Source organism: Shewanella sp. SP1S1-7 (assembly GCF_031932105.1).
Taxonomy (GTDB): Bacteria; Pseudomonadota; Gammaproteobacteria; order Enterobacterales; family Shewanellaceae; genus Shewanella; species Shewanella baltica.
The window spans coordinates 1-57,671 of record NZ_JAUOEU010000030.1; the positions used below are offsets into that span (position 1 = coordinate 1).

Sequence of the window (57,671 nt, forward strand, 5' to 3'; positions counted from 1 at the left end):
CCCATGGGATGACCTTATATGCCAAGTGTCCATACAAACCTCCTCAGGTTGTGATGAATAGACACTTAAATTTTAGGAAATGGTGCGCTTAATTGGACATATATGGATTATAAAATCTCATGGATAAATGAATTTGAAAGTGGTGTCAAAAATGAAGCGCCGAATTGCTTTGGGGCAATAGCTTTTTAGCTAAACGAGCAGCGAGAGGGTTAGTTAAGATTGGCATTGTTGCACCAGTGACCGTTGGCGACATCGATGTCGCCGTCGAGCCCTCAGGGATGCTTCTTTTAAAAAAAAATAGGCGGCGAGTCACTGGGGAAACAGTGGCAATTCATGCAGCACAACTGACGACAAAGTTATCTTGCTTTGGGGCAAATATGTGTAACTGGCAATATTACGAACTGTCTCTAGGGGGAAACTAACTCGACAATATATTGCTTCCCCTGCTTTTCCCTATCCCGAGTTCTGGTTAATCAACAACGCCATGCTAATCGATCATGAATATGGCTCATGTTGTATGTGAAATAAAACCGTTTTTGTTCATGTGCCGAACCACGTATAAATGACTCCAAGCGAAATATTAGACAAGCTTGAAGTTGCACCCTAGCTAAGCTATCAGAACTTAAGTCATCAGAACTTAAGTTAAAAGTAAGTCGCCCCTAAAAGACTGTGAGACAACTGAGTAAGAACCTCAGGACAGAACCTCAGACAGAACACGAATAATGTCTATCAGAGTCGGGTCTAGAAGCTAGAAGTGCAGGGCATAAACTCAGGTTTGAAATCAGACAATGGGATACTGGATCACTATGGATAAGCATTTTACATTTACGATTAACAGCATTTGTCTTGATGAAAATTATCATCCCTCAGACAAGACGCGTATCACCACCAACTTTGCTAATTTGGCCAGAGGTAGTCATCGCCAAGCGAACTTACGCAACGCGTTAAAGATGATTGATAACAGTTTTAATGCCTTAGCGCATTGGGATAACCCTAAAGGCGATCGTTATACTGTCGAACTTGAAATTATCTCCGTTAATTTGGATATTGACGGCAGCGGTCAAACCTTCCCATCGATTGAAGTTTTGAAAACCAATATTGTTGATCATAAAACCAATAAACGTATTGAAGGTATTGTCGGCAATAACTTTTCATCTTACGTACGCGATTATGACTTTAGCGTATTACTGGCAGAGCATAATAAGGGTCAAGCCAAATTTAGTATTCCAGATGATTTTGGTGGTCTACATGGCAAGCTATTTCAGTCTTTTGTTAATTCTGATGCTTACAAACAGAATTTTAATAAGCCACCGGTTATCTGCCTCAGTGTTTCGGATAATAAAACCTACCATAGAATTGAGAATCAGCATCCTGTATTAGGGGTTGAATATCAGCCAAATGAATCGTCTTTAACTGAGCAATATTTCAAAAAAATGGGCTTACAGGTGCGTTATTTTATGCCGCCCAATAGCGTGGCACCGTTAGCTTTTTATTTCTTTGGTGATTTACTCAATGATTACACTCACCTTGAGTTGATAAGCACCATCAGCACTATGGGAACTTTTCAAAAAATCTATCGCCCTGAGATTTATAACGCCAATGCTGTTGCAGGGAAATGCTATCAACCCAATTTGAAAAACTTGGATCATTCATTAACTCAAATTGTTTATGATCGAGCAGAACGTAGCCAATTGGCTAATGAGCAAGGAAAATTTGCCGCGGAGTACTTTATCAAACCCTACCAAAAGTTTTTTGAACAATGGTCTGCTAATTTCGTTTAGTCGCTCTGCGCTTAATCGTCACGCTCAATAATTAACCCAATACGGCATTAATATCATGACAACACTACTTAATAAAACACCGCTTAACAAAACATTGCTTAACCAAACCCTGTTACCGACTTCAACGGCAGGCAGTTTGCCTAAACCTGTGTGGCTGGCAGAGCCGCAAACACTTTGGTCTCCTTGGAAATTACAAGGTGAGGAATTAATTGCAGGTAAACACGATGCACTGCGTTTGTCATTACAGGATCAACTACACGCAGGGATTGATATTGTCAGTGATGGCGAGCAAACGCGGCAGCATTTTGTCACTACGTTTATTGAGCACCTCAACGGCGTTGATTTTTCAAAACGTAAAACCGTGAAAATTCGCGATCGTTATGATGCGAGTGTACCTACGGTTGTTGGCCCAGTGAGTCGCCAAAAGTCCGTGTTTGTTGAAGATGCCAAATTTTTACGCAAGCAAACTACGCAACCAATTAAATGGGCTCTGCCTGGCCCAATGACCATGATAGATACGCTTTATGATGACCATTATAAAAGTCGCGAAAAGCTTGCGTGGGAATTTGCCAAAATTCTTAATGAGGAAGCCAAAGAATTAGAAGCGGCGGGGGTTGATATTATCCAATTTGATGAGCCTGCCTTTAATGTGTTTTTTGATGAGGTAAACGAGTGGGGCATTGCGTGTTTAGAACGAGCCATTGAAGGGCTTAAATGCGAAACGGCGGTGCATATTTGTTATGGTTATGGCATCAAAGCCAATACAGATTGGAAAAAAACCTTGGGCTCAGAGTGGCGCCAATATGAAGAAGCATTTCCTAAACTGCAAAAGTCTAATATCGATATTATCTCGCTAGAATGTCACAACTCCCATGTGCCTATGGAGCTACTTGAGCTCATTCGCGGTAAAAAAGTCATGGTCGGCGCGATTGATGTCGCCACCGATACCATTGAAACCGCAGAGGAAGTGGCTGACACCCTACGAAAAGCCCTTAAATTTGTCGATGCCGACAAGCTCTATCCTTGTACCAACTGCGGCATGACGCCTTTATCCCATCAAGTCGCAAGAGGCAAACTCAACGCCTTAAGTGCAGGCGCAGAGATCGTCAGAAAAGAACTCTTGGCATTAAGATAAGACGCGATAAGTGCTGCTATCTTTTTTACAGCAGCATGTTTTATAGCAGTATGAATCTAGCTTTGTTGAAAGGGTATCGACGTCGGTATTAAAAAAACGGGATTGGCATCTTGATGCCAATCCCGTTTTTATTTCTAAGCTCATGCATTTAGTGCTTACATAGGCTTATGCATTGTCTTAGCACTTATTCACCAAGCTTTGGCGTGCGTGGCGGGATCATGCGCCTGTCGCCTGTCGACTCAAATGCACCTGCAAATTTCAGCAGGTTATTATCGTCATAGGCACGGCCCGCGAAGGTTAACCCCACTGGCATACCAATATCGGCCATCACGCCCATAGGCACAGTCACAGTCGGCACGCCTAAGTGGCGAATTGCTAGGTTACCGTTAGCGACCCAAACCCCGTTGCTCCAAGCAATATCGGCTGAAGCCGGATTTACATGGGCATCGGCAGGGCCGACATCGGCCACCGTTGGAAACAACACGGCATCAAGCTTAAGCTCGTCCATCCAGTCTTCGAGATCCAGCTTACGGGTCTTCTCTAAGCCACGCAGACCATCGGGAATACTGTCGATCTGATCGAAGGATTTAAGGCCACGTTTAGCCATGTTGACATACTCTTCCATGCCCGCCGCTAAATCACCCTCACGGTTTGGCAAGGTGCCGAGGTCATGGGGGAATATCAAATGTCCCACCACATCTTCAAGCTTGTTGAGTTTAGGGTCGTTGTTCGCCCGCAGGAATTCATCGAACGCCCAACCCGAGAGTTCCCATAATTCATCATGGAGGAACTGAGGCGTGACTATGCCGCGGTTAAACACGGTCGGCGCACCGGGGCGGTCGCCTTCGCAGTTAGACACCAGCGGAAAATCGACTTCAATCACTTCCGCGCCAGCAGCTTCTAGGGCTTTACGCGCCGCTTCCCACAAATCGATCACCGATTGGCGAGTATGGATACGTTGTCCCGTTGGCCCGCCAATGCCCGGATTTTCGCTGGTTACCGCGAGTTCATCTTTGTTGATGTACATGCGCGGTACGCCAAAACGCTTACCCTTAAGGGTGTCGGCGCTAGCGGCGAGCGCCAGATAGGATTCTGGACGAACGCTAGACGCTTTAGGAATTTGAATCCAAGGTTGTAGGCGCCAGAGATCGCCACGGGTGATAGGGTCATCGGCCACAATCACATCGAGCACTTCGAGCATATCCGCCATAGTGCGGGTATAAGGCACGACCACGTCCATGGTTGGGGTTAATGGCCAGTTGCCACGCACCGAAATCACCCCGCGAGACGGCGTATAGGCGCACAAACCGTTGTTGGATGCAGGGCCACGGCCACTCGACCAAGTCTCTTCGGCAAGACCGAACGCCGAGTAGCTTGCCGCGGTACCTGTGCCCGCTCCGTTGGAAGAACCCGAGGCAAAGGGCGCCGTCAGATAGTTCGCATTGTAGGGGCTTTCGGCGCGGCCATAGTGACCACGCTGCATGCCGCCATTCGCCATGGGTGGCATATTGGTTTTGCCTAAGCAAATAGCACCTGCGGCGCGAAGGCGCTCGACGGCAAAGGCATCGTACTGGGCCACTAAATCTTTAAAGGCTGGGCTGCCAGACGCCGCCGTCAGTCCCTTCACTAAATAGCTGTCCTTAGCGGTGTAAGGAATACCATCGAGCGAACTTAAGGTTTCGCCACGGGCACGGCGCGCATCGGAAGCCTCGGCTTCTTTCAGCGCATCCGGATTGTGCACCACTAACGCATTCAGCTTTGTCTCAGTGGCAGGACCATCGTAAGCCGCCACTCGAGCCAAATAGGATTTCACCAACTCAACCGCAGTCGTGCGGCCGGATTCGAGCGCTTCACGCAGCTCGGCAATGGAAACTTCAGTCACTTCAAACATTTTACGCCCTCCCGCAGAAAGCCAATTGTGGTGCAATAACAGTGACATCAAGCGTCATACTGTTCTCCTTGGTGTACTTACTTTCCAGAAGGGATCTGCTGAGTAATACAATGGATATTGCCGCCACCTAATAAAATCTCCCGCGCAGGCACACCCACAATCTTGTGCTCAGGGAAAATCTCCTGCAGTTTTTGCGCAGCGATATCGTCGGTTGCAGGGTCAAGCAGTGGGAATACGATACGATCGTTGGTGATTAAAAAGTTCACATAAGAACCCGCTAAGCGCTCGCCCGCAGTGCGCGGTACGCCAGTGCCTTCTGTTACGCCTTTTGATTCTTCTTCGGTGCAATACAGTGGACCTGGTTGTGGCAACAGGTGAATTTTTAACTTGCGACCTTGGGCGTCAACAGTGTTTTGCAACACGTCCAGCGCGGCTTTCGAGCGTGGATATTGTGGATCGGTTTCATCGTCGGTCCAGTGCAGGATCACTTCACCTGGGCGGGCGAAACAACACATGTTGTCGATATGACCATCGGTCTCATCCATATACACGCCATCTTGTAACCAGATAAACTGCTTAACATTCAAATAGTCACGCAGTAAGTCTTCAATCTGTTCTTTCGTCAGATCTGGGTTGCGGTTGGCGTTGAGTAAACATTCGGCACTCGTCATACAGGTGCCTTCACCGTCAACATGGATAGAACCCCCTTCGAGGATCAGCGGCGCGCTGTAACGGGCAAAACCATGCTGCGCAAGCATTTGCTGTGCAACTTGTTCGTCCTTATCCCATGGGAAGTACAAACCACCGTTATGGCCGCCCCAAGCGTTAAAACCCCAGTCAACGCCACGACATTCGCCATTATCATTCACAACTACGGTTGGCCCAGTGTCACGCGCCCAGCAATCGTTACTGTCCATTTCAACCAAAGTGACGTGGGATGGCATCACTTTTTGAGCTTCAGCTAAAAAGGCTTTAGGTACACCCATATAAACGGGCGTTGCACCACCAATAGCATCGGCCACCTTAGCAAAGGTCGCTTGAGCATAAGCACCTGCAGAGCGCCAGTTATCAGGACGATATGGCCAAATCATCCATACGGCTTGCTGCGCCGCCCATTCGGCGGGCATATAAAAACCATCTTGTGATGGCTTAGTCGTTAACGGCGTGGCATCCATATTCGCGTTTGTCATGAATTTTGTCTCCAGTAATGCTCAGATCTATAAGGGTGTACGCCCCATTTTGGGCGACAGAATAGAAATACACCTAACATAATCAAATAAATCGAATGACCGCATTCATTAAGCGGTACTTATCACATGCATACATCACATATATAGTTAGGCCGAAATTGTTAGGTCTTCACTCAGTGAGTTTTAGCTTCATTGAAATATTGCTGCGTATCTTATCATTTAAGATGGCTTGCGCTAAATACTTGTATGCAGGACATAGATGAGAATTTGTTGAGTCGTTAAGTCGTCAGTTTATTGCTCTTTGGGTGAATTTCACCACTACATGGCGCGAATGCACTTTTAGTTAAAATAAGACCTATTAAATAAGAACCCTAAGATCTGATCTCGGGATCAAAATAGCGCTTTTATGTGACCTCGCTTATCATCGCGTTATTATAGCCTTTCATTAACAAGCACTGCTGAGGCGTATTCTTTTTGTTCATCCTCAGCATTAGTCCGTTTAAGTATTTATCTTTTAAGGATATCAGCATGACTTCTCACACTGAGCCATTAACTTCATTTTCGACCTCGGGACTTTCTGTAACGGGCCTTTCTGCTACAGATGTTGAGCCGCTACTTAAAATAATGGAAAAACTGCGTGATCCGCACACGGGCTGTCCTTGGGATAAAGCACAAACGTATAAAACCATAGTGCCCTTTACCTTAGAGGAAGCCTATGAGGTTGCCGATACCATAGAGCGCTTAGCCTGGGATGAGTTACCCGATGAACTTGGGGATTTATTATTTCAAATCGTATTCTATTGTCAGCTTGGTAAAGAGCAGGGGTTGTTTGATTTTGCTACTGTGATTGAGAAAATCAGCGACAAGTTGACCCGCCGTCATCCCCATGTGTTTGGTGAGCAAAATCCGCAAATAGGCGATAGTGCCCAAGCGATGAAAGCCAATTGGGAGGCGATTAAAGCGACTGAACGTGAGCAAAAGGCGCAGCAAGTGGCGGGTGAAACCCAAGCTGATACTGTGGTTTCTGCGTTAGACAATATTCCGCGTACCCAACCTGCGCTGTCGCGCTCAATCAAAATTCAGCAAAGAGTAGCGCGAGTTGGGTTTGATTGGGCAGAGCTTGAACCCGTGGTCGCTAAAATCCATGAAGAGATCGATGAAGTCGTGCATGAAGTTAATCAACCCGATCAAGACCAAGCGAAAGTGCAGTCCGAAATGGGCGACTTATTATTTGCCGTGGTGAATCTAGCCCGTCATCTTAAGGTCGATCCAGAGCAAGCGTTGCGTCAAGCCAACCTTAAATTTGAACGCCGTTTTCGCGGCGTAGAACAGTTGGCGAGTGAGAGCGGTAAAAGCATGCAAGAGCACACATTAATGGAGCTTGATGCCTATTGGGACCAAGTAAAAGCGACAGAGACGAGATAAACGGCAAATTATCCTGATTGGTGTTTGTCGAATCGCGCCGCCTTTGGTATACTACTGCCCCGTCCTAGTGCTTTCTTACAAGCACGTATTTTCAAACTCATTTTCTCAGGTTCAGCATGACTACAAGGTATATCTTCGTTACTGGTGGCGTTGTTTCATCACTAGGTAAAGGCATTGCAGCAGCATCATTAGCTGCAATTTTAGAGGCCCGCGGTCTCAATGTAACCATCATGAAACTGGACCCTTACATTAACGTTGATCCGGGTACCATGAGCCCAACCCAACATGGCGAAGTATTTGTTACTGAAGACGGTGCAGAAACAGATCTTGACTTGGGTCACTACGAGCGTTTCATCCGTACTAAGATGAATCGTCGTAACAACTTCACTACTGGTCGTATTTACGAAGAAGTATTACGTAAAGAACGTCGTGGTGATTATTTGGGCGCAACCATTCAGGTTATCCCACACATCACTAATGCGATTAAAGAAAAAGTATTAGCTGGTGGCGAAGGCCATGATGTGGCTATCGTCGAAATCGGCGGTACTGTGGGTGATATCGAATCTTTGCCGTTCCTAGAGTCTATCCGTCAGCTCGGTGTTGAGCTGGGTCGTGATCGTACTCTTTTCATGCATTTAACCTTAGTGCCTTTCTTAGGCGCGGCTGGCGAAGTGAAAACTAAGCCAACTCAACACTCAGTGAAAGAGCTGCGTTCTATCGGTATTGCACCAGATGTGCTGGTTTGCCGTGGTGATCGTGCGATTCCTGCGAATGAAAAAGCCAAAATTTCGCTGTTCTGTAACGTCGAAGAGCGTGCGGTTATTTCATTAAAAGATGTTGATAGTATTTATAAAATCCCAGCTTTGTTACGTTCACAAGGTTTGGATGACTTAGTGGTTAAGCGTTTCGGTTTAGAATGCCGTGAAGCGGATCTGTCTGAGTGGGAAAATGTGATTTATCAAGAAGCTAATCCAAACGGCGAAGTCGTTATTGGTATGGTGGGTAAATACATTGAACTGCCAGATGCCTATAAGTCAGTCAACGAAGCATTAAAACACGCAGGCCTTAAAAACCGCGTATCTGTGACTATCAAGTATATTGATTCACAAACCGTAGAAGCTAAAGGCGAAGAAGTCTTACAGGGTTTAGACGGTATCTTAGTACCAGGCGGCTTCGGGGAGCGTGGTGTTGAAGGTAAGATACTGGCGGCAAAATTTGCCCGTGAAAACAATTTACCGTATTTCGGTATTTGTTTAGGTATGCAAGTTGCCCTGATTGAATTTGCGCGTAATGTTGCTGGCATGGCTGATGCACATTCAACTGAATTCAATAAAGAAACACCATTCCCAGTCGTGGGTTTGATCACTGAATGGATTGACGAAGAAGGTAATGTTGAGCAGCGCCATGAAGCGTCTGACTTAGGTGGCACTATGCGTTTAGGCGCTCAATTGTGTCATTTACTCGATGGTTCGAAAGCGGCCCAAGCCTACAAAGGGACTAGCTGTGTAGAACGTCACCGTCATCGTTACGAAGTGAACAACAAATACAGAGAGCGTTTAGAACAAGCTGGCATGATCTTCAGCGGTTTGTCTTCTGATCGTAAGCTGGTGGAAATGATCGAATTAAAAGATCACCCATGGTTTGTTGCAGGTCAATTCCATCCTGAGTTCACCTCAACTCCGCGCGATGGTCACCCATTGTTCGAAGGGTTTATTGCTGCGGCAAGTGCGCATCAAAAACGTGATCTGAAGTAAGAATATTTGAGGCCGGACCCGCGACAGTGGGGCCGGCCTTTTGCTACACTCGTCGCTACTTGAAACATAAGAATTTAATACCTCTGGGTATAAACAGCATGCGTATCAGTTGCATCTGTATGGACGCAAACCGTAAATGGAATTTTGTTATTTTCTGCGGTATGTGACTTCCATTTATTCCCATAGGTATTGGTTTTTTCTTTTATCTTTAAACTTAAATCGAGGGTGTTATGGCTAAGATTATTAACGTGATTGGTCGCGAGATTATGGATTCTCGTGGTAACCCAACTGTTGAAGCCGAAGTGCATTTAGAAGGTGGTTTTGTGGGTATGGCAGCGGCGCCTTCTGGCGCATCTACCGGTAGCCGCGAAGCGTTAGAATTACGTGATGGCGATAAAAGCCGTTATTTAGGCAAAGGCGTATTAACGGCTGTTGCCAACGTAAACGATTTAATCCGCACTGCGTTATTAGGCAAAGATGCCACTGCACAAGCTGAGCTTGATCAAATCATGATCGACTTAGACGGCACAGAAAACAAAGACAAGTTAGGCGCAAACGCGATTCTGGCTGTGTCTTTAGCGGCTGCCAAAGCGGCTGCAGCATTTAAAGGTATTCCTTTATACGCGCACATCGCTGAATTGAACGGCACGCCAGGCCAATATTCTATGCCTGTGCCTATGATGAACATCTTAAACGGTGGCGAGCACGCGGATAACAACGTTGATATCCAAGAATTCATGGTGCAACCTGTTGGCGCGAAAACCTTCCGTGAAGCACTGCGCATGGGCGCTGAAATCTTCCATACGCTGAAAAAAGTATTGCACGACAAAGGTCTAAGCACTTCTGTGGGTGATGAAGGTGGTTTTGCACCTAACTTAGCGTCAAACGCTGATGCGTTAGCCATTATCAAAGAAGCGGTTGAACTGGCTGGCTACAAGTTAGGTACGGATGTGACCTTAGCGCTGGATTGCGCCGCATCTGAATTCTACAAAGACGGCAAATACGATTTAGCGGGCGAAGGCAAAGTATTCGACTCGAACGGTTTCTCTGATTTCTTAAAATCATTGGCTGACCAATATCCAATCGTGTCTATCGAAGACGGCTTAGACGAATCAGATTGGGATGGTTGGGCTTACCAAACTCAAATCATGGGCGACAAGATCCAATTAGTGGGCGACGATTTATTCGTTACTAACACTAAAATCTTAACCCGTGGTATCGAAAACGGTATTGCAAACTCAATCCTTATCAAATTCAACCAAATCGGTTCATTGACTGAGACTTTAGCGGCCATTCGCATGGCGAAAGAAGCGGGTTACACAGCAGTGATTTCACACCGTAGTGGTGAAACTGAAGATTCAACCATTGCTGACTTAGCCGTAGGTACTGCTGCTGGCCAAATCAAAACCGGTTCACTGTGTCGTTCTGACCGTGTTGCTAAGTACAACCAATTGCTGCGCATCGAAGAGCAATTAGGTGAAAAAGCCCCATACCGCGGTTTGAAAGAGATCAAAGGTCAGGCGTAATTTAAACTTTGATGTAAAAAGGCCACCACTTGGTGGCCTTTTTTGTTGTACTATCTGCTGTATATTTTTTTAATCCAAGATACTGACGCTAATTCCTCCATGAAATTTTTTGTCATTGCACTCATAGTGCTACTCGGTTTACTGCAATTTCGTCTTTGGTCGGGAGATAATAGTCTTCCTGAATATTTCGTCCTGCAAAAACAAATTGCCGCGCAGCAAGAAGGTAACGCCAAACTCAATGAGCGTAACCAAGTGCTGAAGGAAGAAATCATCGATTTGAAAAGTGGTACCGAAGCCATAGAAGAACGTGCGCGTAACGAACTTGGCATGGTCAAAGAAGGTGAAACCTTCTATCGCGTCGTGGGTGGTGATCGCTCAGTATCGAGTCCATCCCAGTAATATGGAGTTAGGATGTCAGAGCTAGGACATTTAGATCTTGGATTAAGCGAGCAATCCAATCCAGGCAGTCAATCTGAGCCGGTAATGCAAACTGAATTGCAGCGCCAAGCTGAGCCTATCACTCAAGCTGTGGTGGCTATCGTTCCCGCTGCGGGCATTGGTAGCCGCATGGGCGCCGACAGACCTAAACAATATCTAGAAGTGTGCGGCCAGAGTATTCTCGGCCATACTTTAGATAAGCTGTTGTCTCACCCGCACATTTCCCACGTCATCGTCGCCTTACATCCGAATGATAATATCTTCAATACCCTGCCACAGGCCGTGCATCCCAAATTGACCACAGTATTAGGCGGCGGTGAGCGCGCAGATTCTGTGTTGGCGGCGCTGCAAATTGCGCCCGAGCAGAGTTGGGCCTTAGTGCATGATGCGGCAAGACCTTGTTTAACCGCGACGGATATCGACAAGTTACTCGCATCCAGAGTGCAATTTCCCCAAGGCGCGATTTTGGCCATGCCAGTGCGCGATACCATGAAGCGCGCCAATAAACAGGGCGAAATCAGTGCCACTGTCTGCCGCGATAATTTATGGCATGCACTGACGCCGCAGTTATTTCAGGCAGCGCAGCTAAAAGATTACCTCAATGCCGCTCTGGCGGCAGGCGCGGTCGTGACAGATGAGGCTTCGGCGATGGAATGGGCGGGCATTTCACCCGGACTCGTTTCGGGCCGTGCTGACAATATAAAAGTGACGCATCCCGATGATTTGGGATTGGCCGAATTGTTTTTAATGCGTGCCGCAAAATAGTCATAATCCAAATAAAACAATACGTTAGGAATATTAAATGAAAATCCGTATCGGCCATGGTTTCGATGTGCATAAATTTGGTGCTGCACGACCCCTCATTCTTTGCGGCGTCGAAGTGCCCTATGAAACTGGCCTAGTCGCACATTCAGATGGTGATGTGGTGCTGCATGCGATTTCCGATGCGATCCTCGGCGCACTGGCGCTGGGTGACATAGGTAAACATTTCCCCGACACAGATGCCGCCTATAAAGGTGCTGATAGCCGCGTATTGCTGCGTCATTGCTATGCTTTAGCGAGGGCTAAAGGCTTTGTGCTGGGTAATCTTGACGTCACTATCATAGCGCAAGCCCCTAAAATGGCGCCGCACATTGAGGCAATGCGCCAAATATTGGCCGCAGATTTAACCTCGGAACTTGACGACATTAACGTCAAAGCGACCACGACTGAACAGCTAGGATTTACCGGGCGTAAAGAAGGTATTGCGGTAGAAGCCGTGGTATTGATGACCCGTAAACACGATTAACTTAAGAGTAAAAAAGTCCCATGAGCGAATTACATTATCTGTATGGCAAGCCTTTAGGTACAGCAGATTTAAGAACCCAAAATAGCGATTTTATCGTGAAAGAGATTTTACCTTTTAGCCCAACGGGTGAAGGTGAACATCACATGCTGCATGTACGCAAAGAAGGGCTAAATACAGTACAAGTCGCTGAAATGATCGCTAAGTTCGCTAAGGTGCATCCAAAGGAAGTGACCTACGCTGGACAAAAAGATAAAAATGCCATCACAGAACAATGGTTCGGTGTGCGTATTCCGGGTAAAGAGACACCGCTTTGGAAGGAGCTCAGTAGCGAACGTTTGACCATATTGTCGAGCAGCCGCCACAGCAAAAAACTGCGAATTGGTGCCTTAGTCGGTAACCGTTTTATTCTTACCCTGAGAAATGTCACCCAAGTCGAAGACATTATCAGCCGTATCGAAAAGGTCGCTCAAGTGGGCGTTCCCAATTACTTTGGTGAGCAACGCTTTGGTCACGATGGTAAAAACTTAGTTTTTGGTCGCCAAATGATGGCGGGTAAAAAAGTCAAAGATAGAAATAAGCGCAGCATGTATTTGTCTGCGGTGCGCTCAAATCTGTTTAACACTGTGGTGTCGTACCGTTTAGCCAACCATGGCACTAAGCCTCTAGCGGGTGATTGTGTGATGTTGGCGGGCAGCAAAAGCTTCTTCGTTACGCCTGAATGGGATCTTATTGTGTTGAAACGTCTGATTGAAAAAGACATTCAACTATCAGCACCATTATGGGGCCGTGGCATGATGTTGCCTCAAGGTGAAGCTGCTGCGGTGGAAACCTTGGCCATGAGTGAGTTGGCTGACGATTGCTATGGCCTTGAACATGCGGGATTAGAGCAAGAGCGTCGTCCGTTACTGCTTGAGCCCCAAGCCCTTAAATACGAACAAACCGCCGATGGTCTTGTGCTTGAGTTTGTGTTGCCTGCGGGCAGTTTTGCCACATCCTTGTTGAGAGAGTTAGTCAATTATCAAGATGTTAAAGAGCAGCAATGGCAAGCGACACTGGTGCAGGAGCCTGCGCCAGAGGCAACGAATGCTAACGTAGCGGCTGATACAATTGAAACTAAGACTGAAGCTGCACCTAACACTGAAGCAGAGTCATGATCCGCATCTTAGTGAGCAACGATGATGGGGTTAATGCTCCGGGGATCAAAGCCTTAACTGAGGCCTTGGCTGAAATTGCGACTGTGCTGACAGTGGGGCCAGATCGTAATTGTTCTGGTGCGAGCAATTCATTAACCTTGACTAATCCATTAAGAATTAATAGGTTAGATAACGGTTACATTTCTGTTCACGGTACACCGACTGATTGTGTGCATTTGGCTATCCGAGAATTGTACGATGGCGAACCCGATATGGTGGTGTCTGGTATCAATGCTGGCGCGAACATGGGCGATGATACCTTGTATTCGGGGACTGTCGCTGCCGCGATGGAAGGGCGCTTTTTAGGTTTTCCTGCGGTCGCGATTTCGCTCAATGGCCGCAAATTCGAACATTATCAATCGGCGGCTGTTTACGCTCGGCGGATAGTTCAAGGCTTGTTGGCCCAGCCTTTGGCAAAGGATCAGATTTTAAATGTGAATGTGCCAGACTTGCCGCTTGATCAAATCAAAGGCATTAAAGTGACTCGCCTTGGTGCTCGTCATAAGGCTGAAGGCATAGTACGAACGCAAGATCCCGCTGGACGTGAGATCTTCTGGCTCGGCCCACCAGGACAAGAGCAGGACGCCACTGAGGGCACTGATTTTCATGCTATCGCCAATGGCTATGTGTCAATTACGCCTTTGACGGTTGATTTAACTGCCTACGGACAACTAACGGCATTGCAAAATTGGGTAGATAAAATATGACTCGAGTTGCCTTAACATCGGCGGTGAACTTAGCTAAAAAGCTTCATGATGCGGGGATCCGCAATCAAGCCGTGTTAAAGGCGATATCGCATACGCCGCGGGAAATCTTTCTCGATAATGCGTTAGCCCATAAAGCCTATGAAAATACCGCTTTACCTATTGGCCAAGGGCAAACCATCTCGCAGCCTTATATCGTCGCCCGTATGACCGAACTCTTACTGCATAAGATGCCTCAGCGCGTATTAGAAGTGGGTACAGGATCGGGTTATCAGGCGGCAATTTTGGCGCAATTAGTGCCGCAGCTTTGTACTATCGAGCGCATCAAAGGTTTGCAAATTCAAGCGAGACAGCGCTTAAAACGATTAGATTTGCATAATGTGTCGTTTAAATATGGTGATGGCTGGTTAGGTTGGGCGAATCGTAGCCCGTTCGATGCCATTATGGTGACCGCTGCCGCTTCGACTATACCTGAGGCCTTACTGTCTCAATTAGCGGAGGGCGGAGTGTTAGTTCTGCCAGTCGGCGAAGATACCCAGCAATTGATGCGAATCACTCGTACTGCGGACCGCTTCAGTTCGGAAACAATTGAAACGGTTAAATTTGTCCCTTTGATTAATGGAGAGTTAGCTTAACCTTGTGTTGTGCTACTGTCTCCACTGAACAGCTTGTCTTGCAACGAGGGCATTGTTTTCTCATCATAAACAGTAATACAGCCTCACCAAGGAGTTTTTATTGTTGAATGCGGGTTTAGTCTTAAACCTCTGCTTTATATTTCTGCTTGCAGGCTGTAGCTTTCAGGCCAGCCGACCCGCGCCCGTCGAAAATATTTCCCATAGCTACTCTAAAAACAACAAAGGCCACATTAAATCGAATTCATATAAAGTTAAGAAAGGCGACACGCTTTACTCTATTTCTTGGGGAGCAGGAAAGGATTTTTCTGAAATAGCTAAACTTAATCAGTTAGATAACCCTTATACAATTTACCCAGGACAGATTTTATATTTAACGAATGCTAAGTCGAGTAGTCAGTCCAAATCTACAACTTTAGATGGAAGGAAAACGAGCTCCTCGGGTAATAATTCTAGTAAAAATGATAAAAAACAAACAGATAATCAAGCTTCTCAAACCGGCACTAAGTCAAGTAATGATCTGAAAAAAACACTTGATCAGAAAGCTAAGCCCGCGTACCTTGTAACAAGTTCCCAACAAAATGTTAACTCGATCATGGTTCCACCGACTTCGACACTACCAACCAGTGTGAGTCAGTGGGAGTGGCCAGTAAGAGGGAAGTTAATCGGGACTTACTCTGCCAATGAGCAGGGAAATAAAGGCATTAAGATCGCGGGGAATCGGGGAGATATCATCAAAGCTGCTGCAGATGGGCGGGTGGTATACGCAGGAAGTGCTCTTAGGGGTTACGGTAATTTAGTGATTATTAAACATAGTGACGATTACCTTAGTGCTTATGCTCATACGGACAAGATCTTAGTCAAAGAAAAGCAACATGTCCTCGCAGGGCAGACAGTTGCAAAAATGGGCAGTACAGGTGCCAATCGGGTAATGTTACATTTTGAAATTCGTTACCATGGACAGTCTGTAAACCCACTTACTTATTTACCCAAACAATGATTGCTTGGGGCCTTGTTGGCAAATGGAGGATAGGAAATTGCACTAATTCAGCAGTTTAATCAGGTTTGGGAGATTTAATCATGAGCCGCATAAAAAGCACTGCCGCAGAAGCACTAGTAGATTTATCCGTAGACACTGTTGACTTCGATCTTGAAAAAGAAGAAGTTGCATCCGATTTAGTTCAAGAGCTAGGAATAGAACAACAGGTTCAAGATGACCTGCAAAAAAATCTTGATGCCACTCAACTTTACCTAGGTGAGATTGGTTTTTCCCCACTGCTTAGCGCAGAAGAAGAAGTTTACTTTTCCCGTAAAGCCTTAAAAGGCTGTGCAAAATCCCGTAATCGCATGATCGAAAGTAATTTACGTCTGGTCGTAAAGATTGCCCGTCGTTACAACAATCGCGGCTTAGCACTGCTTGATCTTATCGAAGAAGGCAACTTAGGCTTAATTCGGGCCGTTGAAAAGTTTGACCCAGAAAGAGGTTTCCGTTTTTCAACCTACGCGACTTGGTGGATCAGACAGACCATTGAGCGCGCCATTATGAATCAGACTCGTACAATTCGTTTGCCTATTCATGTTGTTAAAGAACTCAATGTTTACTTGCGCACCGCTCGCGAGTTAGCACAAAAACTCGATCACGAACCTACGGCCGAAGAAATTGCCGAAAAACTACAAGTGTCGAGTGCTGATGTCAGCCGTATGCTTAAGCTGAATGAGAAAATCACCTCTGTCGATACGCCTTTGGGGGGCGATAATGACAAGGCGTTGCTGGATATTTTAGCCGATGACGATAACGTTGGCCCTGACTATAAAGTGCAAGATGAAGATATTTCTAATTCAGTGGTCAAATGGCTCAATGAGTTAAACACTAAACAAAGAGAAGTGTTAGCCCGCCGTTTTGGTCTGTTAGGTTATGAACCTTCTACACTCGAAGATGTGGGGGCTGAAATCGGTTTAACCCGTGAGCGTGTACGTCAAATCCAAGTGGAAGCATTGAAACGTTTACGCGACTTATTAGGATCTCAAGGTTTATCTGTTGAAGCTTTATTTAGAAACTAATACCGCATCTTTGTTACTCAAGATGTCTAGCTAAGGTTTTAAGTCTAGTGGTTAGGTCTGGTCTATAAAAGTAAAACGCCCACTCAAGAGTGGGCGTTGTTGTTTCTAGTCATTTATTACTGATCATATCGTTTAGCGAATATCACCCGTTCACAGAGCTTTAGCTCAGACGTTTCAGCTCATAGAGCAAATCAAGTGCCTGCTTTGGCGTTAAGTTATCGGGATTAATGCTACTTAACTTCGTTAACGCTGGATTCTCAATTGGTTCAGGTAACGCGAGTAAGCTTTGAATAGGCGTCCTCGTTCCTTCAGCTTGATGATCGCGACTCTCCAATTGCTGCAACTTATGTTTAGCGGCTTTAATCACTTTGTTTGGTACGCCGGCAAGCGCCGCAACTTGTAAACCGTAGCTTTTACTGGCGGCGCCTTCTTGTACTGCATGCATAAAGGCGATGGTATCATCGTGCTCTATGGCATCTAGGTGCACATTGTAAACACCTGCCATCAAGTCAGGTAACTGAGTTAATTCAAAGTAATGGGTGGCGAATAGGGTCATAGCGCCGACTTGCTGGGCTAAATACTCTGCCGCCGACCAAGCGAGCGATAAACCATCATAGGTGGATGTACCGCGGCCGATTTCATCCATTAACACTAAGCTACTGGCGGTGGCGTTGTGTAGAATGTTGGCGGTTTCTGTCATTTCGACCATAAAGGTTGAGCGGCCAGAGGCCAGATCGTCAGAGGCGCCAATACGGGTAAATATGCGATCGATAGGGCCGATCAGTGCGCGATCTGCTGGTACGAAACAGCCAATGTGGGCCATCAGCGTGATCAAAGCGACTTGACGCATGTAAGTCGATTTACCGCCCATGTTGGGTCCGGTGACAATCAACATACGTCTTTGATTGTGCAAGGTCACTGGGTTAGCGATAAACGGTGTTTGACTCACACGCTCCACCACGGGGTGGCGACCAGCCTCTATCTGCACACCGATATCTTGGCTCAGCTCTGGGCAAGTGTAACCTAAGGTTTCGGCGCGCTCGGCAAAGTTACTCAACACATCAAGCTCAGCCGCCGCACGAGCAAAAGCTTGTAATTCATGTAACTTAGGTAGAATAAGATCGAACAACTGTTCCCATAACTGCTTTTCGAGTGCCAGCGCTTTACCTTGGCTCGAGAGTACTTTTTCTTCGTACTCCTTAAGTTCGGGCGTGATATAACGCTCCATATTCTTAAGGGTTTGACGTCGTTGGTAATTGAGTGGCACTTGCGAGGATTGCAAGCGACTTACTTCGATGTAATAGCCGTGTACACGGTTATAGCCGACTTTAAGGGTGTTGATACCTGTACGTTCTTTTTCTCTGGCTTCGAGTTGTACTAAGTAATCGCTTGCACCTTCGCTCAGACCGCGCCATTCATCTAGTTCGCTGTTGTAGCCTTCACGGATCACTCCGCCATCGCGGATAAGCATAGGTGGATTATCGACTATCGCGCGCTCAAGCAGGGCTTGTTCAACGGGGAACTCACCTAAGTATTGACGTAATTGAGTCGTGTGTGGCGCGCTTAGGGTACTTAAACTCTGTTGTAATTCAGGTAGTAAGCCCAGCGCTTGACGTAAACGGGCAAAGTCCCTAGGTCGAGCGGTACGCAGCGCGAGTCTTGCCATGATACGTTCAATATCGCCAAGTGCCTTTAATTGCTCATGCAAACCTTCGTGGGCGGCAGTATCGAGTAATTCAGTCACCGCCTGTTGGCGTGCTTTGATGTGTTTTGGATCTCGCAGCGGCTGATGGATCCAGCGTTGCAACATACGGCTGCCCATAGGCGTTGCCGTGTTATCCAATACTGCGGCTAAGGTATTATCGCGGCCTCCGGCAAGGTTTTGAGTGAGTTCTAAATTACGGCGAGTTGCCGCATCGAGCACTATGCTATCGGTTTGATTAAAGCGGGTAATGGCATTGATGTGGGGCAGGGCAGTGCGCTGAGTGTCTTTGACATATTGCATCAAACACCCCGCAGCCTGCAGTGATAAACGCGCATCTGCAATACCAAAACCATGCAAGTCTTTCGTGCCAAACTGGGCTAGCAGTAACTTAATGCTAGTATCGTAATCAAATTCCCATTCAGGGCGACGGCGTTTGCCTTTAAAACCGTTTAGCAGAGCAAGTTCACCAAAGTCTTCACTGTAGAGAACTTCAACAGGATTAGTGCGTTGCAATTCAGCTTCTAATGACTCTCGCGTCTCGAGTTCGGCAATCACAAAACGTCCAGATGAAACATCTAGAGTGGCATAACCAAAACCGACTTTACCTTGATAAACTGCGGCCAACAGATTGTCTTGGCGTTCCTGTAGCAGGGCTTCATCGGTTAAGGTGCCAGGCGTGACGATACGCACCACTTTACGTTCAACTGGCCCTTTAGAGGTTGCTGGGTCGCCAATTTGTTCACATATTGCAACCGATTGACCAATTTGAACTAATTTCGCTAGATAGCCTTCCACAGCATGGTAAGGCAGTCCTGCCATGGGGATAGGATCGCCACCACTTTTACCGCGCGCCGTAAGTGAAATGCCTAACAGCTCAGAAGCACGTTTAGCATCGTCATAAAACAACTCGTAGAAGTCACCCATGCGATAAAACAGCAACATGTCATGATGTTCTGCTTTCATGGTCAAGTACTGACGCATCATAGGAGTATGTTTTTCTAAATCATCGGTATCAATTACATTCATTAAATCGTTATCGTCCGTTGTGACTGCCTAAAGGCGATACAGTTTGTGTGGTTACAGGGGATTAAGCGCTAGAGAAGCAGAAGACTGCTATACAATTTTCAGCCAAAAAGACCACGCAAAATTTGCTGCGCCAATCTTAGCAATAATTTACCGAAAATTGAGCCCTTGATGACGGATATTCGTCAAAGGGATGCGATATCGGATTTGATATTCGCTAAAACCTTGGCCATATTAAAAATCCCATGAGCTAAAAATAATTCAGTCACAGGTCTTGATACTGTATGATTGTACAGTATACTAGTCAGCAGAATTAAGACGAAAAGCGCGGCTTTTTGAATTACCCGTTTGTAAATTGAATATTACTTTTGACAGCTTAAGGCATGTCTTGATGAGGGAACTGGAATGAAGGTCGATCCAAATAAAGAGAAAGCACTTGCTGCGGTATTGAGCCAAATTGAGAAGCAATTTGGTAAAGGCTCCATCATGAAGCTGGGCGAAGATCGCTCTATGGATGTTGAGACCATTTCTACCGGTTCTCTGTCTCTGGACGTTGCTTTAGGTGCTGGCGGTTTGCCAATGGGTCGTATCGTTGAGATCTATGGTCCTGAATCATCAGGTAAAACGACACTGACTTTAGAAGTGATTGCCGCAGCGCAACGTGAAGGTAAAACCTGTGCCTTTATCGATGCTGAGCATGCACTCGACCCTATATATGCTAAAAAATTGGGCGTAGATATTGATAACCTGCTGTGTTCACAACCAGATACTGGCGAGCAAGCGCTTGAGATTTGTGATGCATTAACTCGCTCAGGCGCTGTTGACGTTATCGTCGTTGACTCAGTGGCGGCATTAACGCCTAAAGCTGAAATCGAAGGCGAAATTGGTGATTCTCACATGGGCCTAGCGGCACGTATGATGAGCCAAGCCATGCGTAAACTTGCGGGTAACTTAAAGCAATCTAACACCTTACTTATCTTCATCAACCAAATCCGGATGAAGATTGGTGTGATGTTTGGTAACCCAGAAACGACAACCGGTGGTAACGCGCTGAAGTTCTATGCTTCTGTTCGTTTAGACATTCGTCGTACTGGTGCCATTAAAGACGGCGATGAAGTTGTCGGTAACGAAACACGCGTTAAAGTGGTGAAAAACAAGGTTGCAGCACCGTTCAAGCAAGCCGAATTCCAAATCCTTTATGGCCAAGGTATTAACCGTACTGGTGAGTTAGTTGACTTAGGCGTAGCCCATAAGTTGATTGAAAAAGCGGGTGCTTGGTACAGTTATAAAGGCGATAAAATCGGTCAAGGCCGTGCTAATGCTGGTAAATATTTGACTGAAAACCCAGCCATTGCTACTGAAATTGACAAGACATTACGTGAGTTACTTTTGAGCAATCCTAGTGCACTGGCTGCTAAAGATGATGATAGCACGGAAGATAATGTTGATTTAGAAACAGGCGAAGTATTCTGAGTCAGTCAGCCCGTCAAATCGCGGTCGCGCTGTTAGCGCGCCGCGATTATTCCCGCTTACAAATCCGCGATAAATTGCTCGAGAAAGGCTTCGACCTTAACGATATCGAACCTGTACTCGACGCTTGTGAATCCTCCGGTTTTATCAATGATAATCGCTATGCTGAATTATTGGTGCGTAGCCACATTAGTCGAGGGCACGGTGCTATCCGTATCCGCCAAGCGATAGCGCAAAAAGGCTTGTCTAAAGATTGTATTGAAGCGGCGATAACCAATAGTGATTGTGACTGGTTTGAGCTAGCAAAAGATAAAGCCACCAAAAAATATGGTGTTCCCCGCGTAACAGAAGTGAAGGGCTCTAAAGCTCGGGATCTTATCGCGAAGGAAAAGGCCAAACGAGTGCGCTTTTTAATGGGTCAAGGCTTTAGCTACGATCAAATCACTTATGCGTTAGATTCAGATCCCAATGATCTCGACGACGATTATTAATTGCCTCAACTCATCGATTGCGATGTAACCTTAAGACTGCAAAGCTCCTTTAAATATCACTCAATAGGCTTAGTACAATTAGGTTTGATATCGAGTTAAATTCACTCGACACTGGCCTTAATCGCGCAAAATTCATATCGTCATCAATTACTCTTTACCTTGCCATTTTGACTCTAGCCACTCTTACGTGGGCTTTAACGCACTTTATGCAGTGTTGGTTATTCTTAACTTAGCCCACTAGGTCTATAAATAACCGTCTTGCCTAAAGTGCGTTAAATCTCCGCTGAATTCTGTATCTTGAGGTTGTTTGGGTATATATCACCAATCAAGGCTGGTCGTCCTTCCTCAGTCTGCTTATAATGCTGGGCAAATAGAAATACGGCTAGCCTAAGGCGTAGCTGGTAATGCTTACCCAATTCAGGATGATTTCATGTATCAAACTACAGCAGAGCTTAGAAGCGCTTTCCTCGAATTTTTCCGCAGCAATGGTCATCAAGTTGTGGACAGTAGTTCATTAGTGCCAGGCAACGATCCCACACTTTTATTTACCAATGCAGGCATGAACCAGTTCAAGGACGTGTTTCTTGGCATGGACAAACGCAATTATACGCGTGCGACCACTGCTCAACGTTGTGTGCGCGCCGGTGGTAAGCATAACGATTTAGATAATGTCGGTTATACAGCACGTCATCACACCTTTTTCGAAATGCTGGGTAACTTCAGTTTTGGTGATTATTTCAAAGAAGAAGCGATTCGTTTTGGCTGGACTTTCTTAACTGAAACGTTAAAGCTGCCGAAGGAACGTCTGTGCGTCACTATTTATCAAACAGACGATGAAGCCTTTGAAATCTGGAATAAAAAAATTGGTGTTGCTGCTGAGAACATTATCCGTATCGGCGACAACAAAGGTGCTGCTTATGCGTCAGATAACTTCTGGCAAATGGGTGATACCGGTCCTTGCGGCCCATGTTCTGAGATTTTCTATGACCATGGCGACCATATTTGGGGCGGCCGTCCTGGCAGTCCTGAAGAAGATGGCGACCGTTTCATCGAAATCTGGAACATCGTTTTCATGCAGTACAACCGTCAAGCATCGGGTGAAATGTTGCCTTTGCCTAAGCCATCGGTTGATACCGGCATGGGGATTGAGCGTATTGCCGCGATTATGCAAGGCGTACATTCTAACTACGAAATCGACATATTCCGTACGTTGATCGCTAAAGCGGCAGAAATCATCGGCGTAAGCGATTTAACCGAGAAGTCACTGCGCGTCATTGCCGACCATATCCGTTCATGTGCATTCCTTATTGCCGATGGTGTTATGCCGTCGAACGAAGGCCGCGGTTATGTGCTGCGCCGTATTATTCGTCGCGCCGTTCGCCATGGTAACAAGTTAGGCGCGACCGAAGCTTTCTTCTATAAGCTGGTTCCGTCTTTGATTGCGGTGATGGGCGATGCGGCCAAAGGGTTAGCTGAGACTCAAGCGATTGTTGAAAAAGCACTGAAAGCGGAAGAAGAGCAATTTGCCCGGACGCTTGAACGTGGTTTAGGCATTTTAGATGCGGCCTTAAACGAGTTAAAAGGTAACACCTTAGACGGTGAAACCGTATTTAAGCTGTATGACACCTATGGCTTCCCAATGGATTTGACCGCTGACGTATGTCGCGAGCGCAACATCATTGTCGATGAAGCAGGTTTCGAAGTCGCCATGGCTGAACAACGTAGCCGCGCACAAGCTGCCGGTAACTTTGGTGCAGATTATAACGCAGCGCTGAAAATCGATGCTGAAACCGCATTCAGTGGTTACACCGAATTAGCGGGCCAAGCTAAGATCACTGCGATTTATCAAAACGGTGAGTCAGTGACGGCGATCAAAGCGGGTGATGAAGCCGTTGTCGTGCTCGATGTAACACCTTTCTACGCGGAATCTGGCGGTCAAGTGGGCGATAAAGGCCAACTGGTTGCGAACGGTGTTGAATTTACCGTTAATGACACGCAAAAGTACGGTCAAGCAACGGGCCATCAAGGTGTGTTAGCTACAGGTAACTTGAGTGTTGGCCAAGTTGTTGAAGCAAAAGTCGACAAAAAACTGCGTCACCGTACTCAGTTAAATCATTCTGTTACACATTTATTGCATGCTGCACTGCGTCAAGTGCTCGGTACTCACGTTTCGCAAAAAGGTTCATTGGTTGATCCTGAGCGTTTACGTTTTGACTTCTCCCATTTCGAAGGCGTAAAAGCCGCTGAATTAAAAGAAGTTGAAGAATTAGTTAACACTCAAATTCGTCGTAACCATGAACTTAAAACCGCTGAAATGGGCATAGATGAAGCTAAAGAGAAAGGCGCTATGGCACTCTTTGGTGAGAAATATGACTCACAAGTGCGTGTTGTGACTATGGGCGATTTCTCTATCGAATTGTGTGGTGGTACCCACGTGGGCCGAACGGGCGATATCGGTTTATTCAAAATTACCTCTGAAGCGGGTATTGCAGCAGGTGTTCGTCGTATCGAAGCCGTGACTGGTGCCGCTGCTATGGCTTATGTGGCGCAGCAACAAGCTGAACTGGAAGAAGCTGCGGCCTTATTGAAAGGCGATGCCAACTCAGTTGTCGCTAAATTAAAAGCCCAGCTCGACAAAATGAAGCAACTTGAAAAAGAAATGGCGCAGCTGAAAGACAAGCTAGCTGCCGCAGCGAGTGCAGATTTAGTGGGCGATGCCGTTGTAGTTAATGGCGTTAACGTGCTGATCAAAAAATTAGACGGCGTTGAGGCAAGTTCATTACGCGGCTTGCAAGATGAATTAAAACAGAAATTGAAATCGGCCATTATCGTGCTTGGCACCGCGCAGGAAGGGAAAGTTAACCTGATCGCCGGTGTGAGTAACGATCTGATCGGTAAAGTCAAAGCGGGTGAGCTCGTCGCTATGGTCGCTGCACAAGTGGGCGGTAAAGGCGGTGGTCGTCCTGATATGGCTCAAGCGGGCGGTAGCCAGCCAGAAAATCTGGATGCGGCATTGGCTCAAGTATTACCTTGGATTACTGAGCGTCTAGCTTAAGAGGTTGCTGTGCCCCAAAAACGAAAGCTTAGTGGTAGCAAGCTTTTTGTGAAAAAGTTCGGCGGCACTTCGGTGGGTTCTATTGAACGTATCGAAGCGGTCGCTGAGCAGATTACAAAGTCAGCTCACAATGGTGAGCAGCAAGTCTTAGTCTTATCTGCAATGGCGGGTGAGACTAATCGACTATTTGCACTGGCAGCACAAATTAATCCGCGGGCCTCGGCGCGCGAATTAGACATGTTAGTGTCAACGGGTGAGCAAGTGAGCATTGCCTTGATGTCGATGGCGTTACAGCGCCGCGGCATAAAGGCGAAATCCCTTACGGGCGATCAGGTACAAATTCATACTAATAGTCAATTTGGCCGCGCCAGCATCGAGCGAGTGGATACTGAGTATTTGCAATCCCTGCTTGCCGATGGTGTTGTGCCGATCGTTGCAGGGTTTCAAGGCATCGATCCTCAAGGCGAAGTGACCACCTTAGGGCGCGGTGGTTCAGATACCACAGCTGTAGCCTTAGCGGCAGCGTTAGAAGCCGATGAATGCCAGATTTTTACTGATGTGGCTGGGGTATTTACCACAGATCCGAATATCGATAGCAGTGCACGTCGCCTCGATGTGATTGGGTTTGATGTGATGCTCGAAATGGCAAAGTTAGGCGCCAAAGTATTGCATCCCGATTCAGTCGAATACGCCGAGCGTTTTCGTGTGCCATTGCGAGTCTTGTCGAGCTTTGAAGCTGGGCAGGGGACGTTAATCCAATTTGGCGACGAGTCTGAACTCACTATTGCCTCGTTAGTTCAAGGTATTGCGATTAATAAGGCGCTGGCAACGCTGACTATTGAAGGGCTGTTTACTACCAGTGAACGCTATCAAGCGTTATTAGGCTGTTTAACGCGATTGGAGATCGATGTGGAATTTATTTCCCCATTGAGGATCCACGAGGATGATCCTTCGGGTCGAGTCAGTTTTATGCTCGCTGAAGCTAAGGTTGATACTCTGCTTAATGAGCTCGAAGGCTTAAGCGAAAGCCTTGCTCTCGGACCATTGATTATCGAACGGCAACGTGCAAAAGTATCTTTAGTTGGCAAAGGTTTACAGGCAAAAATGGGATTATTGACTAAGATGTTAGAAGTCTTGGGTAATGAAACTATTCATGCTAAGTTACTCACGACGTCAGAGAGTAAATTGTCAACCGTTATCGATGAAAGGGACTTACACAAGGCGGTTCGGGCGTTACATCACGCTTTCGAGCTAAATAAGGTGTAATTAAATAACCGTTTGAGTATTGAATACTATTAATTTGTACTAAGCTGACCTTATAATAAGCCCATCTACCGGATGAGTGCCGTGTGTAAGCTGAATTAAGAAATAAAGGAGCTATCGAATGCTGATTTTGACTCGTCGTGTTGGCGAAACACTGATGATTGGTGATGAAGTCACAGTTACAGTGCTAGGGGTAAAAGGCAATCAAGTGCGTATTGGTGTGAATGCACCAAAAGAGGTTTCTGTTCACCGTGAAGAAATCTACCAACGCATTCAATCTGAAAAATCAGGTACACCATCGGAAGGTGGTAACTTTTAGTACCTTGTTTTGGCAAGTGTACTACGGCAACAGAAGAGTCAGTTTTTTAACTGGCTTTTTTATTTTTTAGGTCGAAAGATTGGCGTAAATCAATACATTGGCTTGATATAACAGCAATGTGATTAAAAACAGTTCAAATGGAATTTGTTTCGGAAAAAGGGTTTGACTTATTTTCGTCAAACAGTAATATGTGCGCCAAGAAAACGGAGAGGTGGCCGAGTGGCCGAAGGCGCTCCCCTGCTAAGGGAGTATGGGCTTTAACTCCCATCGAGGGTTCGAATCCCTCCTTCTCCGCCATTTCTTACAGATAGAAAACAGTGCGCGTGTAGCTCAGCTGGATAGAGTACCTGGCTACGAACCAGGCGGTCGGAGGTTCGACTCCTTCCACGCGCACCATTTTTTATTGAAAAAGTAAACTTAGATACAAGTCGCGCGTGTAGCTCAGCTGGATAGAGTACCTGGCTACGAACCAGGCGGTCGGAGGTTCGACTCCTTCCACGCGCACCATTTCTGCATTAGTTAATCTTTAACTCATCAGTTTTGAATTTCAGTTAGAAATTTTGTAGATAATTGCTTATAGCAAAATGTTAAAATGCGCGTGTAGCTCAGCTGGATAGAGTACCTGGCTACGAACCAGGCGGTCGGAGGTTCGACTCCTTCCACGCGCACCAATTTAGATTAATATGATTAAGGTCGTATTAATGTTTTACCGTTTAACATGCGCGTGTAGCTCAGCTGGATAGAGTACCTGGCTACGAACCAGGCGGTCGGAGGTTCGACTCCTTCCACGCGCACCAATTTAAATTAATATGATTTAGGTCGTATTAGTGTTTTACCGTTTAACATGCGCGTGTAGCTCAGCTGGATAGAGTACCTGGCTACGAACCAGGCGGTCGGAGGTTCGACTCCTTCCACGCGCACCAATATAGTTAACGAGACACGTCTTGTTGATTTAAAGCGTTAAACGCGGAGAGGTGGCCGAGTGGCCGAAGGCGCTCCCCTGCTAAGGGAGTATGGGCTTTAACTCCCATCGAGGGTTCGAATCCCTCCTTCTCCGCCATTCTATTCTCTTAGTCGAGGGGAATAGAATAAATTTGCGAGATAAAAGTGCTTATCCTAGACTCAATCATGATGGGATCTATTAGAAGTACAAAAACGAGTTTGCGCGTGTAGCTCAGCTGGATAGAGTACCTGGCTACGAACCAGGCGGTCGGAGGTTCGACTCCTTCCACGCGCACCAAAATAGATAAGCCCTGCAAGCAATTGCAGGGCTTTTTTATTTTTAAATCTGTGGCGGTTTAACCCGTTTTGGCTTTCTCCGCTTCAGCCTAATTCTCTTGGTATCACTATCTTTTGCCTTATACCAATCACATGAAGTATTTAATCAGTTCAGAGCCTCACAGGCATCTCAATCCAAGGCGCATTGGCGTAGAAATGGAAGTCAATGCAGCACGGGAGTGGGATGTTTATGAGGCCTCCTAAGGGCGGCAGATGTTAACGGCATGGAAACGCGCTTCATGCTGCGTTCAAGGCTTTTGACAGAGACCACTATGCTTTCAAGCCTTCGCCTTGTCTAAAGCGCGTTGAACTCCCGCTGAATGAATAGATATTTAATATTATTGGTGTTAGATATGCGTGTAGGTGTCACAGTGTCAGTATTGATCGTCTTAGCTGTGGTTTAGTAACTGTTTGAGGAGAGCAATCAAGTAGACCGTGCTGGAGTTAAATCTGTTAGACTGCCAATGTAATGCTTGAACAGTACTTATGAGGGTTATTATGCGAGCAAACTGGGATCTAGTATTAGAAAAGATTTTGAGCCACAGCAATTATGAAGATCTTTCTGTGTTGTTTCATTTACTGTTAACCGAAGAAGAGCGTAGTGCCGTTGCTGGACGCTTAAAGGTATTTCAGTTGTTATTGGATGGGGATATGAGCCAAAGGCACATAGCTGCAGAATATGAAGTGAGTATTGCGACGATCACCCGTTGCTCTAATTACTTGAAAAATATGTCTCCCGACCATAGAGCGAAAGTTCAAAAATTGATTGGTTAGTACTCTTATGAAAACAAGCCCTGTGGACATCATTTGTGCTTGTTTTGGTAACAGCCTTAAGGCGTGATGGGCAGCTTATGGCGACGATAGAGTGAACGACGCACCAGAATATATAGGCCATAACTAAGTAAGCAGATGGCCAGAATTGGGTAAAGGTCTTTGGGAAGGAATTTAAAGATAGCCAATGCCGCTATGAGATAGATAAAAGGTAAGAAGTTATAAATCATCTCGGGAAGATAGCCCGACTTACGACGTCTTACCGAGTCAGTTCGACGGTTTTGAGAACGCATAACATAGATCCTCGCACCTAAGACGAACACTACTGTAGCCGCAACTAGGGCATAGTCGATGTCGAGTGCAATAAAACTCGAACTGCCGAGCGCCATGTAGCCAAAAGGCAAAATCTCGTAAAGGGGTTTGGTTAACATAAGCACTCCGTCGCTTAACTCAGGTTGATATCAATATCTAATTGAAAATATTCATATAAAATTTGAATACTTCAATTTACCAGTCACTTATTTATCTATTACGAATAGTATAAACGCTTGCGTATAAAAAATGCACGACCTTAAATTAAGGGCGCGCATCTTCAAAGGTTAAACTATGGCAGTTCAATCGCTTAGGGATGAGCTATTTCTAGCTCACCTTGAGCATCAATCTGTATCTAGCCGCGGCAACCACAGCCGCCATTGCCGTCACAACCTGTTTTAGGTGTGTCACAGGCTTCGTGATCTTCATGGTGATGTCCATGATCGTGGTCAGAACCACCACCACAACAGCCGCCAGCTTCTTCTTTGCCTGAACCGCCACAGCATCCACCGCCGTGATCGTGATCATGTCCATGGCTTCCACAACCGCCTTGGGCATGAATGTGGCCATGGGCGATTTCTTCGGCAGAGGCTTCGCGAACGTCAACGATTTCGACGCTGAAATTGAGCGATTGGCCCGCTAAAGGATGGTTGCCATCGACGATAACCACATCGTCTTTCACTTCCATGACTTGAACTGGGCGTTGACCCATTTCAGTTTCGGCGATAAAGCGCATACCTGGGACGATATCTTCGATATCACCAAAGGCTTCTAATGGCACGGCTTGACGTAGGCCATCGTGGTAAGGGCCATAGGCTTCTTCGGCACTAATAGTGACATCGAGTTTTTCGCCTTTGGTTTTACCATCTAATGCGGCTTCTAAACCTGGGATCAGGTTTTCAGTGCCGTGCAGATATAGCATAGGTTCAGAGTCGAAAGAGTCTTCTAATAGTCTGCCTTCTTGATCTGATAAACGGTAATGAATGGTTACCGCGCTGTGTTGAGTGATCTTCATATCGCCTCCAATTCGGAATGTGCGCGCATAATAACGTGCTTTTTTAGTGCTGGCGATAATTTGAAGTGGCTTATGTTAGATATCGCACAGCTTTTTTTTCGGCAGATTAAAGCCAGTTTTACGCGGTGCAGCATGTGTAATGTGATTTTTGCGCGTTAGCCTGTCAATTTGGTCTGAGTGATGAGGTAGAACAAATAACGCATTAGTTAAAAGTGAACTATAAATAATTATCTGAAAAATAAGTGATTACCTAATAGCTTTCTCGCTTTGTTACGTTAACGTCAACAGTTATCTATTGCATAAATCGCATTTTTACCCCTAGAAAACTTTATATTAACTAATCTTGATACAGTATTTTATCGAGTGTGAAGATTTGCTGATAAATAATCCATTTTAGGGGTTGACAAGCGCGGGTAAAAAAAGCAATTCTGTTTATCAAGAAATTAACATGGATTAGCCCAAACACATGCATAGCCTAGGTTTCGTAGTAACTACCATTATTACAACCACCACTACAACAACAGTGGGGGCGGGCTGATACACCCTAAAGAATTTTAACAATGAGCCCGCTTCCCACAAAGAAGCGGGCTTTTTTGTTTATAGCTCTTATTTCTTAGTCGGGCGCGGTACAGGAGAACAAGATGAAAGTAATGAAATTTGGTGGTACCTCGCTTGCAAATTGGCAGCGATTCTCGATGGCTGCGGATATCGTTGCCAAGTCATCTAAGCTAGAACCCGTAGCCACAGTGCTATCGGCCCCTGCAACTGTGACGAATGCTTTATTAGAAATGGTCGACGTAGCCGTTAAAGGTGAAGAATATTTACCTGTGCTGCAGCACGTTGAGCGGGTATTTACTTCGCTGTACCAAGACGCCGTTAACTCAGTGTTGTCGAGTGAGCAAAGCGAACAGCTTTTTTCTGGACTCAATGCCCAGCTAGTGATCTGGCAGGATAGATTACGTGGTATCGGATTACTGCAAGAGTGTCCCGATGGCATCCGCGCTGAAATCGTGGTCGCAGGTGAGCGTTTATCAGCTGCCTTGATGGAACAAGTGATGATATCAAAGGGGATCACTTCGGCTCAGCTTGACCCACGCGCCTTATTTTTAGGTCGTGGTCGTCCGTTAGAATCTGTCGTTGATATCGCTGTGAGTAAGCCAAGGTTTCGCGCGTTGGCATTAGGTGAAAAACGCGTATGGGTGATGCCGGGATTCACCGCCGCCGATGAACAGGGCAAAGTGGTGACGTTAGGCCGTAATGGTTCTGACTATTCTGCTGCCGTGCTCGCCGCCTGTTTGGATGCTTCAAGTTGTGAAATCTGGACCGATGTTGACGGTGTTTATAATACCGATCCCCGTGTGGTTGCCGACGCTAAACTCTTGTCTCAGCTCAGCTATCAAGAGGCGATGGAGCTGTCCTATTTTGGTGCTAAAGTATTGCACCCTAAGACGATTGCCCCTATTGCTCAGTTCCATATTCCCTGTTATATCAAAAACAGTTTTAACCCCGATGCCCCCGGCACTCTGGTTTCAAACCAAGCCGATGAAACCGGCTTGCAGGTTAAAGCTATCTCCAATTTAGATAACCAGACCATGTTCGATATTTCAGGCCCAGGTATGAAGGGCATGGTTGGGATGGCGAGCCGTACTTTAGCGGCGATTTCCCGCAGCGGCGTGTCTGTGTCTTTAATCACTCAAAGTTCTTCTGAATACAGTATTAGTTTCTGTGTGGCGACGTCTGACTCGGCCAAAGTGAAGTGGGCATTAGAGCAAGAATTTGAATTAGAAATAAAAAGTGACTTGCTTGAACCTATCGCTATGCGCCATGAACTGGCAATTGTGTCCTTGATTGGTGATGGCATGCGCACCCATAAAGGGGTGGCGGCGCGTTTCTTCCAAGCGTTAGCACAGGCAAGCGTGAACATTATCGCCATCGCCCAAGGTTCGTCCGAGCGCTCGATTTCGACAGTGATCGAGCAGCGTAAGACTAAGCATGCGGTGGCGGCTTGTCATCAAGGCTTTTTCGATGTGCAGCAATATTTAGATGTGTTTTTAGTCGGTTGCGGCAATGTGGGCGCGGGCCTGCTCGAACAGATAAAACAACAGTCTGCCATGCTCAAAGAGCAGCACATCAGTATCCGTGTTTGCGGCATAGTGAATTCGAATAAGATGTTACTCGACAGTGCGGGTATCGATTTAAGCAACTGGTCTAGTTTGCTTGCCGATAGTCAGCAAGCCTGCGATATCCCAGCGTTACTGGCATGGGTGAAAGAGCAACAATTGCTTAATCCAGTGCTGGTGGATTGCACTTCGAGCGAGCAAGTATCGGATCTGTATTTGGATGTGATGAACTCAGGTTTGCATGTGGTCACGCCGAACAAAAAGTCGAACACACGCGATTATGCTTATTACCAAGCGCTTCGCCAAACGGCCTTAAAACAGCGCCGCCAATTTTTATACGAAACCACAGTCGGCGCGGGTTTACCTGTGATCGATAACCTGAAAAAACTGTTATTTGCAGGTGATAAACTGCATAAGTTTAACGGTATTTTATCGGGCTCTTTATCCTTTATCTTCGGCATGCTCGATGAAGGTATGACGCTTTCCGAGGCGACAGGTCTTGCGCGGGAAAAATGCTTTACTGAGCCCGATCCCCGTGATGATTTGAGTGGTATGGATGTGGCGCGTAAGGTGCTCATCCTTGCCCGTGAAGTGGGACTAAAGCTAGAACTCAGTGACGTGCAGGTTGAATCTGTATTGCCCGACGAGTTTGATGATTCAGGCGATGTCGAAAGCTTTATGGCGCGTTTGCCGCAGGTTGATGCTGCTATTGCCGCTAAAGTGGCGCAGGCCAAAGCCCAAGGTAAAGTGCTGCGTTATGTGGGGCAAATTGAAGACGGTGTGTGCCGTGTGCGTATCGCCGAAGTCGATGCACAAGATCCTCTTTATAGTGTTAAAGGCGGCGAAAATGCCTTGGCATTCTACAGCCGTTATTATCAGCCCATTCCCTTTGTGCTGCGCGGTTATGGCGCGGGAACGGAAGTGACTGCCGCTGGCGCTTTTGCCGATGTATTAAGAACCTTGAATTGGACTCGTGAGGTGAGTGTATGAGTTTGACCGTTTATGCTCCAGCCTCTATGGGTAACGTGGGAGTCGGATTTGATTTACTGGGCGCCGCTTTGGCGCCTATCGATGGCAGTTTACTGGGCGACAGAGTGACTATCGCGGCGGCAGAGTCGGGTGTGAGTCTGGCGCAGACTGGTGCTTGGGCCCATAAACTGCCTGAAAATCCGCAAGACAATATTGTGTACCAATGTGCCGAATTCTTCTTAACCGCACTGAGTAAGGAGTATTTAGAAGCGCTTGGTAAAGCAGATGAAGGCGTAGCGCTGACACTGGAAAAGAACCTGCCCGTTGGCAGTGGTTTAGGTTCGAGTGCAAGTTCAGTCGTAGCGGCGTTATATGCCTTGAATGAACATTTTGACAGACCTTACAGCGAGCAAGCCCTGCTGGAACTGATGGGCGAGTTTGAAGGTAAGATCAGCGGCAGTGTGCACTATGACAACGTCGCCCCCTGTTATTTGGGCGGCATGCAATTGATGCTCAATGTGCCGGGCACTGTATGTGAAGCGATACCGAGTTTTAAAGAATGGTATTGGGTTGTGGCCTATCCAGGCATTTCACTCTCAACGGCGATGATGCGTAAACTTATGCCCGACCAATACGATAAAAGTGTCACTATCGATTTTGGCCGTTATTTAAGTGCCTTTGTACATGCCTCTTACCAGCAAAATGCCAAGCTTGCGATCAGCGTGTTAAAAGATGTGTTAGCCGAGCCTTACCGCGCCGCCGCGATTCCCGGTTACGACAATGCTAGAGCCGCGTTAGCCGATTTAGGCATGTTGACGACGGGGATTTCTGGCAGTGGCCCAACGCTGTTTTCGATTACCGATGATTTAGCCACGGCAAATGCCGCTAAAGCTTGGTTAGAACAGCATTATTTAACCGAGGTGGGTGGCTTTGCCCACGTGTGTCGCCTCGATGAGCAAGGCACGCGTAGAGTCGATTAATTCTTATTTTTAGTATCAAGACTAAGCATTAAGGCTAAATATCCATCTTATGCATAAAGAGCATGCATCAAGAATTAGCATTTAAGGCTTAGCATCAAAAGGTCGAGTGAGCATGGAACTATATAATTTAAAACACCCTTCGCAGAAAGTGAGCTTTAAAGAGGCAGTGCAATTAGGTTTAGGTCAGGACAGAGGTTTGTTCTTTCCCACCCAAATTCCGGTCTTAGACGATATTGAAGGGCTGCTGGCGCTGCCATTTGTTGAGCGCAGTAAAAAAGTGCTCGGTGCATGGCTTGCCTCTGAATTAGGCCAAGATGCGGTCGATGAACTGGTTGAGCGTGCCTTTAACTTCGATTTACCTTTGGTTGCCGTCGATGAGCAGCGCGCTTGCCTCGAATTGTTCCACGGTCCTACTCTGGCATTTAAAGATTTTGGTGCACGTTTTATGGCGCAATGTGTCAATACCTTTGTCGGCGACACACGCTTAACCATTCTGACTGCGACTTCGGGTGACACCGGCGCCGCGGTTGCCGATGCTTTCTATGGACTTGAGAAAGTCAATGTGGTGGTGCTCTATCCTAAGGGTAAGATCAGTGAGCTACAGGAAAAGATGTTCACGACGTTGGGCAAAAACATCCACACAGTTGCCGTATCGTCCGATTTTGATGCCTGCCAAGATCTGGTTAAACGCGCCTTTGATGATCCAGAAGTCCGCGAGGGTTTGAGCTTGAACTCGGCAAACTCTATTAATATCAGTCGCTTACTCGCGCAAATTTGTTATTACTTTGAAGCCGTTGCCCAGTCTAAACAGCGCCACGATGCCGATCCTGTGATTTCAGTGCCAAGTGGGAATTTTGGTAACCTGACGGCGGGTTTATTCGCCAAAGCCATGGGGTTACCGGTTAAACGCTTTATCGCCGCAACCAATGCGAATGATACTGTGCCGCGCTATTTAGAAAACGGCCAATGGCAGCCCAATCAAACCCAAGCGACTATGTCTAATGCGATGGATGTGAGTGAGCCAAGTAACTGGCCGCGAGTGGAAGCCATTTGTGAGAAATTAGCTTGGCCGCTGAGTAACTTAGTGGGCATGCGTTTATCTGAAGAGCAAACTTCACTGGCATTAGCTGAGTTGCATGCACAAGGTTATGTGTCTGAGCCCCATGCGGCGATTGCAGCTAAAGCCTTGTCTTTAACCTTAGTGCCTGACGAAGTGGGTATATTCTTAGGTACGGCGCATCCTGCGAAATTTAAGGATGTGGTGGATAGAGAGCTAAATCTTAACTTACCACTGCCGGTTGAGCTTGAGGCCGTTGCCCATAAACCTATCTTGTCGGCTGACTTACCCGCTGATTTTGCCGCACTGAAAGCGCACTTATTCAAGATCTTAACCTAAGCTGCTTGTACTTAAAGTATTGGCCTAGCGGTGAGATAACATAGCGTTAAAGAAGAGAAGGGAGCTTAGCTCCCTTTTTTATCAGCACAATTTTGGACAAGTACACTTTTTACAAATGCATTTTTTTATAAGCGCACTTTTTACAGATGTAAGCAAAATAACGATAAATTGATGAAACTGTGTTGCAGGTAAGCATAAAAGAACTTTTATTTAACTACATGATATTTAATTAATATTTGTAACTTATTGTATTGTCTTTGGTGATAAAAATGTGATCAAGTTCACAATTTTATTGGTTTTAATTGTTTATGTTCACCCGCGTGTTTACTCAGTGGGTTGATTGATTTGTCTAGATTTTTTCTATTAAGTGTCTGTTTTTGCGTCTTAACCTCAGGGTGTGCAACCGCTCAACGTGAGTTATATCGGCGCATAAATGTGGCCTACGATTTTGAAGTGACCCATTGCGACAGTTTTGCCATCGTCACAGGGGTGAGCCGCCGCGAGAATAATCTAGATGAAGCCAAAGAGTCTGCCATAGCTCAGGGAGAGCAATTGGGCGGCACGCACATCGTTTGGTTACAGACTGATATGGGCGATCCCACTAAGGTTGTTGCTGTTATTTATAAGTGTCAGATTTAGCGAGCTTAACCTTCAACTTGAGTTTAGTTACTCAGGCGGAGTCTTTATGGCAAGTGCATTAAGTCGGCTACACTAAACGCGTTAAACTAGCTACTGTCCTTTTTTGTTGTTATTCTCCGCGCCCTATTTCGGTTAATTACTATGATCTGACTGGTGTTTATGGCGCACTGTCTAAGTGCCAACTACGCTTATTTAGGTATTAAAACACCGCGGAAGCCTGACGTTGAACCGTTTTGCTTCATCTTCATCAGGAGAGGATCGCCAACTTAAGGGGCAAGTAACTTAGCCTATGTCATTGTTTAAATACGTTCCTGTCTTATTGCTGCTTTTTTTAGCTTTGCCCGCCAAAAGTGCGTTGCAGGTTAATAGCCCTTTACCCTGTCATAAAACCATTAAAGTCGGTTATAACGACTGGCCTCCCTATGCTTGGCAAGATCCCCAAGGAGAAGCTCAAGGTTTAGATGTGGATCTGATGCGGGCATTTGCCGTGTATCTTGGTTGCAAAATCAATTTTATCAATGTGCCAGCTAAGCGATCGCATCAGATGCTGAAAGCTGGACAGTTAGATGTGTTGATGGGAGCGACAATGACGGATGAACGTCAGGCTTATGCGCATTTTTCCAGTTATTATCGAGACGAAGAGCTGCGCTTATTCGTGCTCGATGAGCAAAAAGATCAGATCAATGTCGATAAGTGGGAGGACATTTTTACCAAAAAGTTACGCCTGCTTGTGCCTTCAAGCGGTTGGTATGGCGCCGATTATCAAGAGTCTCAATATCGATTAGAGCAGGAGCATTTATTGGTATTGAGCCCTGACTCAGATAAGTCGGTACAAATGCTCACCTATGGTCGCGGGGATATGATCGTCGGCGATACTATGGCCATGCCCTATATTGCCAGTCAGCATCAACATATTAAGCTAGTACCACTCAAATTAGTGTTAGATCAAAACCATATCCATTTAATGCTCAGTAAAGCGAGTATGACGCCAAGCCAGTTAGAGCAGTTTAATCAGGCGATTAAGGCCTTGATGGATAACGGTGAAATTGCACGCGTGATCAATAAATGGCAACAAATGTCACTAGCGAAACAATCCAATATGAGCCGCCTAAGCAGTCCATTAAAGACGCTGTACGTCAGCCCGTAATCATGCCTAACGTTAGCCCTTAACATTAGTTCTTGATATTAGTCCTTAATACTTGCCCTTCAACTGCGCTAATCACGTCTCACTTTTGATGATTTTTTATCGTAGTGCAACAGGGTAACGCTATGATTTTTGGTTATTTGCACTAAAGAATATTGTTTTTTACTCAGTTGTTTTCCCGCGATTTAAGATGTGACACATTTGCTAAAACTTCTCTGGCTCGAAGTTACTGAACTCTCTATTAAATTCTGCTAGTTTGGTGAGCTAAATTGTCATGCTTTGGGTTTGATTGCGTTTTTTTACAAAAGCCCATGGCAAGAATGTCTTCGCTCACTCTGCTAGCAAAATCTCGTCGTTAAAGAGTCCATTGCTAAAAATAACAATAGGATAGAGGTCATTTATGAAACTTCGCCATTCTGTCGCCTGCTGTATGCTTGCCCTAGGTACATTCACTGCGGCCCAAGCCATCGCTGCCAATGCGGTGAGTAATCAAGGCTATTACCGCGCGCCAGCCCTGCACGATCAAACCTTAGTCTTTACCGCTGAAGGGGATTTATGGACTCAGACCTTAGGCCAAAAAGCGGCGACTCGCTTAACGAGTTTACCCGCAGAGGAGCTAGGTGCGACCATTTCAGCCGATGGTAAGTGGGTTGCTTACGTGGCCAATTATGAAGGTGCGAGCGAAGTGTATGTGATCCCGGTTGCGGGTGGTGTGGCTAAACGGGTGAGTTTTGAGAATAGCCGTGTGCGTGTTCAGGGTTGGACCGCCAAAGGCGAGATTTTATATTCTACCGACAGTGGTTTTGGTCCTGCGAATAATTGGATGCTGCGCAGCGTCGATCCTAAAACCCTCACGACTACAGATTTACCCTTAGCCGATGCGGTCGAAGGTGTGATTGATGATCGCAACGAATACGTGTACTTCACCCGCTTTGGTCTACAAGTCACTGGGGATAACGCCAAAGTGTACCGTGGCGGCGCAAAGGGCGAATTATGGCGCTTTAAACTTGGTAGCAAAACCGAAGCCCGGTTGCTCAGCGGCCAGCACGACGGCTCAGTGCGTCAACCTATGCTATGGCAAGACAGGCTGTATTTTATTAGCGACAGTGATGGTAACGACAACCTCTGGTCGATGGCGCTCGATGGTTCAGACGCAAAACAGTTGACCCAATTTAAAGATTGGCAAGTCCGCGGCGCGCGGATGGATCAAGGCAAAGTGGTCTTCCAGTTAGGTGCGGATATCCATGTATTTGATGTTGCGGCCGCGAAAGACGCATTACTCGATATCGAACTCACGTCCGATTTTGCCCAGCGCCGTGAGCACTGGGTGAAAGATCCTATGGATTATGCATCCTCTACCGATTTAGCCCTTGCTGGCGATAAAGTGGTGATCACCGCCCGCAGCCATGTGGCTATTGCGGGTGTTGATGGTTCGCGCTTAGTGCAAGTTGCGCTGCCGGGGACTTATCGAGTTAGAAACGCGATTATGAGTCAAGATGGCAAGTCGGTTTATGCGCTTAGCGATATGACAGGCCAACAGGAAATTTGGCAATTCCCCGCCGATGGCAGCAGTGGCGCTAAGCAGCTGACGAAGGACGGCCATACCTTAAGAATGAGTTTGAATCTGTCCAATGACGGTCGATTTATCGCCCACGACGATAACGATGGCAATGTTTGGTTGCTCGACTTAAAGAAAAATACCAATCAGAAAATCATCACTAACGGCGAGGGACTTGGACCTTATGCTGATATTCGCTGGTCCGGAGACAGCCGTTTTATCGCATTAACTAAGTCAGAAATCGGTAAACAAAGACCGCAAATCGTCCTTTACTCTGTGGATGAAAATAAGGTCGAGACGCTCACCAGTGATAAGTACGAATCCTATTCGCCAACCTTTAGCAGTGACGGTCAGTGGCTATATTTCCTGTCAAATCGCCAATTTAGTGCTACGCCAAGTTCACCTTGGGGCGATAGAAACATGGGCCCAGTGTTTGATAAACGCAGCCAAATTTTCGCCATCGCCTTAGTTAACAATGCCAAATTCCCCTTTAGTAAACCCAATGAACTCAGCGTTAACCAAGCTGACAAAACCGATGCTAAGGATAAACCGAATCCGGTGAAAATCGATTGGTCTGGTATTTCGCAGCGCCTATGGCAAGTGCCTATCGATTCAGGCAATTACAGTGAACTGCGCGCCGTCGATGGTAGGCTTTATGTGCTCGACCAAGCGATGGGTGATGACGCCGAACCGAGTCTGATGACCATCAAGTTTGATCCATTAAGTCCGAAAGCCGAGGTTTTTGCCGAGGACATTGGCCATTATGCGGTTTCTGCCGATGGCAAAAAGCTGATGCTGCGTAAGTTCAGCAATGACAAGGCACTGATGATCGTTGACGGTGGCGATAAGCTAGGCGATACCGACAATGCCAAAGTGCAAACGGATCAATGGCAATTAGCGATTTCTCCCCAGCTTGAATGGCAACAAATGTTTGAAGATGCTTGGTTGATGCACAGAGAATCTTTCTTCGATAAGAAGATGCGGGGCCTCGATTGGCAAGCGACCAAAGCTAAGTATCAACCTTTGCTTGACCGCCTGACTGACCGTAACGAACTGAACGATATCTTCATGCAAATGATGGGCGAATTGGATTCTTTGCACTCACAGGTCCGCGGCGGTGATTTACCCAAAGATCCCGATGCGGCTAAAGCAGCTAGCCTAGGTGCGCGCCTACAGCAAACTGCAGATGGCGTTAAAATTGCGCATATTTACAGTAACGATCCTGAGTTGCCAGCTAACGCTTCACCGTTAAATCGTATCGAAGTCGATGCCAAAGAAGGCGATGTGCTGCTGGCCATCAATGGCACGCCAGTGGCGAACGTGGCCGATGTCACGCGGCTGTTGCGCAATCAACAGGACAAGCAAGTATTACTGCAACTTAAGCGTGGCAGCCAAACCCATAAAACCATCGTTATGCCCGTCAGCGCTATGGTTGATGGCCAATTACGTTATTTAGATTGGGTGAGCCATAACGCGACTGTGGTCGAGGATGCGAGTAAGGGCAAGATTGGTTATTTGCACTTATATGCCATGGGCGGCGGCGATATTGAAAGTTTCGCCCGTGAGTTTTATACCAATTACGATAAAGACGGTTTGATTATCGACGTTCGCCGTAATCGCGGCGGCAATATCGACAGTTGGATTATTGAGAAGTTATTGCGCCGCGCTTGGGCGTTTTGGCAACCGACCCACGGCACGGCAAACACCAATATGCAGCAAACCTTCCGTGGCCATTTAGTCGTGTTAACCGATGAACTGACCTATTCCGACGGTGAAACCTTCTCAGCGGGAATTAAAGCGCTGGGTATTGCACCGCTAATTGGTAAACAAACGGCAGGTGCGGGCGTGTGGTTATCTGGGCGAAATTCGCTGACCGATAAAGGTATGGCGCGAGTGGCCGAGTATCCACAGTATGCAATGGATGGTCGCTGGGTGCTGGAAGGGCATGGTGTAACGCCGGATATTGAAGTCGATAACTTACCTTTCGCCACCTATAACGGTAAAGATGCGCAGCTTGAGACAGCGATAAGCTATTTGAAGGATGAGTTGGTTAAGCAGCCCGTTCCAGCTTTAAAAGCGCAACCTCTGCCAGTAAAAGGAATGGCGCAGGATATAAAAGCTAAGTAATTGATATTTAAATTCAGTATTTAACTAAAATTTAAGGTAGCTCAGTTAGCATAGTCGCGTACAAAGTTAGGGTGTTGTCTCTTAGTTCCCGAGACAACACCCATTTTTATGCCCATTCATTAATATTCTTACTCGTTTCTGCGTAGATTTGCATAGTGTTCACTTGCTGTTGTTGGGCAAGGTGATTAACTGTCATCGCTCTCGCGTCTTCGTTATGGCTTAGGTAATAGGCCGTTGGCGCTGAAATCCCTTGGCTTGTTCCTGTCGCTATAGTGGTTGAATGTGCATCGTTTAACTCCAGCAGTTGGCACTAAGTTATACCAATCGTACGGTTTAAAAGCTGGATATGAGCTGAACCATGGAGAAATTTCGGGGGTGCGAATGGGTAAGACTCTGTGGAGGGCCGGCGGAGATTTGGTGATGGTAATGAGTCCGACTGGTAATGATCTGCGGTGCGGCAATAAAAAAGCCCGCTTAGGAAACCATTAGCGGGCCGTAGACATCAGCACAAATCTTAAAACTTGATATGAATATCTGTCGCTAAACTATTGGCGATAAAGCAATTTACATGTGCTTTTTCGTGAATTTTCTCAAGGGTTTCTTGGCTGACTTCAACCCCTTCGGCAAAAATGACCTTAGGATTCAGCACCATCTTAGTGACGGCCAACTTGCCCGCTTCGTTTTTACCCAGCTCTGCAGTGGCATTGTCCACATAGGACGTCACTGGTAAGCGCTTAAGATGTGCAATCGCGAGAAAGGTCAACATATGGCATGAGGATAACGCCGCCAGTAGGCTTTCCTCTGGGTTTACATTCTGCCCATTGCCTTTGTATTCCGGTGCCGACGAGGCTTGAATCGTCTGGCCGCTGCCAAAGGTAATACTGTGGTCTCGACAAAATTCGCCTTCTTCGGCGGGCGAGGTTTGCCAGTTAACCGTTAAGTTAAAGCCCATTATTTTCTCCTATCTGAAGGACATCAGGGCACTATAGCCTAGCGGTGCGCACTTAGCCATGACCTGTGGCCCAGTGCGGCAGGAAGTTATAGCTTAGTGCAACAGAAGTTATAGCCCAGCGCTCAGTAATAGGCTGCTTGTGAGTACGCTGCCAGCGACGATACCAATCGGTAAATGGCGCGGGCTGTAGCTTAACGTCAGTATGACCAGCATGGCCGCGAGGGAAATGATCCCCATAAATAAAATGCTACCGTAGGCCCAGCCTTGATCGCTCGCGCAGGCACTTAAGCTAAATGCCAGTAATAACCAAGCAAACAAGGTGAGTAAATGGCTTTGCCATTGTGCTGGTGGACGGTTAAACACATCCTTAAAATGGCCAAACTTAGCTAAGGCGAACAGGGCCAGTGAGAGATAACTTAAGCCTAAGATCCCAAGTACAGGGATAAATTCTGGCATCATGATTTGGCTTCCTCCAATGAAGACGGCGAGGTAAGTTCGTTGGCTAGGGATGTTTGTGGCTCGCTGCGGCGTGCTTTATTCGCTTTGGTATTCGGCGCATTGAATGCGGGTCTTGCTGGGCGCTTGGCTGGGGCTTTAGCAATTAAAGTTAATCTTTTGCTGGCAAATAGCATAGCGCCGCCAAGTAGAATGGCGAGCACGTCAAATCCGACTAAAGGCCATTGATGGGATTGGATATTATCGATGAGATTGCTCGGCGATGTGAAGGCATTGAGCACGGGCAGTGCACAGCACAAACTGCCTGTGATTATCAATGCAGCTTGCCACTGGCGACGTGAACGGCCAAAGAAAGCCCACACTCCCATTGCCGCTAACGCGATAAAGAAGCTGTGAACTTCCCATTCGGAGCGGCCTGCAAAACTTGTCGATAGCAGACGATTTGCGTAAAAGAAGCTCACAGCGCCTAAGGGTAATCCTAAGATAAACATGAAGTTTAACCCTTCGACGAGACGTAATCCTAAGCTTGGTTTCTCGCCTTTCTCTATGGCTTTCTGTTGTTTTTGACGTAGACGAATGGCCCACATCAAGGTGCCTGTTGCGACCATAGCGCAACCCAATAAGCCGCAGAAAAAGAACAATATGCGTAATAGCGGGGCGGCAAAACGCGCCGTGTGTAGCGACATCATAGTGTCGTAAGTAGCGGATGCTCCCGAGGCTTCATGCGGGCTGGCATACTTAAGCTCACCATTGACCCCGTTAAATATCAAAATGTTGGCCTCATCGGTCACATCTTTACCTGTGTTTTGGTAAAAGGTCACTTGGCTATTTTGATCTTTAGGGTATGAGACTATCACTTGCTTAATCGGCGCATCGCCCCAAGCGGCTTGCACCTGCGGCAGTAATTGACTCAGCTGCACCTGTGGTGCGCTAATCCCCGTGGCTTTCTCGGTTTGTCTGGCGGGGTTCAGCTCTTTTAAAAAGGCTTGGCTGTCACCCGAATAGGCGGTATCCACCGTCCACGGAATATAGATCAACATCAGGGTGATAAGCCCGGTATAAGTGATCATCAGATGGTAGGGCAGGGCGATGACAGAGCTCACATTGTGTGCATCTAACCAAGAGCGGGCGCCCTTGTCGCGTCTAAAGCTGAACATATCCTTGAAGATCCGCTTGTGGATCACTATGCCGCTGATAAGGGCAATTAGCATAAACATAGTGCAAATACCGACGATATATCGGGCCGTAATTGCGGACATATAATGCAAGTCAAAGTGCAGACGATAGAAGAAATCGCCGCCACGACTTGCGCGCACTTCTGAGATCATGCCGCTGCCATCGGCGAGGGCCACATGTTCTTCTGTTTTGCCGCGACGTTGACCTTTTTCTGGTGGCAATTGCCAACTCACACTTTGAAAGGGCTTACGTTCGGTCGGAAAACCTATCATCCAGCGCTGCGCCGATTCGGGCGAATGCGCTGCGATATAATCTTGGCCTTTATCCAGCTGATTTGCGAGCGTATCGGCTTGATAGTCTTGATAAACCTCTTGGTGTAATTCGGGTTCGTTCCAAAGGCTGATTTCATGGCGGAAATAGCTCAAGCTACCCGCAAAAAAGATCAACAATAACACCCAGCACACGAGCAAGCCTGCCCAAGTATGTAGCCAAGATAAGGTTCTAAAAAATGTCTCTTTCATCTTACTGTCCACACACCTGAAGCAAACCAAAACATAACAAACTCACTAGGCCTAGATCTCGCCATGCATGCCAGGTTTTACGTACACAAAAAGCGTAAATAATGGCGATGGCATAAAACAGAAAAGCCAACATATTGGCCGTTATTGTGCTTTCGAAGCGGGGCATTGGTAGCACGACTGTCAGCAGGCAAGCCAAGGTGGCCGCCGCAATATAACCCGCCAGCAGTGCGGCGCTCGCGCGGGCAAAGACTTTGAAGGCAAACTGCGATTGCTCTTGCTTAAACCATCGCGCAATTTGCACAATCCCCCGTGAAATCAGTGAGAAAGAGCGCGTTTGCACTGCAGATGATTGCGTTGACGTTTCAAACGCGGGTGTATTAGACATAAGTGCCACTTCTCATTTCGAGCCAATATGGGTCCGTTATGGCTATCCGTTACGGTTAATTCTGCAAAGTGTGCTTGAGCTTTCTGGTTTAACGGCAGAAGACTCGGCTTAACGGTGAATGCATTTCTATTAACAGGGGATAGCTAACCGCGAGAAGTATAACTTAGTTAATCCAAATGATAAACGATATCATTTAGATTCGAATGTAAATATGTGATCTTGGGCTAACGGAGGTGCAGATTGTTACTAGGTTGTGTTTTTGTATTTTTTTAGCTTTGAATATAAATCTTTTAAATCAAAGGCTAAAAATTTATGGTTAATATATTGTGAATGATAAGTTATGAATACGTATGCATCCCATTGAGGCGAAAAACGCTACACCGTTAGTATGACACTTTGATTGCCCTATGTTTCTTGGATTGATGTGGTGAATAGAACATCGGGTTAAAACAAGTCGTTATGACATAGGGGAATGCCAAATGCGTCATTGTAAACTCAGCGTCTTGACCATGGCTCTCGCGACAGCAGGCTTTAGTGTGGTGTATACACCGCAGTTAGCCTTTGCAGCAGAGACTACGCCAACTCAACAGGAGGCCAAACAAGCTCAAGACGACAATATAAAAAACGATACCAACACGAATACCAAGAGTGTCGAAACCAACAAAAAAGCCAGCGATGAAGCGGCAAATATCGAACGTATTGAGGTTAAAGGTTACAGCAAAAGTCTGATTGATTCCCTCGATGCTAAGCGTTACGGCGACACAGTTTCAGAGCAATTATCGGCAGATGATCTTGGCGCCTTACCCGATGTATCAATGGCGGATGCGCTGACCCGCTTACCCGGTATTTCAGCGGTACGTACCGGTGGACAAGCGGCGGAAATTAACATTCGCGGTATGTCTGGCGGTTTTGTTTTTTCAACCTTAAATGGCCGTGAACAGGTATCGACGAGTGGTACTCGCAGTATCGAGTTCGATCAATACCCGTCTGAACTGATTTCATCCGCCGCTGTGTACAAATCCCCTAAAGCCTCACTCATTGAAGGGGGCGTTGCAGGCACAGTTGAACTGCAAACAGTCAGCCCACTGCAATCCGATAAAGACCATAGTTTTCTGGTAAATGCCCGTGGTATGTACAACGACAGAGCTAGTGAAGTGTATGGTGCTGACGAGTATGGCCACAGATTGAGTATGTCTTATCAGGGTAAGTTCTTCGATGATACCTTAGGCGTGGCTTTAGGTTATGCCCGTCTAAAACAACCCAGTGTTGCGACCCAATTTATCGGTTTGGCTTATAACGACAGCAAAGAAGTTGATGGACTGGCTAATGATACCAACGGTCCTATTGATGCCCCTGAGAATGAGTACATCAGCGAGGGTTTTGAGCTACAGCACCTTGGTGGCGTTGAAATTCGTAACGGTTATATGGGCGCGATTGAGTGGGCACCTAGGGATAATTTTAAGCTCAAGGCCGATGCATTTTTATCACGTTTCGATAGCGAATCGTTTGCCCGAGGATTCAGGGTTAAGTTTGGTGGCTCAGGCGCTGCGATTGCCAATCCTGTACTCGATGGCAATTCTGTTATTGGCGGAACCTTTAATCGCACCTCAAAGAGCTACACCCGAGTTGAGACTGTAAACGACGATAACCAAGATTTTGATGAAGTGAATAGCTTTGGCTTAAATGCTGACTGGCAAGTGACAGACAGACTGAATGTCGCCGCCGATATTTCCTATTCCTCAGCCAAAAGTAACTTTAGGAATGGCCTGTTATGGGCGAACGTTGCTGTCGATGCTAATGCTGATACCCCAGTTTTCGATGATAATGTCTCGATTAGTTATCAACTTAACGGGCTTAATCTGCCCGATGTGGGCTTTAATCAAGCCGATGCTTTCACCGATCTGGATCGGGTGATGGTGAGTAAGTACGGCATCTATCCCTATGAGAATGAAGATGCGGTAAAGGCTTATCGCCTTGATTTTAAATATGACCTTGAGAATGATTACATCAGCTCAGTAGAGTTTGGTGTACGTTACTCTGATCGCAATTACTCCAATCGCCGCTCGGTATTTGAATATGGCAATGATGGCGCTTTCTCTAGCGCTGAGCCACCACTCAAGCTGACGTCTGATATGGCCTCGGTCGTCGATTGGCAGGGTGAGTTCAGTTATTTCCCCTCTTATCTCGCCATTGATCTCGACGCTGCGCTAGCGGCTTGGTTCCCTGAAGGTATCCCACAACCAGTACAAACTTGGGGAAATGCCGATGGTGTACTCGATGCTGAGGGCTATACCACTAACTATTCTTGGACCGTATTGCAAAGTGGGGAGGTGTTCGAAAAGGTGTTTGCGGCTTATGCTATGGTTAATTTTGATACCGAGATTGGTGGTATTCCAGTCACAGGAAATCTCGGTTTACGCCGTGTTGAAACAGACCAATCTGCAACTGTCTTAGAGAATGTTGGTGCACATCCAGAGCTTGGCGCTCAGTACATTGTCGATGATTTAGGCATAGTAAATAACTACTATGCACCTAAAATCAAAGGGATAGATTATGTTGATTATCTACCGTCCCTTAACCTTAGTTTTAAGATCACTGAAGATTCTCAAATCCGTTTAGCAGCCGCTAAAGTGATGTCGCGTCCGCCCATTAACCGCTTGGCGGGAGATGCGAGCGCAACGGCTAATAGCGATGGGGTCATCAATGGTTCCAGTACTAATAACCCTTATTTAAAACCTTTCTATGCGGATCAATATGATATTTCCTACGAGAAATACTTTGATGAAGGCGCCTTTGTCGCGGCGCTATTCTACAAAAATATTGATTCTTTTATTGATACTGTGGCTATCACCAATTTCGATTTTAAGGGGAATGGCTTCAACGTGCCGGATTACATCGTCGATCCTGTTACTGGGGTGCAAACCTCAACAAGTAATGGCACTTACACTACTGCAATGAATAATGCTGAGGGTGGATACATTCGCGGTTTAGAGTTGGCTTATACCCAAGTGTTTGCTTCCTTGCCCGATTTATTTTCCGGTTTAGGTTTTAACGCCAGTTATTCTTATACCGAGAGTGAGGTGCAGTCCATTACCAGCCTAGGCGGTGATAGTGCGACTCAATCTTTACCTGGGTTATCGAATAATGTGTTCAGTGCAACCTTGTTTTATGGCTATGAGGGCTTTGAAACTCGTATCAGCGCTCGTTACCGTGATGCTTTTGTCTCTGAACAGGTGGCGATTAACGATCAAGTGGTGAACTTCGATTCCGAAACCGTGATGGACTATCAAGCCTCCTACCAAGTAACGGACGGTTTAAACGTACTGTTCCAAGTCAATAACCTCACAGATGAACCGACTAAGAGTTACTTCGGCACCGAGCAGAAAACCGGCACCCTACAGTACTTTGGCCGCGAATTTTTCTTGGGGTTCACCTATGCCCTGTAATCCATTGCATCAGTTAGTGTGCTTAGACGCACAGAGCCTAAATCCATTACATGTTGCGCCATTTTGCTTCACGGCGTCTTATTCGCAAATTGGGAGAAACCACTCATGTTGAGTATCTCTAATCTTATTAAACTGTCGGCCTTAGCTCTGAGTATGACCTTACTCTCGGCCTGTGGCGGCAGTGATTCATCTGAACCGGGTAAAGTGCTATTAACTTGCGATGTGCCTATGGTGCCCGATGCCACGGGCACAAGCTGCGTTGCACCAACGCCTATCAGTTGTAAGGCGCCTAAATTCCCTGATCCTAAAAACGAGAGTTGTATAAACGGTTTAGATCCCTCGTTACCCGCGCCAAGCGTATTCCCGCAAGCCAATCAAGCAGTGCTTTACTACAATCGCATTAAAGATAAAAACAATACTGCGAGTAACGCTGAATATCCTAAGTACAAATTACATACTTGGAACGATGAAAAGTGTGATGCCTATGCCGCTCCTTTTGATACCAGCGACTGGAGCAACGGCCATCCCTTCGATGGTATTGACCCTAATTATGGCGCCTATTGGATCCTTAATCTGAAGGAAGGTTATGGTGCCTGCGGCAACTTTATTGTGCATGCCGGTACGGATGATGCGGGTAAAGCCTTAGGTAAAAACAACTTAACCATGTCCCTGGTACAGGACGATGCGACGTATGTTCGCGTGAATTTCACCATTCACGGTGAGTCGGATGTGTATGAGTATCCGATTCTAGAGACAGGTTTCTCTATTTCAGGTATGAGTGCCCACTGGTTAGATCGCAATACCTTTGTGTGGAATCAAGATCTACAGGGGGTGACAAGCGTGAAATTGCATTATTCAGCTAAGGCTGATATCGCCGCCGATGATAATAATGTGATCAGTGGCACTCAAGTGACCTTAACGCCCGCGACCTTAAGCGATGCACAAAAAGCGTTATCGCCAGTGCTGGCAGATTGGCCTGCTTATACTGCTAATTTTACTGCGGATGAAGCCAAAGCCATTGCAAAAGATCAATTAGTATTAGTCGCTTACGATGCCGATGACAAACCTGTTGGCGCAACTTATGTGCAAGCGGCCAAGGTGCTTGATGATCTTTACACACAGGGCGACCAAGATGCTGATGAGGCTACGCTCGGTGTGGTTTACGATGGGGCGAACATTATTGCTTCAGTGTGGGCACCGACTGCCCAAGACGTAAAACTGAAAGTCTATGATGCCAATAAAACACTTAAAAGCACTGAGAATATGACCTTAGATAGCCTCACTGGTATCTGGTCCTATCGCGGTGATGCTAGCCTTAATCGCCTCTATTATCGTTATGCGCTCAATGTGTACCATCCAACGACTAAAAAACTGGAGTCGTTAGAAAGCACTGACCCTTATTCTTTGAATGTGTCGAGTAACGGCCGTTTTAGCCAGTTTATTAATTTGGACGATGCAGATCTTAAACCTGACGGCTGGGATAACCAAACCGTTGCTGCGATTGCTCACCCAGAAGATGCGGTGATCTATGAGGGGCATATTCGAGACTTTAGTATTCGAGATCAGAGCACCAGTGCCGCCCACCGTGGTAAATATTTGGCCTTTACCGAGCAAGGCTCTGCGCCAGTCGAACACCTTAAAAAGCTGGTTGATAATGGCTTAACTCACTTCCATGTGTTGCCCGCCACCGATATGGCAACGGTTAATGAAAATGCCAGTGAACGCATCGAAATGACCGACACTTTGGCCAAGTTATGCAGCAAAATCAATGATACGGCCGATGCTTGTAAAACCCAAAACAAGTCAGCAACTATAGAGAGTATTCTGGCGAATAGCTTACCCGGCTCAAGTGATGCGCAGGCATTAGTGGATGCTATGCGTGGTTTAGATGGCTTTAACTGGGGTTACGATCCGCAGCATTTTTTTGCACCTGAAGGCAGTTATGCCACAGTGGCTGAGGGTACGGCGCGAGTGCTTGAACTGCGCGAAATGAACCAAGCCTTGCATAATATTGGCCTCAGAGTCGTATTGGATGTTGTGTATAACCACACGAGCGCTTCTGGCGTGAATGCTAACGCTGTGCTTGATAAGGTCGTTCCTGGTTATTACCACAGATATGACCCTGTATCTGGCGCGATGGAACAGTCAACCTGTTGTGAAAATACCGCCACTGAACATCGAATGATGGGCAAACTCGTCACTGATTCTTTAGTCTTGCTTGCCAAAGAATATGGCTATGACGGCTTCCGTTTTGATGTGATGGGGCACATGCCTAAGCAAGGTATTCTCGATGCGAGAACCGCTGTTCAGGCCGTCGATCCAGACACTTACTTCTACGGTGAAGGATGGAACTTTGGTGAAGTTGCCGATAATCGTTTATTCGAACAGGCAACCCAAGCCAATATGGCAGGCTCCGAAGTGGGCACCTTTAATGACAGAATACGCGAGGCGGTGCGTGGTGGCGCATTGTTTGCGACTGAGTCAAAGGATGACTACCTGCGGGATCAAGATACCTTACGCTTATCATTGGCGGGTAACTTACAAAACTATGTACTAAAAGACTTTAATGGCAATTCGGCTAAGGGCAGTAGCTTTAGCTGGAACTCACAACCGAGTGCTTACGCTCTCGATCCTGCCGACAGTATTAACTATGTTTCTAAGCACGATAACGAAACCCTGTGGGATATCCTGCAATATAAACATGCCATTGGTTTGAGTATTGAAAATCGTGTGCGAGTCCAAAACATGGCCGCCAGTATTCCACTCTTGAGCCAAGGGGTGCCGTTCCTGCAAATGGGCGGTGATTTACTGCGCTCAAAATCGATGGACAGAAACAGCTATGACTCGGGTGACTGGTTTAACTATGTCGACTTTACCTACAACACCAATAACTGGAATGTAGGTTTACCACTCGCGCAGGATAACAGCAGCAAATGGACGCAGATTGCGGGTATTTCTGCTAACCCAAATGCGGCGGCTTCCATGTCGGATATCGAATTGGCTTCGGGGGTATTTAACGAGTTTTTACGTATACGCCATCAGAGTCCATTATTCCGCTTGACCGATGTGCAGACCATTATTGAGCGTGTGGGATTCCATAACGTCGGTAAGCGTCAGCAACAGGGTGTCATCGTAATGAGTCTGGACGACGGCGTTGGTCTTAGCGATCTCGACCCGGCAGTCGATGCCATCGTCGTGATGATCAACGGCAGCGCAACGGAGCAGTCTCACACAGTGCCGACTGCAGCAGGCTTTAGCTTACACGAAGTACAAGCAAACTCTGTTGATGCCAAAATCCGCGGCGCAAGTTTTAGTGAGGGTGCGAATGAAGGCACATTTACGGTTCCTGCCTACAGCACGGCTGTATTTGTGAAAAAACAAAGCGGTGCGCAGGGCTTGGGTCTCTCGGCAAACGCTACCGTTGGTGCGCCCGATGTTGTGCCCTATGGCAGTACCGATGTATTTGTCCGTGGCGGCATGAATGGCTGGGGTGAAGTCGATAAATTCGCCTACGTCGGCGCTGGCGAATACCGTATTGCCATCAAACTGAATGCCGGTGACTATGATTTCAAAATTGCCTCGGCAGACTGGAATACCGTTGATTTTGGTGCCATAAGTGCTGATGTCGCGCAAGTTGATGAAGGCGTGGCCGAAGCGCTAGCAGCGAAGGGCGGGAATCTGCATTTTTCCGCGGGGATAACGGCAACCTATGTGTTCTCCCTTGATGCATCGGATAAGGACCATCCCGTATTAAGCGTTTATAACGAAGAGCCATTTGTAGGAACGCCAGTGTATCTGCGTGGTGATATGAATGGTTGGGGGACTGATAACGAAGTCAAGTATATGGGCGGTGGGATATATCGCGTTGATCTCGCCATCACGGCTGGTACTAAGGGCTTTAAACTCGCGTCCAGTGATTGGTCTACCGTAGATTATGGTACCGGTGAGGCCGATGGTGTCGTCGTGCTCAATCAAGAGAAATTGCTGGCGGTCAAAGGCGGCAATATGAGCATCACCTTCGACAGCGATGATACCTACAGCTTTGTGTTTGATGCGTCAAATCGTAATGAACCTAAACTCAGCGTGTATAAAACGGCGATGTTTGGTGCGAACACGGTTTACATTCGTGGCGGCATGAATGGTTGGGGCACAGTGGACACGTTAGCCTATCAAGGCGCTTCGGTTTACAGTGTCGATATCGCGTTAATCGCAGGTGATAACGAGTTCAAAATTGCTTCATCAGATTGGTCTAGTGTCGATTTTGGTGCTGTGGTGGGGGATGAGGCTGTGACGCTTGATGGGTTAAAAGTCTTGGCTTCAAAGGGGGCAAATATGCATTTTAATGCGCCAGTGGATGCAACTTATCGCTTTACTGTGACAGGTCCCGATCCTAAATCGCCAACCTTAACTGTGACTCAAGTTAATTAGGCTAACGCAGCGAGCCGCGGTTAACTCACCATGGATTCGCTGTGAATTTAAAACCACTTTAAGTGCGAACTTAAGGTGGTTTTTTTATTCCCCTGAGCGGGAGAGGTACAGATATTTAACCGATACGGAGGCAAGGCTTAAAACTGTGAGCGAAACAAGATATGGATTTTCTGACTTGCTGGCTTTGTCACAATTGTTTGTTTTTATTTGCTTAGGTGTATCTAGTGGTTACTGCTTGTTTAGCGTTAGGTTAATTTTTATGCTGCCAATGTGAGCTTTATCAATTTTGATGTACTGAGGTTTTGGCAGAATGCTCGTTATCTTTTTTACCGAGACCTAGCCTGATAACCCTATGCATAAAAATTCTAAGAATGGTGAAACACACCTGTCAGATAATGCGATTCTACTATCCACGACGGATTTGAAGGGAAACATTAAATATGTGAATCAGACTTTTTCGCAGATCAGCGAGTTTAGCGCTGCTGAGTTACAAGGGAATCCCCATAACATAGTGCGTCATCAAGATATGCCAGCGGCTGCGTTTAAGATCCTTTGGGAGCGAATTAAGCTGGGTAAACCTTGGATGGGTATCGTTAAAAATCGCACTAAAAATGGCGGTTATTACTGGGTAAATGCCTATGTTGCCCCTGTGTATGAAGACGGTAAAATTCACGAATATCAATCTGTTCGCCGCCAAGCCACTCCAGAGCAGATCAAAGCCGCCGAGAGTATTTACAGCGATATTAATCAGGGTAAGCAACCTAAGGTATTGCGCAAAGACAGGTTAGGTTTCAGTGGCAAGATACTGCTGGCCATGCTGATGTCGATTATGACTACGGCAATGATTGCCAGTTATTCTCCCATTGTTGCCGCGATTGCGGGGATGACGATAGCGTGCCTAGCATGGTATTTCCTGATGCAGCCGCTGCAAAAACTCGTGTCGATGGCGACTAATATTATTGACGATCCTGTGGCGACGGGCGTGTATACCGGCCGCCAAGATGAGATTGGAAAATTGGATCTTGCTCTGCGCTTTTTGATCACCGAAATTGGTGGCGTTGTCGGCCGCATGGCGGATTCTGCCAGTGAAATCCAATCTCAAAGTGTCAATCTTAAACAAACCATTACCAACACTTGGGAGCACGCCGATAGCCAGAGTGAGCAAACGACGCAGGCTGCAACAGCGATGGAGCAGATGAGCGCCAGTTTTGCCGAAGTGACGGGCAATATTCACCGCACCGCCTCTGAAATGGTGTCGAGCCACGAGGCGGCTCAACGCGGTCATTCACGTTTAGAAACTGTCATAGAGGCGATTCATCAGTTGAGTGTGCAAGTGAGTCACTTTTCCGATGTGGTTCAAACGATTGAAGAAGATAGCCGTGCAATTCACCAAGTGCTTGAGGTGATACGTGCCATTGCCGATCAAACTAATCTGTTAGCTTTAAATGCGGCAATTGAAGCGGCGCGGGCAGGGGACAGTGGCCGCGGTTTTGCCGTGGTGGCCGATGAAGTCAGACAATTATCGAGTCGTACTAGCCAATCCACCTCGCAAATCGAATTAATTGTTAGCCGCTTTAGGGAAAGTACTCAAAGGGCGACTTCGACTATGATGGCGGGACAAGAGCAGGTTAAACGTTCGGTCGGCTTAGCGCAGGAAGCCAGTGTTGCTTTTGGCGAGTTGCTTTCATCTATATCAAGGATTAACTCCTTAAGTGATGATAATGCCGCCGCTATGACCCAGCAGACCTCAGTGGCCGCTGAAATCAGTCGTGCTATTCATGTGATCAGCGATTTGGCTCAGCAGAGTTTAGAGCAGACGCTCGATGCGGCGGCGCGGGGCGACCAAGTGTCGCGTCTATCGACTAAGACGCATCATCTGTCACAACAGTTTTGGCAGCAGAGTGTGCAACGTAAATATTAAGTGTATTTACTTTAGGTCGCATTGAATTTTGTGATTGATTTACTATCAATGCCTGGTTATAAATCAATCACTTAATCGCATTTTTCGGACAGTTTTATTTTCAACTTCTTGATGGCTGTCACATTTAGGAGATGCTAATACCTGAGTTGATCGAAATATTTGCCAATATCCCTTGTGTTTTATTCTGTATGCCCCAAGCTCTAGTAGTGAAGCGAAAATAAAAGTAATGACATTAAAAGGGACAACCTATGAAAATAAATATTTCTGGTCACCACGTCGATGTTACTGATTCTATTAGAGAAGATGTTAACGAGAAATTTGCTAAGATCGCCACTCATTTTCCCTCTCTGATCGCACTGGATATCATTATTGCGAAAGAGCATGGCGAGTATCAGGTTGAAATTCGAACCAATTATGAAGGCAGCCGCATTTCCGCTTCGGGTACCGATGAGGTTATGTACCCAGCTATCAAGGCCGCATCGAAAAAATTAGATGCTGCACTTAAGCACCGTAAAGGTCAACTAAAAGCAGATTTACATGAAACTCCGAGCTGCACAACGCCAGCCATTGCCCATGAAATTATCCAAGAGATGGAGCTTCGTTAGGTTTTAGCCATTACTCATCGTCTTAGATGAGTACAAAAAGGGCCTTAACTGGCCCTTTTTGTTGGCTGCAATTTGAGTAAGTGTTAGCGCACTAGTGCGCCGAATAGCCGTTAATTTGAGCATGATGCGCGCCAGTGAGTATGCGAACTGCTCTTAGGATAAAGATGCCACTGAGCAGGCCATAGGTAGCGCTAGTGATGGCGATGAAAAGGTGGTTTTCTAAGATATTTGCCTGTGTCGCGAGTGTGTAAGCCACGGCATATTTAATGATAAAAATCCCTAAAATCAGCAGCAGCGGCAGCCAACTGCCTTTGATATGGTACAGACCCGCTTGGTAACTGACAGGCGTTTTAGGCAGCAGAGACCAAGCTAAACCCACCGTCAGTAGTAAACTGACTCCCCATAGCATAAGCGCTAATGGGCTGTGTAGACTCGAATTGAGTGATATCACAGACCATATCGTCATCACTGCTGGCATCAGTAATACGCGGCCTAAGCTGAGTTGACGATTCTTTGTCTGGCTCAGCCCCAAATAAATCAGTCCAGCGAGTAAAGCAAAGACCCACATTGGCGTGTGGCTAACTATCGTGCTTATGGCATTGATAAGATTTTGCATCAGTGTTCCTTTCCTATAAGTTCATGCTGTTAGAGCAAGGCTGATTTCATTTTTGAGCATGGCTTTGCTGCGCTCATGGCAATTGGCTTTTGCTGAATACTATTGGGTTAGATCAATGCCAGTTGTAAGCCCTTGAGTACAGCTTGGGTGCGGTCTCGGCAATCGAGTTTAGTGAGTATGTTAGAGACATGATTTTTCACTGTGCCCTCGGCTAAAAATACCGCATTGGCGATTTCCTTGTTGGAGAATCCGCCCGCCATAAAACTGAGGATTTCCCGCTCCCGTTCCGACAATAATTCATTTCTAGTTACCCCAACGCTAGGTGCAGGTTTAGGCTCACTCATCTGTTTGAGTACCGAAGGCTCTATCAAGTAGCCGCCTTTGGCGACGGTTTCGATGGCGTGCAGTAACTTGTCGAGTGACACGTCCTTGAGTAAAAAGCCGTTTGCTCCCGCCTGTAAACTATTGAGGAATAACTCACTGTCGTCGAAGGTGGTTAACATGATGACAGGTAAGCGATTGGCACTCTGACGTATCTGTTTGAGCATGGCGATGCCATCAAGATTTGGCATGCGAATATCACTGAGCAGCACATCGACAGGATTATTGGCGAGTTGGCTGAGTGCATCTTGGCCGTCTTCGGCCTGCCATAACACGCGAATGTTGTCGGAAATGGCGAGCAGGCTAGCGATGCCTTGGCGAACCAATTGTTGATCTTCTACTAAGCCGACACTGATGATGTTGTTTTGCGTATCCATAGCGATTCCAAAGAGTTTTCAATAAAAAGTTAAGCGAGTGCTGGGAGGGTGAGGGTGAGTTGGCAGCCGGGCGCCGAGTCATTCGCCCTTAGCTGTACCTTGCCATTAAAGGGCTGCAGTCTTTCCTGCATGCCGCTAAGCCCTGTGCCATAAAGTCCTGTACCGCTTTTAGCTGATGCGTTTCGCGCGGCTACCCGTGTTAGCCCCACGCCGTTGTCGCTCAGTTGCAATACCAGTGCGCTTTGGGAGTCTTCCATGCTCAGTTGCAGTTGATTCGCCTTGCCGTGGCGCACGGCGTTGCTGATGCCTTCTTGCAGGACTAACAGCAGGGCTTGAGTCAGTTCGGCCGATTGCAGTGGTTTCATCGTCTTGCAGGTGAGAGTGACGCTGGGTAAGCGGGTCATCAGCGCCTCTAAAGGTGGGACTAAATCCAATCCCACTTGCACTCTTTGCGCCCTGACGACGGCGCGAATACTTTCAAGTAGCTCTTTGGCTAAGGATTTACTTTGGTTAACTTGAGGTTTGAGTTCTTCGGGCGCTTTATGGCTCAGTACTTCTAATTGCAGAGAGAGTGCTGTGAGCTGGTGGCCGAGAATGTCGTGCAAATCGCGGGAGATCCTTAATCTTTCCTGCTGTTCGCTGGCTTGGCTCAGTAGGGCGCGAGTGGCGATGAGCTGTTGGTTTAGTTGTTCTTGTATCAAGCGAGATTTACGCTCGGAAAGCCTTGCTTGGCTGCTGCTGTAGGCAAAGAGTTGAAAGCCAAGATAGATCAAAATATTGAACACATTGCTTTGCTCATGCCAATGCCATTGCAGCAGCGCGTAATAAACAAGGTTGGCTAGCAGCAACTGTGAAATAGCTTGGCGGCGATTGAAAAACTCAGGCAAGAGTGACGCCCAAATAACGAAGAGGATCGGCAGCAATGCATGGTTTGCCGTGAGTAATAAGTTCAGCACGATAAGCGGCATTGCTAGTGTGGCAAGGCGACGAAACCGCATATTGTTATGCGCCACTTTATCGGTAGCGATCAGTATAAATGCCACTAAATACAGCCCATAAAGCGTGGCATTGAGCATGCCTTGCCATGTATGCAATGCGGCTTGGTTTATCCCAACCCAAGCCACTAATGCCCAAGTGAGCACTCCAGCGGCAATCAACATGTTTTCTTCTTTCGCTAATCGATTTTCTAGCACGAATGACGATTCCTTAATCCAATTCTGCCGACCATTCTAAGGTATCAGCGCCAGATGTCACTATGCCAAAAGTCATCTTGTTAAATTCTTGTTTCATGACTTTTGGCACCTGTTTTTAGTCCTGTGATTTTTTAAGCTAACTCCATCGCAGTTACTTATCAGCGCAAATAACAGGAGTAAGACATGAAACACGTGAACTTAACGATGACAACAACTCAGATTCGCCGAGCCAATATGACCAAAAGGACGTTATCAGCAATTTGGGGCGCAGGCTTAGCTTGCTTGCTCTTGTCGGCAGGAACCATGTCCGCAGAGATCCAAGCACATACCCTGACTGTGGATATCGATAATATTCAAGTACAAACCGGCGCCTTAATGGTTGAGCTTTATGCCAATGCCGAGAATTACGCCGCAGGCCACAATCCCAGCGCATCTATGATAAAGCCCGTCACTAAGACAGAGCATAGGCTGGTATTTAGCGATCTCGCCGATGGTCAATATGCGGTCAAGGTCTTTCACGATGAAAACGGTAATCACAGCTTAGATACCAATATGTTAGGT

General features: G+C 46.6%; 42 protein-coding genes, 8 tRNA genes and 1 pseudogene (1 of these 51 running past the window's edge). 38 read left to right on the top strand and 13 right to left on the bottom strand.

The annotated features are described in order from the left end of the window. The first annotated feature begins 806 nt into the window (after nucleotides 1-806). A complete protein-coding gene (locus tag Q4Q49_RS18370) occupies nucleotides 807-1,781 on the top strand; it encodes a DUF1852 domain-containing protein (RefSeq protein WP_312000057.1) in 975 nt (324 codons plus the stop codon). Between the two features lie 55 nt (nucleotides 1,782-1,836). Beyond that, nucleotides 1,837-2,916 carry a methionine synthase gene (locus Q4Q49_RS18375; RefSeq protein ID WP_012089815.1) on the top strand — a complete coding sequence of 360 codons (1,080 nt, stop codon included), beginning with the start codon at nucleotides 1,837-1,839 and terminating at the stop codon, nucleotides 2,914-2,916. Between the two features lie 184 nt (nucleotides 2,917-3,100). On the opposite strand, the gene Q4Q49_RS18380 is transcribed toward Q4Q49_RS18375, so the two are convergent. Next, nucleotides 3,101-4,807 (bottom strand): amidase, encoded by a 1,707-nt coding sequence (locus tag Q4Q49_RS18380; protein ID WP_312000083.1) that lies wholly within the window; start codon nucleotides 4,805-4,807, stop codon nucleotides 3,101-3,103. Between the two features lie 77 nt (nucleotides 4,808-4,884). Then, entirely contained in the window at nucleotides 4,885-5,997 is a 1,113-nt protein-coding gene (aguA, locus tag Q4Q49_RS18385; RefSeq protein ID WP_312000059.1) for an agmatine deiminase, read from the bottom strand. 528 nt (nucleotides 5,998-6,525) lie between these two features. On the opposite strand from aguA, the gene mazG reads away from it, so the two are divergent. The 11 genes from mazG (at nucleotide 6,526) to rpoS (ending at nucleotide 17,018) form a co-directional block, all read left to right on the top strand. Then, nucleotides 6,526-7,422: a nucleoside triphosphate pyrophosphohydrolase gene (gene mazG, locus Q4Q49_RS18390; protein WP_312000060.1), complete on the top strand. Its 897-nt coding sequence runs from the start codon at nucleotides 6,526-6,528 to the stop codon at nucleotides 7,420-7,422. 116 nt (nucleotides 7,423-7,538) lie between these two features. Next, nucleotides 7,539-9,176 (top strand): CTP synthase, encoded by a 1,638-nt coding sequence (locus Q4Q49_RS18395; protein ID WP_106651225.1) that lies wholly within the window; start codon nucleotides 7,539-7,541, stop codon nucleotides 9,174-9,176. A gap of 230 nt (nucleotides 9,177-9,406) precedes the next feature. Further along, on the top strand, nucleotides 9,407-10,702 hold the full coding sequence (gene eno, locus Q4Q49_RS18400) for a phosphopyruvate hydratase (RefSeq protein WP_006082616.1): 1,296 nt from the start codon (nucleotides 9,407-9,409) through the stop codon (nucleotides 10,700-10,702). Nucleotides 10,703-10,801: 99 nt separating this feature from the next. Beyond that, complete coding sequence (ftsB, locus tag Q4Q49_RS18405; protein WP_086010657.1) at nucleotides 10,802-11,101, top strand: cell division protein FtsB; 300 nt, start codon at nucleotides 10,802-10,804, stop codon at nucleotides 11,099-11,101. Between the two features lie 12 nt (nucleotides 11,102-11,113). Continuing rightward, nucleotides 11,114-11,905, top strand: coding sequence for a 2-C-methyl-D-erythritol 4-phosphate cytidylyltransferase (ispD, locus tag Q4Q49_RS18410; protein ID WP_226059649.1), 792 nt, complete (start codon nucleotides 11,114-11,116; stop codon nucleotides 11,903-11,905). 37 nt (nucleotides 11,906-11,942) lie between these two features. Next, nucleotides 11,943-12,428, top strand: a complete 486-nt coding sequence (gene ispF / locus Q4Q49_RS18415) for a 2-C-methyl-D-erythritol 2,4-cyclodiphosphate synthase (protein ID WP_006082613.1) — start codon at nucleotides 11,943-11,945, stop codon at nucleotides 12,426-12,428. Nucleotides 12,429-12,448: 20 nt separating this feature from the next. Then, complete coding sequence (truD, locus tag Q4Q49_RS18420; protein WP_312000061.1) at nucleotides 12,449-13,582, top strand: tRNA pseudouridine(13) synthase TruD; 1,134 nt, start codon at nucleotides 12,449-12,451, stop codon at nucleotides 13,580-13,582. Beyond that, nucleotides 13,579-14,328 (top strand): 5'/3'-nucleotidase SurE, encoded by a 750-nt coding sequence (gene surE, locus Q4Q49_RS18425; RefSeq protein ID WP_107402385.1) that lies wholly within the window; start codon nucleotides 13,579-13,581, stop codon nucleotides 14,326-14,328. The genes truD and surE overlap by 4 nt, the downstream gene beginning before the upstream one ends. Further along, nucleotides 14,325-14,960 (top strand): protein-L-isoaspartate(D-aspartate) O-methyltransferase, encoded by a 636-nt coding sequence (locus tag Q4Q49_RS18430; RefSeq protein ID WP_115334138.1) that lies wholly within the window; start codon nucleotides 14,325-14,327, stop codon nucleotides 14,958-14,960. The genes surE and Q4Q49_RS18430 overlap by 4 nt, the downstream gene beginning before the upstream one ends. Before the next feature lie 100 nt (nucleotides 14,961-15,060). After that, on the top strand, nucleotides 15,061-15,957 hold the full coding sequence (locus Q4Q49_RS18435) for a peptidoglycan DD-metalloendopeptidase family protein (protein WP_312000062.1): 897 nt from the start codon (nucleotides 15,061-15,063) through the stop codon (nucleotides 15,955-15,957). An 80-nt stretch (nucleotides 15,958-16,037) separates the two neighbouring features. Further along, entirely contained in the window at nucleotides 16,038-17,018 is a 981-nt protein-coding gene (gene rpoS, locus Q4Q49_RS18440) for an RNA polymerase sigma factor RpoS (RefSeq protein ID WP_006086853.1), read from the top strand. A 160-nt stretch (nucleotides 17,019-17,178) separates the two neighbouring features. Here the strand turns inward: rpoS and mutS are convergent, their stop codons facing one another. Further along, nucleotides 17,179-19,749 (bottom strand): DNA mismatch repair protein MutS, encoded by a 2,571-nt coding sequence (gene mutS, locus Q4Q49_RS18445; RefSeq protein WP_312000063.1) that lies wholly within the window; start codon nucleotides 19,747-19,749, stop codon nucleotides 17,179-17,181. 402 nt (nucleotides 19,750-20,151) lie between these two features. Between mutS and recA the strand changes: the two genes are divergently transcribed. The 14 genes from recA to trpR all read left to right on the top strand — a co-directional run bounded on the left by recA (nucleotide 20,152) and on the right by trpR (nucleotide 28,396). Then, nucleotides 20,152-21,219 carry a recombinase RecA gene (gene recA / locus Q4Q49_RS18450; RefSeq protein ID WP_312000064.1) on the top strand — a complete coding sequence of 356 codons (1,068 nt, stop codon included), beginning with the start codon at nucleotides 20,152-20,154 and terminating at the stop codon, nucleotides 21,217-21,219. 17 nt (nucleotides 21,220-21,236) lie between these two features. Beyond that, entirely contained in the window at nucleotides 21,237-21,707 is a 471-nt protein-coding gene (locus Q4Q49_RS18455) for a regulatory protein RecX (RefSeq protein ID WP_409373250.1), read from the top strand. Nucleotides 21,708-22,137: 430 nt separating this feature from the next. Then, a complete protein-coding gene (gene alaS, locus Q4Q49_RS18460) occupies nucleotides 22,138-24,762 on the top strand; it encodes an alanine--tRNA ligase (RefSeq protein ID WP_312000065.1) in 2,625 nt (874 codons plus the stop codon). A gap of 9 nt (nucleotides 24,763-24,771) precedes the next feature. Continuing rightward, entirely contained in the window at nucleotides 24,772-26,028 is a 1,257-nt protein-coding gene (locus tag Q4Q49_RS18465; protein WP_006082603.1) for an aspartate kinase, read from the top strand. Nucleotides 26,029-26,146: 118 nt separating this feature from the next. Continuing rightward, nucleotides 26,147-26,344 carry a carbon storage regulator CsrA gene (csrA, locus tag Q4Q49_RS18470; RefSeq protein WP_006082602.1) on the top strand — a complete coding sequence of 66 codons (198 nt, stop codon included), beginning with the start codon at nucleotides 26,147-26,149 and terminating at the stop codon, nucleotides 26,342-26,344. A 205-nt stretch (nucleotides 26,345-26,549) separates the two neighbouring features. Next, nucleotides 26,550-26,641, top strand: a tRNA-Ser gene (locus Q4Q49_RS18475). Between the two features lie 22 nt (nucleotides 26,642-26,663). Then, a tRNA-Arg gene (locus Q4Q49_RS18480) sits at nucleotides 26,664-26,740 on the top strand. Nucleotides 26,741-26,774: 34 nt separating this feature from the next. Next, nucleotides 26,775-26,851, top strand: a tRNA-Arg gene (locus Q4Q49_RS18485). Between the two features lie 87 nt (nucleotides 26,852-26,938). Next, nucleotides 26,939-27,015, top strand: a tRNA-Arg gene (locus Q4Q49_RS18490). Nucleotides 27,016-27,064: 49 nt separating this feature from the next. Further along, nucleotides 27,065-27,141 (top strand) — tRNA-Arg (locus Q4Q49_RS18495). Between the two features lie 49 nt (nucleotides 27,142-27,190). Beyond that, nucleotides 27,191-27,267 (top strand) — tRNA-Arg (locus Q4Q49_RS18500). Between the two features lie 45 nt (nucleotides 27,268-27,312). After that, nucleotides 27,313-27,404: transfer RNA gene (locus Q4Q49_RS18505), tRNA-Ser, on the top strand. Nucleotides 27,405-27,507: 103 nt separating this feature from the next. Then, a tRNA-Arg gene (locus tag Q4Q49_RS18510) sits at nucleotides 27,508-27,584 on the top strand. 536 nt (nucleotides 27,585-28,120) lie between these two features. Continuing rightward, nucleotides 28,121-28,396 (top strand): trp operon repressor, encoded by a 276-nt coding sequence (gene trpR, locus Q4Q49_RS18515; RefSeq protein ID WP_063882757.1) that lies wholly within the window; start codon nucleotides 28,121-28,123, stop codon nucleotides 28,394-28,396. Nucleotides 28,397-28,452: 56 nt separating this feature from the next. Here trpR and Q4Q49_RS18520 read toward each other — a convergent pair whose 3' ends face one another. Then, entirely contained in the window at nucleotides 28,453-28,824 is a 372-nt protein-coding gene (locus Q4Q49_RS18520) for a hypothetical protein (RefSeq protein WP_107948605.1), read from the bottom strand. A gap of 236 nt (nucleotides 28,825-29,060) precedes the next feature. Further along, entirely contained in the window at nucleotides 29,061-29,720 is a 660-nt protein-coding gene (gene slyD / locus Q4Q49_RS18525; RefSeq protein WP_312000066.1) for a peptidylprolyl isomerase, read from the bottom strand. Between the two features lie 641 nt (nucleotides 29,721-30,361). Here slyD and thrA point away from each other — a divergent pair. The 6 genes from thrA to Q4Q49_RS18555 all read left to right on the top strand — a co-directional run bounded on the left by thrA (nucleotide 30,362) and on the right by Q4Q49_RS18555 (nucleotide 40,653). Then, complete coding sequence (thrA, locus tag Q4Q49_RS18530) at nucleotides 30,362-32,830, top strand: bifunctional aspartate kinase/homoserine dehydrogenase I (protein ID WP_012088617.1); 2,469 nt, start codon at nucleotides 30,362-30,364, stop codon at nucleotides 32,828-32,830. After that, a complete protein-coding gene (gene thrB / locus Q4Q49_RS18535) occupies nucleotides 32,827-33,789 on the top strand; it encodes a homoserine kinase (protein WP_312000067.1) in 963 nt (320 codons plus the stop codon). The genes thrA and thrB overlap by 4 nt, the downstream gene beginning before the upstream one ends. Before the next feature lie 112 nt (nucleotides 33,790-33,901). Further along, nucleotides 33,902-35,185, top strand: a complete 1,284-nt coding sequence (gene thrC, locus Q4Q49_RS18540; RefSeq protein ID WP_312000069.1) for a threonine synthase — start codon at nucleotides 33,902-33,904, stop codon at nucleotides 35,183-35,185. A gap of 336 nt (nucleotides 35,186-35,521) precedes the next feature. Further along, on the top strand, nucleotides 35,522-35,824 hold the full coding sequence (locus tag Q4Q49_RS18545; RefSeq protein ID WP_172837304.1) for a hypothetical protein: 303 nt from the start codon (nucleotides 35,522-35,524) through the stop codon (nucleotides 35,822-35,824). 289 nt (nucleotides 35,825-36,113) lie between these two features. Beyond that, nucleotides 36,114-36,971, top strand: a complete 858-nt coding sequence (locus Q4Q49_RS18550) for a transporter substrate-binding domain-containing protein (protein WP_312000070.1) — start codon at nucleotides 36,114-36,116, stop codon at nucleotides 36,969-36,971. 397 nt (nucleotides 36,972-37,368) lie between these two features. Next, nucleotides 37,369-40,653 carry a S41 family peptidase gene (locus Q4Q49_RS18555; RefSeq protein ID WP_312000071.1) on the top strand — a complete coding sequence of 1,095 codons (3,285 nt, stop codon included), beginning with the start codon at nucleotides 37,369-37,371 and terminating at the stop codon, nucleotides 40,651-40,653. Nucleotides 40,654-40,759: 106 nt separating this feature from the next. Here the strand turns inward: Q4Q49_RS18555 and Q4Q49_RS22205 are convergent. From Q4Q49_RS22205 to Q4Q49_RS18575, 5 genes and pseudogenes are all read right to left on the bottom strand, one after another. Further along, nucleotides 40,760-40,939, bottom strand: a pseudogene (locus Q4Q49_RS22205) (hypothetical protein); the annotation flags it as partial. 228 nt (nucleotides 40,940-41,167) lie between these two features. Continuing rightward, nucleotides 41,168-41,605: an OsmC family protein gene (locus tag Q4Q49_RS18560; protein WP_071939181.1), complete on the bottom strand. Its 438-nt coding sequence runs from the start codon at nucleotides 41,603-41,605 to the stop codon at nucleotides 41,168-41,170. 108 nt (nucleotides 41,606-41,713) lie between these two features. Then, nucleotides 41,714-42,064 carry a DUF3325 domain-containing protein gene (locus Q4Q49_RS18565; RefSeq protein ID WP_006080813.1) on the bottom strand — a complete coding sequence of 117 codons (351 nt, stop codon included), beginning with the start codon at nucleotides 42,062-42,064 and terminating at the stop codon, nucleotides 41,714-41,716. After that, the gene (locus Q4Q49_RS18570) at nucleotides 42,061-43,758 is read right to left on the bottom strand and encodes a PepSY-associated TM helix domain-containing protein (protein WP_312000072.1); all 1,698 of its coding nucleotides are present in this window, start codon (nucleotides 43,756-43,758) and stop codon (nucleotides 42,061-42,063) included. The genes Q4Q49_RS18565 and Q4Q49_RS18570 overlap by 4 nt, the downstream gene beginning before the upstream one ends. Nucleotide 43,759: 1 nt before the next feature. Beyond that, a complete protein-coding gene (locus Q4Q49_RS18575; protein ID WP_006085094.1) occupies nucleotides 43,760-44,143 on the bottom strand; it encodes a DUF3649 domain-containing protein in 384 nt (127 codons plus the stop codon). 479 nt (nucleotides 44,144-44,622) lie between these two features. Between Q4Q49_RS18575 and Q4Q49_RS18580 the strand changes: the two genes are divergently transcribed. The 4 genes from Q4Q49_RS18580 (at nucleotide 44,623) to hpf (ending at nucleotide 54,543) form a co-directional block, all read left to right on the top strand. Beyond that, nucleotides 44,623-47,589 carry a TonB-dependent receptor gene (locus Q4Q49_RS18580; protein ID WP_312000073.1) on the top strand — a complete coding sequence of 989 codons (2,967 nt, stop codon included), beginning with the start codon at nucleotides 44,623-44,625 and terminating at the stop codon, nucleotides 47,587-47,589. Between the two features lie 105 nt (nucleotides 47,590-47,694). Then, nucleotides 47,695-52,017, top strand: coding sequence for an alpha-1,6-glucosidase domain-containing protein (locus tag Q4Q49_RS18585; protein ID WP_312000075.1), 4,323 nt, complete (start codon nucleotides 47,695-47,697; stop codon nucleotides 52,015-52,017). Nucleotides 52,018-52,369: 352 nt separating this feature from the next. Beyond that, nucleotides 52,370-53,938, top strand: a complete 1,569-nt coding sequence (locus tag Q4Q49_RS18590; RefSeq protein WP_312000076.1) for a PAS domain-containing methyl-accepting chemotaxis protein — start codon at nucleotides 52,370-52,372, stop codon at nucleotides 53,936-53,938. 248 nt (nucleotides 53,939-54,186) lie between these two features. After that, complete coding sequence (gene hpf, locus Q4Q49_RS18595) at nucleotides 54,187-54,543, top strand: ribosome hibernation-promoting factor, HPF/YfiA family (protein ID WP_006080817.1); 357 nt, start codon at nucleotides 54,187-54,189, stop codon at nucleotides 54,541-54,543. A 91-nt stretch (nucleotides 54,544-54,634) separates the two neighbouring features. Here the strand turns inward: hpf and Q4Q49_RS18600 are convergent, their stop codons facing one another. The 3 genes from Q4Q49_RS18600 to Q4Q49_RS18610 all read right to left on the bottom strand — a co-directional run bounded on the left by Q4Q49_RS18600 (nucleotide 54,635) and on the right by Q4Q49_RS18610 (nucleotide 57,110). After that, complete coding sequence (locus Q4Q49_RS18600) at nucleotides 54,635-55,159, bottom strand: DUF6622 family protein (RefSeq protein WP_115335223.1); 525 nt, start codon at nucleotides 55,157-55,159, stop codon at nucleotides 54,635-54,637. A 107-nt stretch (nucleotides 55,160-55,266) separates the two neighbouring features. Then, entirely contained in the window at nucleotides 55,267-55,917 is a 651-nt protein-coding gene (locus tag Q4Q49_RS18605; RefSeq protein WP_126491421.1) for a response regulator transcription factor, read from the bottom strand. Nucleotides 55,918-55,946: 29 nt separating this feature from the next. Further along, nucleotides 55,947-57,110 carry a histidine kinase gene (locus Q4Q49_RS18610; RefSeq protein WP_312000079.1) on the bottom strand — a complete coding sequence of 388 codons (1,164 nt, stop codon included), beginning with the start codon at nucleotides 57,108-57,110 and terminating at the stop codon, nucleotides 55,947-55,949. A 183-nt stretch (nucleotides 57,111-57,293) separates the two neighbouring features. Here Q4Q49_RS18610 and Q4Q49_RS18615 point away from each other — a divergent pair, with 183 nt between their 5' ends. Continuing rightward, nucleotides 57,294-57,671, top strand: partial view of a DUF2141 domain-containing protein gene (locus tag Q4Q49_RS18615; RefSeq protein ID WP_312000080.1) — the 5' portion only. 117 nt of this gene lie beyond the right edge of the window; 378 of the gene's 495 nt are visible here — the first part of the coding sequence; it begins with the start codon at nucleotides 57,294-57,296; the stop codon falls past the right edge of the window.

Excerpts from the sequence above, each read along its gene's own strand:
- Q4Q49_RS18370 (WP_312000057.1), top strand. The coding sequence starts at position 807 with ATGGATAAGCATTTTACATTTACGATTAACAGCATTTGTCTTGATGAA.
- Q4Q49_RS18375 (WP_012089815.1), top strand. The coding sequence starts at position 1,837 with ATGACAACACTACTTAATAAAACACCGCTTAACAAAACATTGCTTAAC.
- Q4Q49_RS18380 (WP_312000083.1), bottom strand. The coding sequence starts at position 4,807 with ATGTTTGAAGTGACTGAAGTTTCCATTGCCGAGCTGCGTGAAGCGCTC.
- aguA (WP_312000059.1), bottom strand. The coding sequence starts at position 5,997 with ATGACAAACGCGAATATGGATGCCACGCCGTTAACGACTAAGCCATCA.
- mazG (WP_312000060.1), top strand. The coding sequence starts at position 6,526 with ATGACTTCTCACACTGAGCCATTAACTTCATTTTCGACCTCGGGACTT.
- Q4Q49_RS18395 (WP_106651225.1), top strand. The coding sequence starts at position 7,539 with ATGACTACAAGGTATATCTTCGTTACTGGTGGCGTTGTTTCATCACTA.
- eno (WP_006082616.1), top strand. The coding sequence starts at position 9,407 with ATGGCTAAGATTATTAACGTGATTGGTCGCGAGATTATGGATTCTCGT.
- ftsB (WP_086010657.1), top strand. The coding sequence starts at position 10,802 with ATGAAATTTTTTGTCATTGCACTCATAGTGCTACTCGGTTTACTGCAA.
- ispD (WP_226059649.1), top strand. The coding sequence starts at position 11,114 with ATGTCAGAGCTAGGACATTTAGATCTTGGATTAAGCGAGCAATCCAAT.
- ispF (WP_006082613.1), top strand. The coding sequence starts at position 11,943 with ATGAAAATCCGTATCGGCCATGGTTTCGATGTGCATAAATTTGGTGCT.
- truD (WP_312000061.1), top strand. The coding sequence starts at position 12,449 with ATGAGCGAATTACATTATCTGTATGGCAAGCCTTTAGGTACAGCAGAT.
- surE (WP_107402385.1), top strand. The coding sequence starts at position 13,579 with ATGATCCGCATCTTAGTGAGCAACGATGATGGGGTTAATGCTCCGGGG.
- Q4Q49_RS18430 (WP_115334138.1), top strand. The coding sequence starts at position 14,325 with ATGACTCGAGTTGCCTTAACATCGGCGGTGAACTTAGCTAAAAAGCTT.
- rpoS (WP_006086853.1), top strand. The coding sequence starts at position 16,038 with ATGAGCCGCATAAAAAGCACTGCCGCAGAAGCACTAGTAGATTTATCC.
- mutS (WP_312000063.1), bottom strand. The coding sequence starts at position 19,749 with ATGAATGTAATTGATACCGATGATTTAGAAAAACATACTCCTATGATG.
- recA (WP_312000064.1), top strand. The coding sequence starts at position 20,152 with ATGAAGGTCGATCCAAATAAAGAGAAAGCACTTGCTGCGGTATTGAGC.
- alaS (WP_312000065.1), top strand. The coding sequence starts at position 22,138 with ATGTATCAAACTACAGCAGAGCTTAGAAGCGCTTTCCTCGAATTTTTC.
- csrA (WP_006082602.1), top strand. The coding sequence starts at position 26,147 with ATGCTGATTTTGACTCGTCGTGTTGGCGAAACACTGATGATTGGTGAT.
- trpR (WP_063882757.1), top strand. The coding sequence starts at position 28,121 with ATGCGAGCAAACTGGGATCTAGTATTAGAAAAGATTTTGAGCCACAGC.
- Q4Q49_RS18520 (WP_107948605.1), bottom strand. The coding sequence starts at position 28,824 with ATGTTAACCAAACCCCTTTACGAGATTTTGCCTTTTGGCTACATGGCG.
- slyD (WP_312000066.1), bottom strand. The coding sequence starts at position 29,720 with ATGAAGATCACTCAACACAGCGCGGTAACCATTCATTACCGTTTATCA.
- thrA (WP_012088617.1), top strand. The coding sequence starts at position 30,362 with ATGAAAGTAATGAAATTTGGTGGTACCTCGCTTGCAAATTGGCAGCGA.
- thrB (WP_312000067.1), top strand. The coding sequence starts at position 32,827 with ATGAGTTTGACCGTTTATGCTCCAGCCTCTATGGGTAACGTGGGAGTC.
- thrC (WP_312000069.1), top strand. The coding sequence starts at position 33,902 with ATGGAACTATATAATTTAAAACACCCTTCGCAGAAAGTGAGCTTTAAA.
- Q4Q49_RS18550 (WP_312000070.1), top strand. The coding sequence starts at position 36,114 with ATGTCATTGTTTAAATACGTTCCTGTCTTATTGCTGCTTTTTTTAGCT.
- Q4Q49_RS18555 (WP_312000071.1), top strand. The coding sequence starts at position 37,369 with ATGAAACTTCGCCATTCTGTCGCCTGCTGTATGCTTGCCCTAGGTACA.
- Q4Q49_RS18560 (WP_071939181.1), bottom strand. The coding sequence starts at position 41,605 with ATGGGCTTTAACTTAACGGTTAACTGGCAAACCTCGCCCGCCGAAGAA.
- Q4Q49_RS18565 (WP_006080813.1), bottom strand. The coding sequence starts at position 42,064 with ATGATGCCAGAATTTATCCCTGTACTTGGGATCTTAGGCTTAAGTTAT.
- Q4Q49_RS18570 (WP_312000072.1), bottom strand. The coding sequence starts at position 43,758 with ATGAAAGAGACATTTTTTAGAACCTTATCTTGGCTACATACTTGGGCA.
- Q4Q49_RS18575 (WP_006085094.1), bottom strand. The coding sequence starts at position 44,143 with ATGTCTAATACACCCGCGTTTGAAACGTCAACGCAATCATCTGCAGTG.
- Q4Q49_RS18580 (WP_312000073.1), top strand. The coding sequence starts at position 44,623 with ATGCGTCATTGTAAACTCAGCGTCTTGACCATGGCTCTCGCGACAGCA.
- Q4Q49_RS18585 (WP_312000075.1), top strand. The coding sequence starts at position 47,695 with ATGTTGAGTATCTCTAATCTTATTAAACTGTCGGCCTTAGCTCTGAGT.
- Q4Q49_RS18590 (WP_312000076.1), top strand. The coding sequence starts at position 52,370 with ATGCATAAAAATTCTAAGAATGGTGAAACACACCTGTCAGATAATGCG.
- hpf (WP_006080817.1), top strand. The coding sequence starts at position 54,187 with ATGAAAATAAATATTTCTGGTCACCACGTCGATGTTACTGATTCTATT.
- Q4Q49_RS18600 (WP_115335223.1), bottom strand. The coding sequence starts at position 55,159 with ATGCAAAATCTTATCAATGCCATAAGCACGATAGTTAGCCACACGCCA.
- Q4Q49_RS18605 (WP_126491421.1), bottom strand. The coding sequence starts at position 55,917 with ATGGATACGCAAAACAACATCATCAGTGTCGGCTTAGTAGAAGATCAA.